Source organism: Arthrobacter sp. E44, assembly GCF_041877125.1.
Lineage (GTDB): Bacteria > Actinomycetota > Actinomycetes > Actinomycetales > Micrococcaceae > Arthrobacter.
Window position 1 is genome coordinate 57,256 of sequence record NZ_JBHDJA010000015.1, and the last position, 57,671, is coordinate 114,926.

50 protein-coding genes and 1 pseudogene (2 of these 51 only partly in view) are annotated in these 57,671 nt (G+C 65.7%); 20 read left to right on the forward strand and 31 right to left on the reverse strand.

Annotated features, from left to right (window positions below; translation table 11 throughout):
* The 17 genes from ACETK3_RS14265 to ACETK3_RS14345 form a co-directional block, all read right to left on the reverse strand.
* A protein-coding gene (locus tag ACETK3_RS14265) for a septum formation initiator family protein (protein ID WP_373993097.1) crosses the window boundary here: on the reverse strand, window positions 1–567 show its 5' portion. The gene continues 120 nt to the left of window position 1, outside the view; 567 of the gene's 687 nt are visible here — the first part of the coding sequence; the start codon lies at window positions 565–567; its stop codon lies beyond the left edge, outside the window.
* 150 nt (window positions 568–717) lie between these two features.
* Entirely contained in the window at window positions 718–1,998 is a 1,281-nt protein-coding gene (gene eno, locus ACETK3_RS14270; protein WP_236801544.1) for a phosphopyruvate hydratase, read from the reverse strand.
* A gap of 118 nt (window positions 1,999–2,116) precedes the next feature.
* Window positions 2,117–2,725 (reverse strand): MazG nucleotide pyrophosphohydrolase domain-containing protein, encoded by a 609-nt coding sequence (locus ACETK3_RS14275; RefSeq protein WP_236802802.1) that lies wholly within the window; start codon window positions 2,723–2,725, stop codon window positions 2,117–2,119.
* 58 nt (window positions 2,726–2,783) lie between these two features.
* The gene (locus ACETK3_RS14280; protein WP_236801543.1) at window positions 2,784–3,920 is read right to left on the reverse strand and encodes an adenosine deaminase; all 1,137 of its coding nucleotides are present in this window, start codon (window positions 3,918–3,920) and stop codon (window positions 2,784–2,786) included.
* Window positions 3,921–3,997: 77 nt separating this feature from the next.
* Window positions 3,998–4,723 carry a DedA family protein gene (locus ACETK3_RS14285; RefSeq protein WP_373993098.1) on the reverse strand — a complete coding sequence of 242 codons (726 nt, stop codon included), beginning with the start codon at window positions 4,721–4,723 and terminating at the stop codon, window positions 3,998–4,000.
* A gap of 134 nt (window positions 4,724–4,857) precedes the next feature.
* A complete protein-coding gene (locus tag ACETK3_RS14290) occupies window positions 4,858–5,487 on the reverse strand; it encodes a DedA family protein (protein ID WP_236801541.1) in 630 nt (209 codons plus the stop codon).
* A 6-nt stretch (window positions 5,488–5,493) separates the two neighbouring features.
* Window positions 5,494–6,825, reverse strand: coding sequence for a thymidine phosphorylase (locus ACETK3_RS14295; protein ID WP_373993099.1), 1,332 nt, complete (start codon window positions 6,823–6,825; stop codon window positions 5,494–5,496).
* Entirely contained in the window at window positions 6,822–7,244 is a 423-nt protein-coding gene (locus tag ACETK3_RS14300) for a cytidine deaminase (RefSeq protein WP_373993100.1), read from the reverse strand. Before ACETK3_RS14300 ends, ACETK3_RS14295 begins: the two co-directional genes overlap by 4 nt.
* Window positions 7,245–7,249: 5 nt before the next feature.
* Entirely contained in the window at window positions 7,250–8,575 is a 1,326-nt protein-coding gene (locus ACETK3_RS14305) for an ABC transporter permease (protein WP_236801537.1), read from the reverse strand.
* Entirely contained in the window at window positions 8,572–10,005 is a 1,434-nt protein-coding gene (locus ACETK3_RS14310) for an ABC transporter permease (protein ID WP_236801536.1), read from the reverse strand. Before ACETK3_RS14310 ends, ACETK3_RS14305 begins: the two co-directional genes overlap by 4 nt.
* Window positions 9,998–11,581, reverse strand: coding sequence for an ABC transporter ATP-binding protein (locus ACETK3_RS14315; protein ID WP_237430112.1), 1,584 nt, complete (start codon window positions 11,579–11,581; stop codon window positions 9,998–10,000). Before ACETK3_RS14315 ends, ACETK3_RS14310 begins: the two co-directional genes overlap by 8 nt.
* Window positions 11,582–11,761: 180 nt before the next feature.
* Complete coding sequence (locus ACETK3_RS14320; RefSeq protein WP_237430480.1) at window positions 11,762–12,832, reverse strand: BMP family protein; 1,071 nt, start codon at window positions 12,830–12,832, stop codon at window positions 11,762–11,764.
* A 296-nt stretch (window positions 12,833–13,128) separates the two neighbouring features.
* On the reverse strand, window positions 13,129–14,145 hold the full coding sequence (locus tag ACETK3_RS14325) for an NADP-dependent oxidoreductase (RefSeq protein WP_237430111.1): 1,017 nt from the start codon (window positions 14,143–14,145) through the stop codon (window positions 13,129–13,131).
* Window positions 14,142–14,573, reverse strand: a complete 432-nt coding sequence (locus ACETK3_RS14330; protein WP_142130706.1) for an organic hydroperoxide resistance protein — start codon at window positions 14,571–14,573, stop codon at window positions 14,142–14,144. Before ACETK3_RS14330 ends, ACETK3_RS14325 begins: the two co-directional genes overlap by 4 nt.
* 44 nt (window positions 14,574–14,617) lie before the next feature.
* The gene (locus tag ACETK3_RS14335; protein WP_236821593.1) at window positions 14,618–15,052 is read right to left on the reverse strand and encodes a MarR family winged helix-turn-helix transcriptional regulator; all 435 of its coding nucleotides are present in this window, start codon (window positions 15,050–15,052) and stop codon (window positions 14,618–14,620) included.
* Window positions 15,053–15,184: 132 nt separating this feature from the next.
* Window positions 15,185–16,402, reverse strand: coding sequence for an amidohydrolase (locus ACETK3_RS14340; protein WP_236821592.1), 1,218 nt, complete (start codon window positions 16,400–16,402; stop codon window positions 15,185–15,187).
* A gap of 100 nt (window positions 16,403–16,502) precedes the next feature.
* Window positions 16,503–17,636, reverse strand: coding sequence for a mannose-1-phosphate guanylyltransferase (locus ACETK3_RS14345; protein WP_237430110.1), 1,134 nt, complete (start codon window positions 17,634–17,636; stop codon window positions 16,503–16,505).
* A gap of 287 nt (window positions 17,637–17,923) precedes the next feature.
* On the opposite strand from ACETK3_RS14345, the gene sdhC reads away from it, so the two are divergent.
* From sdhC to ACETK3_RS14370, 5 genes are all read left to right on the forward strand, one after another.
* On the forward strand, window positions 17,924–18,304 hold the full coding sequence (sdhC, locus tag ACETK3_RS14350; RefSeq protein ID WP_373993101.1) for a succinate dehydrogenase, cytochrome b556 subunit: 381 nt from the start codon (window positions 17,924–17,926) through the stop codon (window positions 18,302–18,304).
* 3 nt (window positions 18,305–18,307) lie between these two features.
* On the forward strand, window positions 18,308–18,769 hold the full coding sequence (locus ACETK3_RS14355) for a succinate dehydrogenase hydrophobic membrane anchor subunit (RefSeq protein ID WP_142130710.1): 462 nt from the start codon (window positions 18,308–18,310) through the stop codon (window positions 18,767–18,769).
* Window positions 18,770–18,878: 109 nt separating this feature from the next.
* On the forward strand, window positions 18,879–20,678 hold the full coding sequence (sdhA, locus tag ACETK3_RS14360) for a succinate dehydrogenase flavoprotein subunit (protein ID WP_236801530.1): 1,800 nt from the start codon (window positions 18,879–18,881) through the stop codon (window positions 20,676–20,678).
* A 1-nt stretch (window position 20,679) separates the two neighbouring features.
* Window positions 20,680–21,462 (forward strand): succinate dehydrogenase iron-sulfur subunit, encoded by a 783-nt coding sequence (locus ACETK3_RS14365; protein WP_142130712.1) that lies wholly within the window; start codon window positions 20,680–20,682, stop codon window positions 21,460–21,462.
* Window positions 21,463–21,638: 176 nt separating this feature from the next.
* Window positions 21,639–22,412 carry a carboxylesterase gene (locus ACETK3_RS14370; protein WP_236801529.1) on the forward strand — a complete coding sequence of 258 codons (774 nt, stop codon included), beginning with the start codon at window positions 21,639–21,641 and terminating at the stop codon, window positions 22,410–22,412.
* 26 nt (window positions 22,413–22,438) lie between these two features.
* On the opposite strand, the gene ACETK3_RS14375 is transcribed toward ACETK3_RS14370, so the two are convergent.
* Window positions 22,439–23,740: an ABC transporter substrate-binding protein gene (locus ACETK3_RS14375; protein ID WP_237430109.1), complete on the reverse strand. Its 1,302-nt coding sequence runs from the start codon at window positions 23,738–23,740 to the stop codon at window positions 22,439–22,441.
* 300 nt (window positions 23,741–24,040) lie between these two features.
* Between ACETK3_RS14375 and ACETK3_RS14380 the strand changes: the two genes are divergently transcribed.
* Window positions 24,041–26,329, forward strand: coding sequence for a hypothetical protein (locus ACETK3_RS14380; protein ID WP_237430108.1), 2,289 nt, complete (start codon window positions 24,041–24,043; stop codon window positions 26,327–26,329).
* A gap of 39 nt (window positions 26,330–26,368) precedes the next feature.
* Here the strand turns inward: ACETK3_RS14380 and ACETK3_RS14385 are convergent, their stop codons facing one another.
* The 10 genes from ACETK3_RS14385 to glyA form a co-directional block, all read right to left on the reverse strand.
* Window positions 26,369–27,340 (reverse strand): YihY/virulence factor BrkB family protein, encoded by a 972-nt coding sequence (locus tag ACETK3_RS14385; RefSeq protein ID WP_237430478.1) that lies wholly within the window; start codon window positions 27,338–27,340, stop codon window positions 26,369–26,371.
* Window positions 27,341–27,398: 58 nt separating this feature from the next.
* Entirely contained in the window at window positions 27,399–28,100 is a 702-nt protein-coding gene (locus ACETK3_RS14390) for a 2'-5' RNA ligase family protein (protein ID WP_237430107.1), read from the reverse strand.
* A 4-nt stretch (window positions 28,101–28,104) separates the two neighbouring features.
* Window positions 28,105–29,148 carry a tryptophan--tRNA ligase gene (gene trpS, locus ACETK3_RS14395; protein ID WP_236821587.1) on the reverse strand — a complete coding sequence of 348 codons (1,044 nt, stop codon included), beginning with the start codon at window positions 29,146–29,148 and terminating at the stop codon, window positions 28,105–28,107.
* A gap of 16 nt (window positions 29,149–29,164) precedes the next feature.
* On the reverse strand, window positions 29,165–29,998 hold the full coding sequence (locus ACETK3_RS14400; protein WP_236801523.1) for an exodeoxyribonuclease III: 834 nt from the start codon (window positions 29,996–29,998) through the stop codon (window positions 29,165–29,167).
* 10 nt (window positions 29,999–30,008) lie between these two features.
* The gene (locus ACETK3_RS14405; RefSeq protein WP_236801521.1) at window positions 30,009–30,572 is read right to left on the reverse strand and encodes a hypothetical protein; all 564 of its coding nucleotides are present in this window, start codon (window positions 30,570–30,572) and stop codon (window positions 30,009–30,011) included.
* Window positions 30,573–30,716: 144 nt separating this feature from the next.
* The gene (locus tag ACETK3_RS14410) at window positions 30,717–31,571 is read right to left on the reverse strand and encodes an ABC transporter permease (RefSeq protein ID WP_373462166.1); all 855 of its coding nucleotides are present in this window, start codon (window positions 31,569–31,571) and stop codon (window positions 30,717–30,719) included.
* Window positions 31,526–32,398, reverse strand: coding sequence for an ABC transporter permease (locus ACETK3_RS14415; protein ID WP_237430106.1), 873 nt, complete (start codon window positions 32,396–32,398; stop codon window positions 31,526–31,528). The genes ACETK3_RS14410 and ACETK3_RS14415 overlap by 46 nt, the downstream gene beginning before the upstream one ends.
* Window positions 32,399–32,408: 10 nt before the next feature.
* The gene (locus tag ACETK3_RS14420) at window positions 32,409–33,383 is read right to left on the reverse strand and encodes an ABC transporter ATP-binding protein (RefSeq protein ID WP_236801518.1); all 975 of its coding nucleotides are present in this window, start codon (window positions 33,381–33,383) and stop codon (window positions 32,409–32,411) included.
* Window positions 33,384–33,527: 144 nt separating this feature from the next.
* The gene (locus ACETK3_RS14425) at window positions 33,528–34,430 is read right to left on the reverse strand and encodes a bifunctional methylenetetrahydrofolate dehydrogenase/methenyltetrahydrofolate cyclohydrolase (protein WP_237430105.1); all 903 of its coding nucleotides are present in this window, start codon (window positions 34,428–34,430) and stop codon (window positions 33,528–33,530) included.
* Window positions 34,431–34,433: 3 nt separating this feature from the next.
* Entirely contained in the window at window positions 34,434–35,732 is a 1,299-nt protein-coding gene (gene glyA / locus ACETK3_RS14430) for a serine hydroxymethyltransferase (protein ID WP_236801516.1), read from the reverse strand.
* 276 nt (window positions 35,733–36,008) lie between these two features.
* On the opposite strand from glyA, the gene purU reads away from it, so the two are divergent.
* Entirely contained in the window at window positions 36,009–36,869 is an 861-nt protein-coding gene (purU, locus tag ACETK3_RS14435; protein WP_236801514.1) for a formyltetrahydrofolate deformylase, read from the forward strand.
* A gap of 110 nt (window positions 36,870–36,979) precedes the next feature.
* Window positions 36,980–37,507, forward strand: a complete 528-nt coding sequence (locus tag ACETK3_RS14440; RefSeq protein ID WP_237430104.1) for a gamma carbonic anhydrase family protein — start codon at window positions 36,980–36,982, stop codon at window positions 37,505–37,507.
* 61 nt (window positions 37,508–37,568) lie between these two features.
* Here the strand turns inward: ACETK3_RS14440 and ACETK3_RS14445 are convergent, their stop codons facing one another.
* Both ACETK3_RS14445 and ACETK3_RS14450 read right to left on the reverse strand, forming a co-directional pair.
* The gene (locus ACETK3_RS14445) at window positions 37,569–39,305 is read right to left on the reverse strand and encodes an NAD(P)/FAD-dependent oxidoreductase (protein WP_237430103.1); all 1,737 of its coding nucleotides are present in this window, start codon (window positions 39,303–39,305) and stop codon (window positions 37,569–37,571) included.
* Window positions 39,302–40,732: an amino acid permease gene (locus ACETK3_RS14450; protein ID WP_237430102.1), complete on the reverse strand. Its 1,431-nt coding sequence runs from the start codon at window positions 40,730–40,732 to the stop codon at window positions 39,302–39,304. The genes ACETK3_RS14445 and ACETK3_RS14450 overlap by 4 nt, the downstream gene beginning before the upstream one ends.
* 194 nt (window positions 40,733–40,926) lie before the next feature.
* Here ACETK3_RS14450 and alr point away from each other — a divergent pair, with 194 nt between their 5' ends.
* On the forward strand, window positions 40,927–42,162 hold the full coding sequence (gene alr, locus ACETK3_RS14455) for an alanine racemase (RefSeq protein ID WP_373993102.1): 1,236 nt from the start codon (window positions 40,927–40,929) through the stop codon (window positions 42,160–42,162).
* Window positions 42,152–43,759, forward strand: a pseudogene (locus ACETK3_RS14460) (PucR family transcriptional regulator ligand-binding domain-containing protein). Before alr ends, ACETK3_RS14460 begins: the two are co-directional and overlap by 11 nt.
* A gap of 4 nt (window positions 43,760–43,763) precedes the next feature.
* On the opposite strand, the gene ACETK3_RS14465 reads toward ACETK3_RS14460, so the two are convergent.
* Window positions 43,764–44,618, reverse strand: coding sequence for a nitrilase-related carbon-nitrogen hydrolase (locus ACETK3_RS14465; protein WP_373993103.1), 855 nt, complete (start codon window positions 44,616–44,618; stop codon window positions 43,764–43,766).
* Between the two features lie 237 nt (window positions 44,619–44,855).
* Here ACETK3_RS14465 and ACETK3_RS14470 point away from each other — a divergent pair, with 237 nt between their 5' ends.
* The 10 genes from ACETK3_RS14470 to ACETK3_RS14515 all read left to right on the forward strand — a co-directional run.
* Window positions 44,856–46,046 carry an ROK family transcriptional regulator gene (locus ACETK3_RS14470; protein WP_142130729.1) on the forward strand — a complete coding sequence of 397 codons (1,191 nt, stop codon included), beginning with the start codon at window positions 44,856–44,858 and terminating at the stop codon, window positions 46,044–46,046.
* A 131-nt stretch (window positions 46,047–46,177) separates the two neighbouring features.
* On the forward strand, window positions 46,178–47,737 hold the full coding sequence (gene mmsA / locus ACETK3_RS14475) for a multiple monosaccharide ABC transporter ATP-binding protein (RefSeq protein WP_373993104.1): 1,560 nt from the start codon (window positions 46,178–46,180) through the stop codon (window positions 47,735–47,737).
* Between the two features lie 44 nt (window positions 47,738–47,781).
* Window positions 47,782–49,065 carry a multiple monosaccharide ABC transporter permease gene (gene mmsB / locus ACETK3_RS14480; protein ID WP_236821580.1) on the forward strand — a complete coding sequence of 428 codons (1,284 nt, stop codon included), beginning with the start codon at window positions 47,782–47,784 and terminating at the stop codon, window positions 49,063–49,065.
* Window positions 49,066–49,114: 49 nt separating this feature from the next.
* The gene (locus tag ACETK3_RS14485) at window positions 49,115–50,209 is read left to right on the forward strand and encodes a sugar-binding protein (protein WP_236801504.1); all 1,095 of its coding nucleotides are present in this window, start codon (window positions 49,115–49,117) and stop codon (window positions 50,207–50,209) included.
* A gap of 200 nt (window positions 50,210–50,409) precedes the next feature.
* The gene (locus ACETK3_RS14490) at window positions 50,410–51,864 is read left to right on the forward strand and encodes an ABC transporter permease (protein WP_373993105.1); all 1,455 of its coding nucleotides are present in this window, start codon (window positions 50,410–50,412) and stop codon (window positions 51,862–51,864) included.
* 2 nt (window positions 51,865–51,866) lie between these two features.
* Window positions 51,867–52,571: an ABC transporter ATP-binding protein gene (locus ACETK3_RS14495; protein WP_237430098.1), complete on the forward strand. Its 705-nt coding sequence runs from the start codon at window positions 51,867–51,869 to the stop codon at window positions 52,569–52,571.
* 120 nt (window positions 52,572–52,691) lie between these two features.
* Window positions 52,692–53,762, forward strand: coding sequence for a Gfo/Idh/MocA family protein (locus ACETK3_RS14500; protein ID WP_236801500.1), 1,071 nt, complete (start codon window positions 52,692–52,694; stop codon window positions 53,760–53,762).
* 206 nt (window positions 53,763–53,968) lie between these two features.
* A complete protein-coding gene (locus tag ACETK3_RS14505) occupies window positions 53,969–54,946 on the forward strand; it encodes a hypothetical protein (protein WP_237430097.1) in 978 nt (325 codons plus the stop codon).
* 89 nt (window positions 54,947–55,035) lie between these two features.
* Window positions 55,036–56,415: a hypothetical protein gene (locus ACETK3_RS14510; protein ID WP_373993106.1), complete on the forward strand. Its 1,380-nt coding sequence runs from the start codon at window positions 55,036–55,038 to the stop codon at window positions 56,413–56,415.
* A gap of 287 nt (window positions 56,416–56,702) precedes the next feature.
* Window positions 56,703–57,671: the 5' portion of a serine/threonine-protein kinase gene (locus ACETK3_RS14515; protein WP_237430095.1), read on the forward strand. The gene runs 312 nt beyond the window's last position; the window shows 969 of its 1,281 coding nt (coding positions 1–969); it begins with the start codon at window positions 56,703–56,705; its stop codon lies beyond the right edge, outside the window.

The window sequence follows — 57,671 nt, forward strand, 5'->3', positions numbered from 1 at the left end:
GCCAAAAACCCAGTAGCCGGTTTCGCCCGGCATAACCATGTTAATGCGGTCGCGGGCCTGCTGTTTGACGTAGTTGGGGTCCTGCCAGCGCGAAACCTGCTGGCGGAGGGCATCGCCTTCGGCCTGGCGTGCCGCAATGTCGGCGTGCAACGCGTCGATTTCGGCCTTCTTGTCGAAGAAGATCTTCACTGTGGGCGCCAGCATGATGGTGATGGCAATCATCACCACCGCCAGCGCGAGCATCCGTCCGGAGAAGGCCTTCGCGGGCACGGGGTGCTGGTCATCTTCTTCGCCCCGCACATCCTTGCCGTCAATCGGGCTGCTGCCTTTGCGGCCGGCGGACAGCTTGGGCTTCGCGGTCTCCCCCATCTTTCCTGCGGCCGGCTTTCCTGCAGCGCCGCGCCCGCTGTTGCCCTTCGAAGCCGCACTTTCCGCCTGGGCCGTTCCCTTGGCCGGGCGGAAATCCGCCCGGATGACCTCGGCACCGCTGGAGGTACCGTCGTCGGCCGTTTCCTTGCCTGGACGGTTGGGGGCGACCTTGGGAACTTTGGGACGGCGGGTAGCCATGACACTCCTGAAACGCAGCCTGCCGGGGCCGCCACTATCTGTGCTGGACAGTCCTGCAGAACGAACACTGCTGGGACAGATGCTGCTGGAAACAACAGCGGTGGCTATGGTCTTTCAACCATAGCCACCGCGGAAGGGTTTAGGCGGTTACTAGCCCTTGAAACGCGGGAATGCGCTGCGTCCGGCGTAGCGTGCGGCGTCGTCCAGTTCCTCTTCGATGCGGAGCAGCTGGTTGTACTTGGCCACGCGCTCGGAGCGGGCAGGTGCGCCGGTCTTGATCTGGCCGGCGTTGGTGGCCACCGCGATATCGGCGATGGTGGTGTCCTCGGTTTCGCCGGAGCGGTGCGAGGTGATGGTGGTGTAGCCGGCGCGCTGGGCCAGGCTGACGGCGTCCAGGGTCTCGGTCAGGGAACCGATCTGGTTGACCTTGACCAGCAGGGAATTGGCGGTCCTTGTGTCGATCCCGCGCTGCAGGATGGCCGGGTTGGTGACGAAGAGGTCGTCACCAACCAGCTGGACCTTGTCACCGATGGTGTCGGTGAGGGTCTTCCAGCCTTCCCAGTCGTTCTCGTCCAGCGGGTCCTCGATGGAGACCAGCGGGTACGCGTCCACGAGCTCGGCGTAGTAGGCGCTCATCTCGGTGGCGGACAGGGCCTTGCCTTCGAACTGGTAGGCACCGTCCTTGTAGAACTCGGAGGAGGCCACGTCCAGGGCCAGGGCGATGTCCTTGCCCGGGGTGTAGCCGGCGTTCTTGATGGCTTCCTGGATCAGGTCCAGCGCCGCGCGGTTGGACGGCAGGTTGGGGGCGAAGCCGCCTTCGTCGCCGAGGCCGGTGGACAGGCCCTTTTCCTTCAGGACGGACTTGAGGTTGTGGTAGACCTCGACGCCCCAGCGCAGGCCTTCGGAGAAGGTTTCAGCGCCGATGGGGGCGATCATGAATTCCTGGATGTCGACGTCGGAGTCGGCGTGCGACCCACCGTTGAGGATGTTCATGAGCGGCACGGGCAGGACGTGCGCGTTGGGACCGCCCAGGTACTTGTAGAGCGGCAGGTCAGCGGAGGCTGCGGCTGCGTTGGCGACGGCCAGGGAGACGCCCAGGATGGCGTTGGCGCCCAGCTTGCCCTTGTTGGGGGTGCCGTCCAGGTCCAGCATGGCCTGGTCGATGCTGCGCTGGTCCGTGGCGTCGAAGCCGGTCAGGGCGGGGGCAATCTGGTCGATGACGGCGTCGACGGCCTTCTGCACGCCTTTGCCCAGGTAGCGGCCCTTGTCGCCGTCGCGCAGTTCGACGGCCTCGTGCTCACCGGTGGAGGCGCCGGAGGGCACCGCCGCGCGGCCGATCTGGCCGTCGGACAGCAGGACTTCAACTTCTACGGTGGGGTTGCCGCGGGAATCGAGGATCTCGCGGGCGTGGATGGCATCGATAAGCGCCATGAATTTGCTCCTTATGGGCGATTAACGGGGGGAATCAGGCAGAAAACTCGACGTACTCGTCACCGACTAGCGTAGTCGAGAGTGCTCCGGGTTACTCAAACCGGTCAAGGGCCGGACGTCATGATGGCGCCGGGTCGCTCCGGTCGCCGTGCCCGCCCTCATCGCCCTGGCCGTCCTGGTAGCGGCGGACGGCGCCACGCAGCGCGCGCTCGGCGTCCATGCCGTTCTCCCGCGCGGAACGGACGACGGCGAGCAGCAGGGTTCCGAGCCCGTCCTCGCTTTCGGGGACGGGCACTCCTGCGGGGAGCTCCAGGCCGGCACGGGCAGCGCGGTCCAGCGACTTTTGCGCCTTGGCCAGTGCAGGGAGGGCCTCCGGGATTCCTTCGAAGGCGCCACGCCGCTCCGGGCGTTCGGCCCGCTTGACCGCATCCCACTTCTGCTCGATCTCCGCCACTGTGGCGGGGAAGCTGTCCTGCAGGGAACCGTCCGGCCTGAAGACATGGGGGTTGCGGCGGACCATCTTGGCAGCCAAACCGCGCGCCACGTCGTCGAACGTGAACGCACCCCGCTCCTCTGCCAGGCGGGCATGGAGCACCACCTGGAGCAGGACGTCGCCAAGCTCGCCCTGGAGTTCGGCGTCCGGGTGGCCCTCCTCGATGGTTTCGGCCACCTCGTAGGCCTCCTCGAGGAGGTACTCCACCAGCGATGCGTGGGTCAGGGCGCCCATCCACGGGCAGTGCTCCCGCAGCTGCCCGATCACCTGGACGAGGCGTTCAACGGGTGTTTCAGCCAAGGTTGGCGTAGGCGTCGTTGATGTACTCCACCAGCGCTTCCTTTTCCTCCAGGGGCAGGAAGGACGCCTCGGCGGCGTTCAGGGTCAGTTCCAGCAGGTCGTCGAGGTCGTAGTCGAAGGTTTCCACCAGCAGGTTGAACTCGTCCGTGAGCGTGACGCCGCTCATCAGGCGGTTGTCCGTGTTGATGGTGACGTTGAAGCCCAGCTGGTAGAGCATGTCCAGCGGGTGGCTTTCGATCCCCTCACCAAATTGGGCGATCGCGCCGGTCTGGAGGTTGGAGGACGGGCAGATTTCGAGGGCGATGCCGCGGTCGCGGACCCAGCTGGAGAGGTCGCCGAGGGTGACCAGGCCAACGGTGTCGCCGGCTTCCTCGTCGTCGTCGAACTCCACCATGATGTCCTCGGCGATGCGGACGCCGTGTCCCAGCCGCAGGGCGCGGCCGTCCACCAGCGCGGACTGGATGCTTTCCAGCCCGGCTGCTTCACCGGCGTGCACCGTGGCGGGGAAATTGTGCTGGGCAAGGTAGGTGAAGGCGTCCTTGAAGCGGCTGGGCAGGAACCCGTCCTCGGCGCCGGCGATGTCAAAGCCCACGGCACCCTTGTTGCGGTGGCGGACGGCAAGTTCGGCGATCTCCTGGCCGCGGTCGGCGTGGCGCATGGCAGTGATCAGCTGTCCCACCTGGATCTCGCGTCCCGTCTCGGACACAGCCTCGACGCCGGCCTCAAGGCCTTCCTGCACTGCTTCCACCACTTCATCCAGGCTGAGCCCCTTCTGGAGGTGCTGCTCGGGCGCCCACCGGACTTCGCCGTACACCACGCCGTCGTCAGCGAGGTCCTCGACGAACTCCTTGGCCACGCGGAACAGGCCGTCGTAGGTCTGCATGACGGCTACCGTGTGGTCAAAGGTCTCCAGGTAGCGGACCAGTGATCCGGAGTCGGCTGATTCGCGGAACCACTGCCCCAGGGCCACCGGATCCGTTGAGGGGAGCGTGTGGCCAACGGCCTCCGCCAGCTCGATGATGGTGGCCGGACGGAGTCCTCCGTCCAGGTGGTCGTGAAGGGAGACCTTGGGCAGGCTCTTCAGGTCAAAATCGATGGCAGGGGCGGCGTCAACAATGGGCTCAGTCACGTTCCCACCTTAGGGTGGGGCGGAGTTCAAAGCCAGCGGGTCAAAGCCAGCCATCCGCGGGCGGCCGGGGCCGCCTGCTACTTCGCGACGGGACCGGCCTCTGCCGACGGCACCACGAAGGCCTGGGTGCCGGGGCGCCCCTCGTGGCCGGAGTCGGAGGATCCTTCGGTCCAGCCGTCCGGATCCGGCGTATCATCGCGGCCCAGCCGTTTGTGCCACCAGCGCAGCAGGTGGTCGATGACAACGCCCAGGACGATGGCGAACACCACCGCGATGCCCGCGCTGAGCAACGGGTTGTGGTGCAGCCACGGGAAGGAGCTGGCCAGCAGGCCGATGCCAAGGGAGTAACCCACCCAGGTCAGGCAGGCGAAGGCGTCGAATACGAAGAACCTGCGGTGCGAGAAACCCGTGCTGCCGGCAACGTAGTTGACGGCCACCCGGCCCCAGGGGATGTAGCGGGCGGTGAAGATCAGCACGGCCCCGCGCTTCTCCAGTTCATAGCGTGCCCAGGCAAAGACTTTCCGGACCTTGGGCCGACGCATCCATCCCCACCGCTCCAGGCCGATCTTGCGGCCGAGCATGTAGGCCATGTTGTCACCGGCAATAGCGCCTACCAGCGCCGTGACGCCGAGGATCCAGAGATTGGGTTCGCCGCTGTGCCGCGAGAAAGCGGCAAGCGCCACAATGAGGGTCTCGCTGGGGACCACCATGGCGAACCCGTCCACAAAGAAGAACACCAGCAGGACGGGGTAGATCCACCACTGGCCCGCTGCATGGAGCACGGCCTCATTAATAAACTCCACGCGGTGTTGCTCCTGTATGAAAAATGACACGGCCAGTGTGCCGCAGCCAAATGCGGAAATCGTTCCTAAGTGTCCCACGCGCCGGGGGTTTCCGCTACGCCCTGATGCCCGGAATTACCCACTAAACGCGCCGGTCAGGCCCCAGGTTCCCGGATCCGTTCCACCACGTTGGGCTTGCCCCGGAATTTGTTGATCACCAGGTCCACCACGATGCCCAGCGCCACGGCGCAGACGATGGCGATTGCTGCACCCAGGAGGTGGTTGTCCTCAAACCACTGGCCAAAGAAAAGCCCGATCGCCACCGAGTAGCCGGCCCACAGGCTGGCGGACAGGACGGTCAGGCCCACGAACCGCAGGTGGGGATAGCGTGTGACCCCGGCGGTCAGGTTGACGGCCACCCTGCCGATCGGCACAAAGCGTGCCACGAGGATCAGTGACGCCGGCCGCTTCCGCAGCTCACGGCCTGCCCAGCGGAACGCGCTTTGCATCCGCGGCCCGCGCATCCACCCCCATCGCGTGGTACCCACGCGGCGGCCCAGGAGGTAGGCGATATTGTCGCCGGAGAAGGCCCCGGCTGCAGCCACCAGGGCCAGGAGCAACGGATTGGGAACATCGGCGGTGGCCGCCACCGCCGCGAGGCCCACCACCACCGACTCGCTGGGGACCGGCGGAAAGAAGCCGTCGATGATGCAGCAGGCCAGCACCAGGACCAGCACCCACGGCTGTCCGGCTGCGGCGAGGATGAAGTCATTGATGGCCTGCATTGGTCACTATGCTATGCGGTCGATGATGAGCTGCTGGGCAGGCCGTGAACCTTCCGGAGCAATAACCACGGCGTGCTCCAGGGCTTCGCGGGCACGGGCGAACCGCTCCGGGGTATCGGTGAGCAGTGTCATCAGCGGTTCCCCGGCCCGGACTGTGGCACCGGGCTTGGCGTGCATGCGCACCCCCGCCCCGGCCTGGACGGGGTCCTCCTTCCGTGCACGGCCGGCACCCAGGCGCCACGCGGCCACGCCAACGGCGAGCGCGTCCAGTTCAACCAGCACCCCGTCGGCGGGGGCGTATACGACGTCGGATTCCCTGGCCTTTGGCAGCGCTGCCTGTGGGTCGCCGCCCTGGGCGGAGATCATCCGGTTCCAGACGTCCATGGCCCGGCCGTCCTTCAGCGCGGCAGCGGGATCGGCGTCGCGGACTCCTGCCGCGGCGAGCATTTCTTCGGCGAGCCGCACAGTCAGCTCCACCACGTCATCAGGACCGCCGCCCGCCAGGACCTCCAGCGATTCCTCGACCTCGATGGCATTGCCGGCGGTAAGGCCCAGCGGGGTGTCCATGTTGGTCAGCAGCGCAACAGTGTTGACTCCTGCGTCCTTGCCCAGCGCCACCATGGTTTCGGCGAGTTCGCGGGCTGTCGCTTGGTCTTTCATGAACGCCCCGCTGCCCACCTTGACGTCCAGGACCAGCGAGCCGGTGCCCTCTGCGATCTTCTTGCTCATGATCGATGACGCGATCAGCGGGATGGCCTCCACTGTGCCGGTGACGTCCCGGAGCGCGTACAGCTTCTTGTCGGCGGGGGCAAGCCCGGCGCCGGCGGCGCAGATCACTGCGCCAACGTCCTGGAGTTGGGCCAGGATCTCGTCGTTGCTGAGGTTGGCCCGCCAGCCGGGGATTGACTCCAGCTTGTCCAGGGTGCCTCCGGTGTGCCCCAGGCCCCGGCCGGACAGCTGGGGAACGGCGACGCCGAATACCGCCACCAGCGGGGCCAGCGGCAGGGTGATCTTGTCCCCCACCCCGCCCGTGGAATGCTTGTCCGTGGTGTACTTCAAGCCGCCGTCGGGACGTCGGAGGCTGGAGAAATCCATCCGCTCACCGGAGGCGATCATGGCCGCCGTCCAGCGGGCAATTTCGGTCCGGTCCATGCCGTTGAGCAGAATGGCCATGTTCAGGGCCGCCATCTGCTCGTCGGCGATGGCCCCGCGGGTGTACGCGTCGATGGTCCAGTCGATCTGTTCGGGGCTCAGCGTCCCTTTGTCCCGCTTGGTGCGGATGATGTCGACGGCGTCGAACGCTTCGGCGGTACTGTTCGGTGTTTGGTTCTCGGTCACCGGGTCTCCTCCAGATGTTCAGGACCAAAGGCGTCGGGCAGCACCTGGTCCATGGTCTTGATGCCTTGGGTAGTCATGAGCTGCATTTCCGGGGCACGGAATTCGTACAGCAACTGGCGGCAGCGGCCACAGGGCATAAGGATGTTTCCCGCCCCGTCGACGCAGTAGAACGCCCGCAGCAGCCCGCCACCGGTCATCTGCAGGTTTCCCACCAGGGCACATTCGGCGCAAAGCGTCAGCCCATAGCTGGCATTCTCCACATTGCAGCCGCTGACGATCCTGCCGTCCCCGGTGAGCGCCGCGGCGCCCACGGGAAACTTTGAGTATGGGGCGTACGCATTCTTCATGGCTGCGACGGCCGCGGTTTCGAGGGCTGCCCAGTCCACGGCCTGTGCGTTGTCCAACTGTGCATTTTCCATGGCGGTCATCCCTTGACGTAGGGGATGCCGTCGGCCGCGGGCGGCCTGGAACGACCCACCAGGCCGGCGACGGCGAGCACGGTTACCAGGTAGGGCAGCATGGCCATGAACTGGCTGGGCACGGGCGTACCGATGATGGTGACAATGCTCTGGAGGTTATCGGCGAATCCGAACAGGAGTGCCGCGAAGAAGGCACCCACAGGGTTCCAGCGTCCGAAGATCAGGGCGGCCAGGGCAATGAATCCGCGGCCTCCGGAGATTTCCTTGGTGAAGCTGTCGATGGCAACAAGGGTGAAGAACGAGCCGCCGATGCCGGCTACAGCACCGCCCAGTGTGACGTTCCAGAACCGGGTGGCGTTGACGTTGATGCCCAAGGTGTCCGCCGCCTGGGGGTGCTCACCCACTGCGCGGACACGCAGGCCCCACCTGGTCTTGAACAGGCCCACCCAGACCACCGCGACAGCGACGTACATGAGGTATCCCACCAGCGACTGCCGGAACAGGATGGGCCCGATGATCGGGATGCTGGAGAGCACGGGGATGTCGATGACGTCCAGGCCGGGCGGCGAGTTGAACTGGGCCTTGTTGGCCTGCATCACGGTGCTGAAGAGGAAGCCGGTCACGCCGGAGACCAGCACATTCAGGACGACTCCGACAATGATCTGGTTAACCAGGTACTTGATGCTGAACAGCGCCAGGACCATGGACACCACCGCGCCCGCTATAGCGGCCGCCAGCAGCCCGACCAAAGCGCTCCTGGTCATGCTGGCAACAATGGCCGCGGTGAAGGCCCCGCCAAGGAGCTGCCCTTCGATGGCGATGTTCACCACTCCAGCGCGCTCGCACAGGACACCGGAAAGTGAACCGAACACGAGCGGGACGGCAAGCGTGACCGACCCGGCGATGAGACCCGCCAATGAGATGGCGGGAGTGCGGGCGCCGCCCACTACCCAGATAAGGAACGCGGCCACGAAGACCACGATGAACGTGACGGGGAGCCAGCCGGGAACCGCCTGGTTCCTTGTCTTCAAATAGACGGCGTAACCGGCCAGTGCAACAAGGAGTACCGACAGCGTGATGCCGCCGGCAAAGGCGTTGATTTCCAGTGCCGGGAGCTGGAAGAAATCACCCTCGGTGGAGATGCCGAAACTTGCCGTCTGGTTGGGGGCCAGGAGGCCGAAAAACACCAGGGAGATCAACGCGAACACGGCGAGCAGGACCGGGGTTTTCCAGGTGGCCGGTTTGCCCGAAGGCGCCGCGGAGCGGGTGTCGGCCGCGGAGCCGCCGGGCTGGGGGTTGCCGGACCTGGACGATGAAAGTGTTGTGCTCATGCGGCACCTCCGGTTGTGGCTGCCTGCCCGGACTTGGCTGTGCGCGCGGGCTTCCTGCGCCTGGGGTTCAGGCCGAAGACGGCCCGGACCAGCGGCGGTGCGGCGATGAAAAGGACAATCAGGGACTGGACCACCAGGACGATGTCGATGGGGGTGCCGGTCTGGATCTGCATCTGGACCGCTCCGGCGCGGAAAGCGCCGAACAGCAGGCCGGCGGCGAAGGTGCCCCACGGCGTCGAACGCCCCAGCAGGGCAACCGTGATGGCGTCAAACCCGTACGTGGCGGCCACGCCGTCGGTGAGCACCTTTTCGGTGCCGGCAACCTGCGCCACGCCGGACATGCCGGCGAGGCCGCCTGCGATGGCCATGACCAGGATGGTGGAGCGGGAGACGTTGATGCCGGCGGTCTGCGCAGCCTTGGGGTTGGCGCCCACGGCCCGGAACTCGAAGCCCACCGTGGACCGGTTCAGGAGCCACCACACCACAAAGGTGGCGGCGATCGCCAGGAGGAAGCCCAGGTGCAGCCGGTACTGGCTGCCCAGGATCTGCGGGTATACAGCACTGGGGTCCAGGATGGGTGAAATGGGGTTGGACTCCCCCGGACGCTGGAACGCCGGGGTGTTCAGCAGGTAGCGCAGGAAGTAGAGCGCAATGTAGTTGAACATGATGGTCAGGATGACTTCATGGGCTCCGGTCCGGGCCTTGAGCAGGCCCACCAGTCCGGCCCAGAGGGCACCGCCGACGATGCCGGCCACGAGCACCAGCAGCAGATGCAGGCCAACCGGCAGGTGCAGTGCGAAGCCCACCCAGGCCGCCAGGATGCCTGCCACGATGATCTGGCCCTGCGCACCGATGTTGAACAGGCCAGCCCGGAATGCCAGCGCCACGCCCAGGCCGGCAGTGATCAGCGGCGTGGCGATGGTGAGGGTTTCCATGAAGGGGGCGAACTGCGCGGCCAGGCCGTTGCCCCGGGGGTTGAACACCGATCCTTGGAACAGTGCGATGTAGGACCGGGTGGCGGCATTCCATACCGCCGTCAGCATGTCCGTGGGCCTGGCAAAGAAGTAGCTGGAGGTGGCGGCCACCTGCTTGTCCGTGCTTGCGATGAGCAGGCCGCCGATGATCAGCGCCAGCAGCACCGCCAGGACCGAGACCACGCCGCTCCCGGTAAAGATCCGGCGCAGCACGGTATCGGGGCCACCCGGCAACTGTCCGCTTTGGGCCGTGGCCGGAACCGCGGAAGGCTGCATGGCTCCGCCGGCAGTGTCGACGGCTACCACCGCTGCGGTTTCCTCGGCGGCCGGAGGCACGGTAGCCTCCGGGGTGTCGGCCGCGTGCCGGCGCTTGTCAGCACCAGGGTTTTCTTCAACCGACTGGTTTTCAGCATGCTGGTTCTCTTGGGCATGTTTGGGGGAAGGCTGGTCAGGCATGGTCGGCTCCCTCGGCGTTGGAGGTGGGGGCCGGGGTACCGGCCTGCGGGGTGTGTGCGTGCTGCGGTGCGTGCTCTTCCGGCGGTATGCCCGCCATCATGAGACCCAGGACGTCCCGGCTGGTCCCGCCCGGAACGGTGCCCACCAGCCTGCCCTTGTAGAGCACTGCGATCCGGTCGGCCAGCTCCATGACTTCGTCCAGTTCGGTGGAAATAATCATCACCGGGGTTCCCTGGTCGCGCTCTGCCACAATCCGCCGGTGCAGGAACTCGATGGAACCCACGTCCACGCCGCGGGTGGGCTGGGAGGCGATGAACAGGCGCAAGGGACGGGAGAGTTCGCGGGCCATCACGAGCTTTTGCTGGTTGCCGCCGGAAAGTGTTCCGGCGGCAGCTGCAGCCGAGGGCGTCCGCACATCGAATTCACCGATGCGTGCCTTGGCGTTTTCCATGATCTTCGCCGGGCTCATGCTGATCCCCTTGGCGAACGGCGGCTTGTCATAAAGGTCCAGGATCAGGTTCTCGGCCACGGAGAAGGTGCCCACCAGCCCGTCCACTTTGCGGTCTTCCGGAACAAAGCCGACGCCCGCGTCGAGGACTTCCTTGACGGACCGGCCCACCAGTTCCTTGCCGTCCAGGACGATGGAGCCGATAACCCGGTCCTGCAGGCCCAGGATCGCTTCGGTGAGTTCGGTCTGCCCGTTGCCCTGCACCCCGGCGATAGCCAGGATCTCCCCGCGCTTGATGTGGAAGCTGAGGTGGTCCACCACGTGCTGGCCGTTGGGCGCGACGACGGTGAGGTCGGTGACTTCGAACGTGGTTTCCTTGGGCTGGGCGGGGGCCTTGTCCAAATTCAGGCTGACCGCCCGGCCCACCATCATCGAGGCAAGCTCGGTGGTGGAAGCGGCAGGATCGGCGGTGCCCACCACCTTGCCGCGCCGGATAACAGTGATGGTGTCCGAAACTTCCTTGACCTCGCGCAGCTTGTGCGAAATGAACACGATGGAAGTGCCGCGCGACTTGAGCTGGCGCATGATGTCCAGGAGTTCGTCGGTCTCCTGCGGCGTCAGGACGGCCGTGGGTTCGTCGAGGATGAGGACCTTGGCGTTGCGGACCAGGGCTTTGATGATTTCGACCCTTTGCTGCACGCCCACCGGCAGGTCCTCCACCAGGGCGTCCGGGTCAACGTCAAAGCCGTACTGGTCCGAGATTTCCCTGATGCGCTGCCTGGTCTGGTCCAGGTTGAGGAAGCCGGCGGCCTTGGTGGGCTCGGCGCCCAGCGCCACGTTTTCCGCCACGGTGAACACCGGCACCAGCATGAAGTGCTGGTGCACCATGCCGATTCCCGCCGCCATGGCATCGCCCGGGCCGCGGAAGGCAACCGGCTTGTCATCGATGAGGATGTCGCCCTCGGTGGGCTCGTACAGCCCGTAAAGCACGTTCATCAGGGTGGACTTGCCGGCCCCGTTTTCGCCGAGGAGGCAGTGGATCTGTCCCGGCTCAACCACCACATCGATGTGATCGTTGGCCAGCAGCGCGCCAAAGCGTTTAGTGATCCCTCGAAGCTCAAGTTTCAAAACTCTGACCAATCTCGAAGCGTCCGGTGATCAGACCGGACGGGATATCTGGCTGCAGCACCAGCCTAGTGGCTGCAGTCCCGGGAGGAGCCGGCCGTGCGGGGTAAACGTTCGGCCAGCAAAAAGCGCCACCGCCCGGCCAGTGGGTGAGGGGCCGGCGGCGGCGCTTCCTGTGGTGGATCAGGCCTTGGGGCTTGCTGCGGACTGAACCTTCAGCTTGCCGGCCACGATGTCCTTCTTGATCGTCTCGAGGTCGGACTTCAGTTCCGCGGGGACCTGGGAATCGAGGTCGTGGAAGGGTGCCAGCTGCACGCCGTCGTTGGCAAGGGTGCCGACGTACGGGGTGTTGTTGAACCTGCCGTCCTTGTCCTCGGTGACCACGGTTTCCACGGCCTCGCCCATCTGCTTCATGACGGAGGAGAGCATGATGCCCTTGTAGTCCGGGGCGGTGAGGTAGCCGTCGGAGTCAACCCAGATGAGCTTGACGTCCTTGCCGGCGGCCTTGGCCTCGTTCAGCGCGGCGCCCGCGCCCTTGCCCACCGGGCCCGCCACGGGCATGACGATGTCCGCGCCCTGGTCCAGGAAGTTCTTGGTCAGCTGCTTGCCGACGTCCTGCTTTTCGAAGTCGCCGGTGAAGCTGCCGTCCTGGGCGTCCTTGTTCCAGCCGAGCAGCTTGACGTTCTTGCCCTTCTGCTGGTTGTAGTACTTCACGCCGTCGGCGTAACCGTCCATGAAGATGGTCACGGTGGGGATCTTGATTCCGCCGAAGGTGGCCACGGTGCCGGTCTTGGTGGTTCCTGCTGCCAGGTAGCCGGCCAGGAATGCGGCCTGTGCGGTGTCATAGATGATCGGCTTGACGTTGCTGATGGGCTGGTCGTAGCCGAAGTCGATGATGGCGAAGTGCTTGTCCGGGTTGGCGGTTGCCTGGGCCTTGGTGGCGTCACCGAGCAGGAAGCCCACGGTGATGGTGAGGTTGCAGCCGGCCGTGACCATGGCGCGCAGGTTGGGTTCGAAGTCGTTGTTGGTCTTGGACTCGATCTGGTTGACCTTGATGCCGAGGTCCTTCTCCGCTTTCTTCAGGCCCTCGTAGGAGGACTGGTTGAAGGACTGGTCGTCGAATCCGCCGGAGTCCGACACGATGCAGCCGACGTAGTCGCTGGCCCCTGCTGACGGGGTGCTTCCGGCTTCGGGGGCGGCACCGCAGGCAGTGAGCACAAGCGCGGACGCACCAAGGGTGGCCACGCCTGCCATTGAACCGCGCTTGAAGACGGCACGCAGTGATTTGTTCAATTTTCCTCCAGGGATGATGCGAGTGGCGCTACGGGCTGTAGTTCAATGAGTGTCCGTTTCGGCGCTGAAATTCTGTTTTCACTGAAGGCACGCAGCACTGCGCCGGAGCGCACTGATGGCACCCACTTTAGTGGCCTGCGCCACGTCCCCATAGCATGCCGGGAGCCCATCCGGAGGATTGTTTACAAGTTGTTACCAAGCAGTAGGGGCACCGCTGGATGCGGTGCCCCTACTGCTGATGGATAGCCCGGTGGCGCCTAGAGCCGGACGAGCATTTTTCCGGTGTTTGCGCCGTCCAGGAGGTCCATGAAGGCCTGCGGCGCGTTCTCGAGGCCATCGACGATCGTCTCGTCGTAGCGCACGGTGCCGTCGGCCAGCCAGCCGGCCATTTTCTCCGCGAACTCGGCGGCGTGCTGGCGCTGCCCGCCTACCAGGAATCCGCGCAAGGTGAGCTGCTTGCCGATTGCCTGCATCAGGTTGTGCGGTGCCGGGGTGGGCTCGGTGGAGTTGTACTGTGCGATGGCGCCGCACATGGCCACCCGGCCGCCCACGTTGAGGACCGCCAGGGCGGCCTCAAGGTGTTCGCCGCCCACGTTGTCGAAGTAGACGTCGATGCCGGCCGGGCCGGCAGCCTTCTCCAGCTGCTCCAGCACAGGACCGTCGTGGTAATCGAAGGCGGCGTCGAAGCCGAGTTCGAGGAGGCGCGCCACCTTGGCCGGGGACCCGGCAGAGCCGATGACCCGGGAGGCGCCCATGGCTTTGGCGATCTGGCCCACCAGGGAGCCGACCGCGCCGGCCGCCCCCGAGACGAAGACAACGTCCCCGGGCTTGAACTCCGCAACCTTCAACAGTCCGGTGTAGGCCGTGAGCCCGGTCATGCCCAGGGCGCCGAGAAAGGCGGAAGCAGGTGCCAGGTCGGTGCGGGCCGGGGTGGCAGCGCTGCCGTCCACCACGGCGTACTCGCGCCAGCCCAGGGAATGGACGACGACGTCGCCCTCCTTGTGTGCCGACGAACGGGATGCGACCACCTCACCCACCGCGCCGCCGTCGAGCGCCTTGCCGACGGCGAAGGGTGCGGAGTAAGACTTGACGTCGTTCATCCGGCCGCGCATGTACGGGTCTACCGACATGAAGAGGTTGCGTACCAGGACCTGGCCGTCTTCAAGTGCGGGCAGCGGTGCCTCTGCCAGTTCGAAATTGTCGCCGGTGGGACGCCCGACAGGGCGCGAGGCGAGCCGGATTTCACGGGTGGTGGTTGCCAGGGCTGTGCTCATGCTGCGTACTCCAGGATCTTGAGGTCGACGTTGATGTTGCCGCGGGTGGCGTTCGAATAGGGGCAGACCTGGTGGGCCTTGGCCACCAGGTCCTCCGCGGTGGCGAGGTCGAGGGCGGGGAGGGCGATTTCCAGTTCGGCGGCCAGCCCGAAGCCGGCTCCACCGTCCAGTTGTCCCAGGTGGATCTTCGCTGCCACTGCCGAGTCCGTCAGGTCGGCACCCGCCTTGCGGCCCACCAGGCGCAGGGCTGAGTGGAAGCAGGCGGCGTATCCGGCGGCGAAGAGCTGTTCGGGATTGGTGCCCTGGCCGTTGCCGCCCAGTTCGACGGGGCTGGCCAGGTCCACTGCCAACCGGCCGTCGTTGCTGCGCGCGGTGCCGTCGCGCCCTTCGCCGGAGGCAAGTGCCTCGGCGGTGTAGAGAGTCTTCACGAAAGATGTCCGTCCTGTTGGTGGGATGGTGCAGGATTGAGCGCTCAGAGCGACTGATGCAGCGCGGCCGTGAGCTTGCCCAGGGTGGCCCGCAGTTGTTCAAGTTCGTCCAGGGACAGCCCTGCGGCGTCGGCCAGCCGCTGCGGGATGGCGCTGGCCGGCCCGCTGAGGCTTCGCCCGGCGGGCGTCAGGTGGATGGCGACGCGGCGCTCATCCTCGCCGGACCGCCGGCGCTCCACGAGCCCGAGCGCTTCCAGGCGCTTGAGCAGCGGGGACAGCGTGCCTGAGTCCAGGCCGAGTTCCCCGCCGAGTTCCTTCACGCCCCGTGGTTCGCTTTCCCACAGCACCAGCATCACCAGGTACTGCGGGTAGGTAAGTCCCAGTTGGTCGAGGACCGGCCGGTAGACCGCGGTGGCGGCCCGGGATGCTGAGTACAACGCAAAACATACTTGCCGGTCCAGGCGGGGCGCTTCGGTCATACCACCACGGTAGCGCACAACTTAGTTGTGCACAACTTACCCGGGTGCGGGCGGCTGGGCGTGGACCGCCGTCGTGCTTTCCCGACGGCGGTCCGCACCTTCTTGTGGCAGGCCGGCGCAGGGCGGGTGGTGCTAGGGGATGGCGGGCTGCTCGAGGTCCCGGATGGTCCGCAGGGCCGCCGCGGTCAGCACCCGGATGCCCAGGCCCAGGGAACGTTCGTCCAGGATGTAGTCGCCACGGTGCAGGTCGTAGTCCTCGCCGCCGGGCGTCTTGGTGCCAAGGCGCATCATCGCCCCGGGAAGCTCGGCCAGGAACCAGGCAAAGTCCTCGCCGCCCATGGACTGCGGGGTGAGCACCACGGCGCTTTCGCCGATCTCGGCGCGGGCAGCGGCCTCGATCAAGGCCGTCTCGTGTTCGGAGTTCACCACCGGCGGCACTCCCCTGGTGTGCTCCAGGTGCACGTCCACCCCGTAGGGTGCCGCCACCTGGTGGACTACCTCGTCAAGGAGCTCGCCGGCGGCGTGCCAGGCTTCCCGGTCCAGGCAGCGCATGGTGCCGGCCATGTAGCCCGCACCCGGGATGGCGTTCGGCGCCGAGCCCGCGGTGATCTGCCCCCACACCACGGACACGCCGCTGCGCACGTCCACGCGGCGGGACAGCACGGCCGGGACATTGACCGCGATCTGGGCCAGTGCGAACACCAGGTCCTCGGTGAGGTGGGGGCGCGACGTGTGGCCCCCGCGTCCGGAAAGTTCAATACGGATCGTGTCGGAGGCAGACGTGATGGCACCGATCCGGGTTCCCACCTTGCCCACTTCGATCCGGGGGTCGCAGTGCAGCGCCAGAATCCGGGGCACGCCTTCCAGGACGCCCTGCTCAATGCAGGAGTGCGCGCCGCCGGGCATGGTCTCTTCCGCGGGCTGGAAGATGATCCGGACGGTGGCGCCGAGGGGTGTTTCCTGGTGCATCCGGTTCAGGACCAGGGCTATGCCCAGCATGGTGGTGGTGTGGACGTCGTGGCCGCAGGCGTGGGTGACGCCGTGGTTCTTCGACGCGAACGGCAGGCCCGTTTCCTCGATGATGGGCAGGGCATCGATATCGCCGCGCAGGGCGGTGGCGATGGGGCCTTCGCCCACGTCCACCGTCAGTCCGGTGCCTTCAAGGCGGCGAGGGCTCAGCCCGGCGGCTTCGAGCCGCTCGGCAAGCTTGTCGGTGGTACGGAACTCCTTGAAGGACAGTTCCGGGTGCGCATGGAGGTCCCGGCGGAATTCGATCAGTTCCGGCAGGAGCGGTTCGAGCCACGGAGCCACCAGGGCGGTGGGCTCGGCTTCAGTCGTGTAATTGCGCACTGCTTCACTCTAGCGACGGTAGAGGCTTAAGCACCCATTCACTGACGCCGCATTACATCCGGAACCTGCCGGCACCCAGAGGTGCCGGCAGGTTCCCAGGTCAGAGAACGTCCGTGTCCCCGCTTGCCTTGAGGGCATCCACGGCTGCTTTTACGCGCTGCGAGTTGGCCATGGTGGTCACCAGCAGGGCGTCGGGGGTATCGACGACGACGACGTCCTGGATCCCGATCAGGGCGATGACGCGCTTGGTGTCGGTGACCACGACGCCGCTTGAGTTCTCGGTGAACACGCGGGCACCTTCGCCCAGGACGGTGACGTCGTCCACTTCCTTGGCACTGTTAAGCCGGCCCACGGAGGCGAAGTCGCCAACGTCGTCCCAGCGGAAGGTACCAGGCACGACGGCGACGTCCCCGGCTTCGGCGGCGGGCTCGGCCACTGCGTAGTCAATGGCGATTTTCGGCAGGGTTGGCCAGACGCGCGCGGTGACCTCGTCGCGCTGCGGGGTGTCCCACGCCCGGGCGATTTCCTGCAGGCCCTGGAACAGCTCCGGCTGGTTGGCCTCGAGGTGCTTGAGCATCAGGGACACGGGCGCCACGAACATTCCGGCGTTCCATACGTAGTCACCGCTGTCCACGTACTGCTGGGCCACCATTTCGTCCGGCTTCTCGACGAACTCCACCACGTCATGGGCGCTGGGAGCGCCTTCGATGTTCAGCGCCTTGCCGGAACGGATGTAGCCGAAGCCGGTGGACGGGTGGGTGGGCTTGATGCCGATGGTCACGATCTTGCCCGCGGCGGCCGTGTGGATTGCCTCGCGGACGGCCTGCTGGAACAGGTGGTCCGGGCTGATCACCTGGTCGGCGGCGAAGGAACCCATGATGGTGTCGGGATCGCGTTCATGCAGGATTGCCGCCGCGAGGCCGATGGCCGCACCCGAGTCCTTGGGCTCCGACTCAAGGACGAGGTCGCCGTCGTTGACTTCCGGGAGCTGCCGGCACACGGCTTCACGGTGGGCCTTGCCAGTGACCACCAGCATCCGGTTGCCTGCCAGTGGCTGCAGCCGGTCATAGGTGGCGCGCAGCAAGGTGCTGCCCGATCCGGTGAGATCGTGAAGGAACTTGGGAGCTGCTGCTCGTGACAGTGGCCAGAGGCGGGTCCCCACTCCGCCTGCCGGAATCACCGCAATGAAGCGGTCAAGGGGTGAAACCGGGCTTGTCACTTTGTCTGTACTCATCACGGCTACTTTAGCCGAAGGGCCGCAGACGGCTCCTGCGGCAACGCAATGGTCCCGCATTTTGCCGCACTCCCCCGCCAACCACTTCCCAAAAAGCCCGCAAGCATGTGGCGTTAGTCTCATTTCGCCCGAAAATCCGCACCAGCACTGGGCACCAATAAACGCCTAAATTGAATAAGCTGTTAGCGGAGCCTAGATTTAGGCCTGAGCTACGAGTGCTCTCGCAGCAGGCGTTCCCCCCGCATGGATCTCATGCCAGCGCCGCTGTGTTGCAGGGAGGTTTATCAGTGCCGACAAAACCAGCTGGCACCTTGTACCGCGGCCGTGAAGGCATGTGGTCCTGGGTAGGACACCGCATTACCGGTGTAGTGATCTTTTTCTTCTTGTTGGTCCACGTCCTGGACACCTCCTTGGTGCGTGTGTCACCGGAGGCCTACACCGCCGTGATCGGCGCCTACAAGAACCCCCTGATGGCGCTGGGCGAGACCGGCCTCGTTGCCGCCATCGTTTTCCACGCCTTCAACGGCCTGCGGATCATTGCCGTCGACTTCTGGAAGAAGGGCGCCAAGTACCAGCGGCAGATGCTGTGGGCAGTCCTGGCCCTGTGGGTCGTGACCATGGTTGCCTTCTCCATCCGCCACCTGTCCCTCGCCCTCGGAGGTCTCTAAGCCATGACTGCAACCATCGAGAGCCCCCGCAGCGGGCGGATCGCCCCCCAGTACCGCCGCAGCGGCGGCTCCAAGGGCAACTTCGAGATGATCGCCTGGCTGTTCATGCGCCTTTCCGGCGTGGTGCTGGTGGTCCTCATCTTCGGCCACCTGTTCGTGAACCTCATGGTCGGCGAAGGCATCCACGCCATCGACTTCGGCTTCGTGGCCGGCAAGTGGGCGGACCCGTTCTGGCAGTTCTGGGACCTGGCCATGCTGTGGCTGGCCATGCTGCACGGCACCAACGGCGTGCGGACCATCATCAACGACTACGCCGAGAAGACCTCCACCCGCCGCTGGCTGAAGACCGTGCTCTACGCAGCGGCCGTGGTCATCATCCTCCTGGGCACCCTGGTGATCTTCACGTTCAACCCGTGCCCTGTGGTGAACGGCGTTGCCCTTCCGGGCGGTTTCTGCCCTGCCTAGCACTGGCACAACCCCGGGGCCCGCGGGCTTTTCCGCGGGCCCCGTTTTGCGGAGCAGGCAAAGCCGCCCCGTTGTTTCATAGCGAATTTTGAGAGAAAGAGCATCTGGTATGCAGGTCCATAAGTACGACGTCGTCATCGTCGGTGCCGGTGGCGCTGGCATGCGCGCCGCGATCGAATCCGGTCAGCGCGCGCGCACAGCAGTACTGACCAAGCTCTACCCCACCCGCTCGCACACGGGTGCGGCACAGGGTGGCATGTGTGCCGCCCTTGCCAACGTCGAGGAAGACAACTGGGAATGGCACACCTTCGACACCGTCAAGGGCGGCGACTACCTGGTTGACCAGGACGCAGCCGAGGTCATGGCCAAGGAAGCCATTGACGCCGTGCTGGACCTGGAAAAGATGGGCTTGCCCTTCAACCGCACGCCTGAAGGCCGGATCGACCAGCGCCGCTTTGGCGGCCACACCCGGGACCACGGCAAGGCACCGGTCCGCCGCGCATGCTACGCCGCGGACCGCACCGGCCACATGATCCTGCAGACCCTGTACCAAAACTGCGTCAAGCACAACGTTGAGTTCTACAACGAGTACTACGTCCTGGACCTGCTGACGGTTGAAGAGGACGCCGTGCGCGCAGACGGCACCCCCTACAAGCAGAAGCGCGTTGCCGGCGTCGTCTCCTACGACCTGGCATCCGGTGAACTGCACGTCTTCCAGGCCAAGTCCGTGGTGTTCGCCTCCGGCGGCGCCGGCAAGGTCTTCAAGACCACCTCGAATGCACACACCCTCACCGGTGACGGCATGGGCATCGCGTTCCGCCGCGGCATCCCGCTGGAGGACATGGAGTTCTTCCAGTTCCACCCGACAGGCCTCGCGGGCCTGGGCATCCTCCTCTCCGAGGCCGCCCGCGGTGAAGGTGCCATCCTCCGCAACTCCGAGGGTGAGCGCTTCATGGAGCGCTACGCCCCCACCATCAAGGACCTCGCGCCGCGTGACATCGTGGCCCGTTCCATGGCCAACGAGGTGCGCGAAGGCCGCGGCTGCGGCCCGAACAAGGACTACGTCCTCCTGGACCTGACCCACCTGGAGCCTGCGCACATCGATGCCAAGCTTCCGGACATCACTGAGTTCGCCCGCACCTACCTGGGCGTGGAACCGTACACGGAGCCGGTACCGGTGTTCCCCACCGCGCACTACGCCATGGGCGGCATCCCCACGAACATCCAGACCGAGGTCCTGCAGGACAACGACACCGTGGTCCCCGGCCTCTACGCCGCCGGTGAAGTGGCCTGCGTGTCCGTCCACGGTTCCAACCGCCTGGGCACCAACTCGCTGCTGGACATCAACGTGTTCGGCAAGCGGGCCGGCATCGCCGCTGCCGAGTACGCCAAGACCGCGCAGTTCGTGGAACTGCCGGAGAACCCGCTGGCCTACACCACCGACCTGCTGGACATCGCCCGCAACGGCACCGGCGACGAGAAGGTGGCGCAGATCCGCAAGGAACTGCAGGACACGATGGACGCCAACATGCAGGTGTTCCGCACCGCGGACACCCTGAACCAGGTGCTGCGCGACATTGCTTCCTTCGAGGAGCGCTACAAGCGCATCAACGTCCAGGACAAGGGCAAGCGTTTCAACCTGGACCTGCTCGAGGCCGTTGAGCTCGGCTTCCTGCTGGAACTGGCCAAGGTGATGACCGTGGCCGCCCTGCACCGCGAGGAATCCCGCGGCGGACACTTCCGCGAGGACTTCCCCGAGCGTGACGACGAGAAATTCATGAAGCACTCCATGGCGTACAAGGATGACCACGCGCCGGCTGACGGATCGGCGGAATCAATCGCCGGTATCCGCCTCGCCACCAAGCCGGTTGTCTTTACCCGCTACGAGCCGATGGTGAGGAAGTACTAAGATGACCGCTGAAATCGCTGAGCCAGCCTCAAAGGTTGAACTTCCTGCCGGCGTTGGCGGAGGCGGGGAAATCCCCACGTTCGACGTCCACATGCGCGTCCGCCGGTACAACCCGGAGGTTTCCGAGGAAGCCACCTGGGATGACTTCCACCTGACCATGTACGGCACCGACCGTGTCCTGGACGCCCTGCACAAGGTGAAGTGGGAAATGGACGGCACGTTGTCCTTCCGCCGCTCCTGCGCCCACGGCGTGTGCGGCTCCGACGCCATGCGCATCAACGGCCGCAACCGCCTTGCCTGCAAGACGCTGCTCAAGGACCTGGACACGTCCAAGCCCATCACGGTGGAACCCATCAAGGGCCTGCCGGTGGAGAAGGACCTCATCGTGGACATGGAACCCTTCTTCCAGTCGTACCGCGAAGTCATGCCCTTCCTGATCAACAAGGGCCACGAGCCCACCCGGGAACGCCTGCAGTCCGCTGAGGACCGTGAGCGCTTTGACGACACCACCAAGTGCATCCTGTGTGCCGCGTGCACGTCCTCCTGCCCGGTGTTCTGGACCGATGGCCAGTACTTCGGCCCGGCAGCGATCGTCAACGCGCACCGCTTCATCTTCGACTCCCGTGATGATGCCGGCGACATGCGCCTTGAGATCCTCAATGACAAGGAAGGCGTGTGGCGCTGCCGCACCACCTTCAACTGCTCGGAGGCCTGCCCCCGAGGCATCCAGGTCACCCAGGCCATCGCGGAAGTGAAGCAGGCCATCCTGGCCCGCAGGATCTAACCGCGTTCAACAACCTGGATAACGGCCGACGGCGTCGCTCACCACGTGTGGTGGCGGCGCCGTCGTCGTTCCAGCACCTAAGCACCCGGATGCTCTATCAGCTTTGGTCGCTAAACCTGGGGTTTGGGGACCAAACCTGATAGAGCAAGCTGTCCGCCCACAGAAAGGGTCCCCTTTTGTCCCGCTCCGAAAAAGTCACCTTCGCCGGTTCCACAGGCGAGCTGCTGTCCGGCATCATCGACGTCCCGGAAGGTCCCGTCAAGGGCTGGGGCGTCTTCTCGCACGGGTTCACCCTGGGCAAGGACAGCCCCTCCGCAGCCCGCATGTGCAAGGCGCTGGCGGACAGCGGCATCGGGATGCTGCGCTTCGACAACCTGGGCCTGGGCGGCTCCGCCGGTGAATGGTCCGCAGGTTCCTTCAGCCACAAGGTAGCCGACACGGTGAAGGCGGCAGAGTTCATGCGCAGCGAGGGGAAGGAGATTTCCCTGCTGGTGGGACACTCGTTTGGCGGTGCAGCAGTGCTTGCTGCGGCGCGGGACATTCCGGAACTCGACGCCGTTGCCACAGTGGGTGCGCCCTTCTCCCCCAAGCACGTGGCGCACGTCTTCGATGCTGCATTGGACAGGATCCTCAGCGAGGGCAGCGCCGAGGTGGACCTCGGCGGCAAGCGGGTGGAGATCCGACGGCACTTCGTGGAGGATCTGGAAAATGCGGACCTGACGGACTGCATCAAGCAGCTGCACAAGCCACTGATGGTGCTGCACTCCCCCACCGACAACACTGTGGGGATCGAGAACGCCAGCACCATCTTCCAGACCGCCAGGCACCCGCGGAATTTTGTGTCCCTTGAGGGCAGCGACCACCTGCTGACGGGGAAGGGCCAGGCTGCCCGTGCTGCGCGCATCATCGCAGCGTGGGCCGACCAGTACCTCGACGCCGCGTCAGCCTGACGCCCTGCCCGCCCCCCCGCGGGTAACTACTTGCCGATCGCTGCCTCGCTCTCGCTGAGCCACTGCTCGGCGGCCTTCTCCGGAGCCAGCCGTTTGAACAGGACTTCGGTGTTGATCCGGGCGGTGATTTCGGAAACGGCGGTGGAACCGGTGGGGCCGATGTAAGTGGGGGCGAAGTCCATCTTGCCGATTTGGTTGATGTACTCCGCTTCCACCTTGCCTTGCGGTGTGAGCAGGTCCTGGATGGCGGCGCGCATCTCGGAGTTGCCGGGGATGCCCCTGTCGCTCTGGATGATCTTGGCCGCGGCCTGGTTATTGACCAGGAAGTTCACAAGCTTTGCGGCGGCGTCCGTGTGCTTGCTGCGGGCCGAGATGGTGTAGAACTGCGAGGACTGGAGCCAGATTCCCGGGGTGGGTTTTTCGCCGGGGAGCTTGAGCAGTTTCAGGTCCGCGCCGGAGGCCTTGCTGAGGGCGGTCAGTGAATTGCTCCACGTGAGCATCATCCCCGCCTTGCCCATGCCCATCAGGGTCTGCTCCGTGCTGACGTTGAGCTTCTCCACCGTTTCCGACGCACTTGGAGCGGCTCCGGATTCGCTGAGCTTCAGCGAATAATCGAAGTAGTCCTGCACCGTCTGCTTGTCCAGCCCCAACTGGCCGTCCTGGGTGTAGAGGGATTTGCCGCGCTGGCGGGCGAAGGCATCCAACGAGTCATGGGTGAGGACCGTGGCCGTCCCGTACGTCCCCTTGGGGCTCTTGGCCGTGATGTCGCCGGCGATCCTGGCGAAGTCATCCCAGCTCCAGCTGCTGTCATCCGGCAAAGGCACACCTGCCGCCGAGAAGACAGCGGGATTGACCACGATGGCCAGGGCGTTGGCACCTGTGGAGACACCGTACTGCTTGCCTTTGACCTGTCCGTTTTCCAGCGCACCCTGGTCGATCCTGGACAGGTCCAGGGAGCCCTGCACCTTGGTCAGGTCCAGCAGCGCCCCGCGGTTGGCGTACTCGGCGGGGTAGGCGCCGCCCATGGTGATGACGTCCGGAGCGTCATTGGCGGCCACCTGGGTTGCCAGCTTGTCGAAGTAGCCGCTGATGTCGCCGTATTCCGGCTTGACCTTGATGTTGGGGTTGGCGGCTTCAAACTCCGCAATCGCCTTGTTGGTCAGCTCGGCGCGGCCGGCATTGCCCCACCAGGAGAACCGGATTTCGACGGGCCCCTCCTCAGCCTTGTTGGAGGATGGACTGGAACAGCCGGTAGTCACGGCCAGAAGGGCTGCGGCCGACAGGACGGCAAGGGATTGGCGGATTCTCCGGGCAGCGTGACGCGTCATTGGGCAGGCTTCTTCCGTAAGTGCGGGTGACGAGAAAGCGGTTTCGTGAAACGTATCAATTGGTATGGCGGTCGTCAATAGGCCAACGATTACCCACTCAGGCCTTCCCGCGCGCCGATAGTTTCGAACGCAGTGCCTTGCGCCACGCGCCTTGACAGCATCCTCGAACCAGCAAAAGATAGAACCGCCAGAAACCGCTTTCTTCATCCTCCGCCGCTCTTCAGTCGCAGAGGCCAGCTATCCGTGCGTCCGGAAAATTCGCGGCGCCGGCAACAGATTCCCGTCAGGAGGGCGTCCACCATGCACAGCCGCAGCAGCACCGCAGGGCAGCAGGCCATGACCCAGGCACAACGGCCATCCGGCGCTATCGACCGGAAGGCGCTGGTGCAGCGCCATAACGTCCGGCAGTGCAGGCTTGATACCCGAAGCCCCGTATCCGTAGGCAACGGCGAGTTCGCTTTCACCATTGACCTCACCGGGCTGCAGACCCTGCCGGCAGAGTATCCGGTGGGGCCGCGCCAGGAAAAACTCCCGCCCGGAACCCTGCTGGGGACGCAGTCGAATTGGGGCTGGCACTCCACGCCCGGCGGCGACCGGTACACCCTGGCAGGGTCGACCGTCCTCTATGAATCACCACGGGGACCTGTCCCTTACGTGGACATGGTGGGAGACATTGTCAATGACCGCGAGACGGGCACCTCCGCTGCGGAAACCTGGCTGCGGGCAAATCCGCACCGCCTTGACCTGGGACGCGTCGGTTTTCAGCTGCTGCAGGACGGGGCCAGCCGACTCATCAATTCCGCGGAACTCTCCGACAGCGGCCAGACACTGGATCTGTGGACTGGTGTTGTCGCCAGCTCCTTCACCATTGCCGGCCACCCAGTGCAGGTCACCACGGCCTGCCACCCCCACCGCGATGAGCTCGGGATCCGTGTGGAGTCCCGGGCGCTCCGGGAGGGCCTGGTGATTGCCATCGACTTCCCGTACGGGTCAGAGGCCTGGCACGATGCTGCCGACTGGGGCCAGTCAGCCGCCCATGCCACCAGTCTTCACGGACCCCACCCCGCCGAGCTCCACCCGGGGGCACCCAGCTGGACTGTGGACCGCGCACTGGACAACTCGCGGTACCAGGTGGTGGTCAGCGGGCACGGCCTTGTTGTGGAGCAGGCTGGAGCGCACTCGGTACGCATCTGCCTGGACACGCATTCCGGGCCGGACGTCCTGGACCTGTCCGTTGCCTTCGTGTCCGGAGGCGATGGTGACTGCATCCCCAGGGGCGGCGCCGGCCTTTCCCAGGTGGCAGGCAAGGCGTGCGCAGGCAGCGAGCCTCGTTCCGCCGTCGGGCCTTCCCCTGACGCCCCTCAGCCTCCTGGCGGAAGCCAGCCCGGCAGCAACGTTGCGGCTGCCTCAATGGAGCACTGGCCCAGGTTCTGGCGCTCCGGAGGTGCCATCGAACTGGCCGCCACTCCGGACGCGAGGGCGAAGGAGCTGGAACGACGCATCGTCCTCTCCCAGTACCTGACCGCCGTCAACTGCTCCGGATCGCTGCCGCCGCAGGAAACGGGCCTGGTGTGCAACTCGTGGCGGGGACGTTTCCACCTGGAGATGCATTGGTGGCACGCCGCCCATTTTGCGCACTGGAACCGCGCGGAACTGCTCCTCCCCTCCCTGCGCTGGTATACAACGGTGCTGGAGTCGTCCCGGCAGACGGCACGGGCGCAGGGGTTCGACGGCGCCCGCTGGCCAAAGCAGGTAGGTCCGGATGGAAGGGAGAGCCCCAGCCCGATCGGGACGTTCCTGATTTGGCAGCAACCACATCCCATCCACCTGGCGGAACTGGCGTATCGGGCCAACCCCGGCCGCGAGGTGCTGGAGGAGTTCGCGGACATCGTGTTCGAGTCCGCGGAGTTCATGGCCAGCTTCGCCCACCCCACGCCGCGCGGTTTCGAACTTGGTCCGCCGCTCATCCCCGCGCAGGAGAGCTATGGGTCCATGCGGGCCAAGGTCATGAATCCCACCTTCGAACTTGCCTACTGGCAGTGGGGCCTCCGGACCGCCGCCGCGTGGCGGGAACGGCTGGGCCTGGAACCTGTTCATGCCTGGCAGGCGGTGGCCGACGGGTTGGTGCGCCCGCGAGTGGTCAACGGTGTCTACGCAGCCATGGACGTGGAACCATTCACCATCAGGACGGACCATCCCTCCATGCTCTGCGCCCTCGGCGTCCTGCCGCTGACGGGACTGATTGATGAAGCAACCATGCGGGCAACGCTGGATGACGTCCTGGCCGACTGGGACTGGGGCAGCACGTGGGGCTGGGACTACCCGGTGATGGCCATGACGGCCGCGCGGCTGGGTGACCCGGAGGCCGCCGTGGACGCGCTCCTGCAGGACGCCGGCAAGAACACGGTCCTGCCGAACGGGCACAACCGCCAAACGGACTCCCTGCCCTTGTACCTTCCGGGCAACGGCGGTCTGCTTGCCGCGGCCGCGCTGATGGCCGCTGGCTGGGACCACGGCCCGGAGGGGCATGCACCCGGTTTTCCACCGGGCTGGACAGTGGCCTGGGAGGGGCTGGTGCCGGCTCCCTGACCGTGAAAGGTGGCGTGGCGTGCAGCCTGCCGGGCAGTGTCAGGTCTGGGGTGTGGCGCGCTTTGCACCGAGGATGGTCTTGCGGGGAGTGCCGCCGGACTCCAGGTCCGCCTCGCGGACGGCGGCCCACCCCGCCGAGACGAGGTAGACCTGACTGACCAGGTTGAACCAGATCAAAAGCCCGATGATGACGGCAAACGAGGCCAGGAGGGGGTTGCGGCCGGCACCGCCCAACAGCTCAGTGCTGAAGATCTGCAGGATGGTGGTGCCCAGGGCCGCGAGGATGGTGCTTTCAAGCAAAGCGCGCCGGGACAGCTTCAGGCCTGCGGCCAGCCGGAACATGATCAGCGCCGTGACCCAGTTGAGGACCAGCGGCACAATGATCTTCACGGACGTGGTGAGGGGCCCGGCCAAGGCGTCAGCGAGGTGCAGGAAGTTGGAAACCCATCCGGCTGCCGTGCCGAAGACCAGCGAAGCGGCCGCGCTGATCACCAGGGACAGGCCCAGCAGCAGCAGGATTCCGGCGTCGCGCAGCTTCAGCAGTATGGGATTGACCATCAGCGGCGGCAGCTGCAGTACGCCCCGGAGGCCGTCGCGCATACCGTTGATCCAGCCGAGTGAGGTGACCACGGTGACCACGGCACCGATTACTGCAGTCCAGCCAAGGCCGCTGGGATCCAGCAGGTCCTTGGGGTCCACAAGGCCCTGGCCGCCGTTGATTTTGAGGAGGCCGGGGGCGCTGGCGGCCACGCTGCTGACGATGGTGTCGAGCAGGGCCGGTTGGCCGCTCAGCACCAGGCCGGCAATGGAAAAGCCGGTGGCCAGTAGGCCGGTGATGGAGAAAAACATGTTGAAGCCGATGCCGGCGCTCATCAACGGCCCGTAATGGAGGGTGTAATGCCGGAAGGCCCTCATGGGACGCAGGACGTTCAGGCGGGCGGTGAACCACTGCCCGAGAGCCATCAGCGCTGCGAACTTCCCTCCGGACTTGCGCGCCCGGTTCCACTCCATCCGTTTTTCGATGACCGCCAGCTTCAACCGGTCAAGCTCGGTAGGCAGCGGCTGCTGGCTATTCTGCTTCGGTGGGGGCGTCCGCGGCAGCATCCGGAAGGCCGGTGCTGCCGCGGTTGTCAGTTTCGGTCCCAAAGTCCAGCTCTTCCCGTAGCTGCCAGATGCCGTCGGCATCATGCTCATAGAGTCCCATGCTAACCACGGGGAAGGTGGCCCTGTAGTTCTTTAGCACCGTTTCGGCCTCATCCAGGCTTTCCGGGGCGACGTCGTGGGCGATGGTGACGTGGGGATGGTAGGCAAAAGGCAGTTCGCGATGGAGCGGGCCCTGCTGAAGCTTGCGGTGCAGGTCCACGCAGTCATCGAACCCGTCCTCAACGTTGATGAAGACGACGGGCGAAACGGGCCGGAAGGTCCCCGTCCCGGCGATGGTGACCTTGAACGGACTCTGGCGCCGGGCAACCTCACGTACATGCCGGCGCGTGGCTTCCCAGTCCCGCGTGGGGGTGGTGGTGACCAGGGTGATGTGCGCCGGCACCACATCGGCCATGGGGTCACCGAAGGACGCGCGCCAGCGCTGCAGTTCCCCTGCTATCTCAGCCGGGAACCCCAGGATGACGCCCACGCTGATTTCTTCACTCCGTGCTTCATGCTCCGCAGCCGCATTCCTGCTGGATTGGTCTCCGAACCGGTCGGCCAGGGACTGCTCCACCTGTCCGGCGGCGCAGGCACCTCCCCTGGCGGTGACGTTTCTCGAAGACATGGTGCTAGCGGACTCCTGCGAGGCTGAGGGACGGCAGGAAGCCCATGCGCTGATACACCTGGCCCAGCGTGACCGAGGCGATCTCCCTGGCCCGTTCCGCACCAAGGGCCAGCAGCCGGTCGAGTTCCGCGGGGTCGGCCATCAGCTCGTTGGTCCGGTTGCGGAGCGGGGTGATGAAGTCCACCACCACCTCCGCGAGGTCCACTTTGAGGTGGCCGTACATCTTCCCCTGGTACTCGGCTTCGAGGTCCGCCACGGACTTGCCCGTCAGGGAGGAGTAGATGGTCAGCAGGTTGGACACCCCGGGCTTCTCCTCAGGATCGAAGCGGATGTCCGTTCCGGCGTCGGTCACGGCCGACTTGATGCGCTTGGCCGCGATCTTGGGATCCTCCAACAGCTGGATGGCACCGTTGGGGGACTCCCCCGTCTTGGACATCTTGGCGCTGGGATTCTGGAGGTCGTAGATCTTGGCGCTTTCCTTGACGATCGTGGCCTCGGGGACGGTGAACGTGTGCCCGAACCGGGTGTTGAACCGCTGCGCCAGGTTCCGGGTCAGTTCAAGGTGCTGGCGCTGGTCCTCGCCCACGGGCACCAGGTCGCTCTGGTACAGCAGGATGTCCGCGGCCATCAGTGTGGGGTAGGCGAACAGGCCCAGGGTTGCCGAATCTGCACCGGACTTCTGGGTTTTGTCCTTGAACTGCGTCATCCGGGAGGCCTCGCCGAAACCGGTGATGCAGTTCAGTGCCCAGGCAAGCTGTGCGTGCTCGGGAACGTGGGACTGGACGAAGAAAATGCTCTTGTCCGGGTCAATTCCGGCGGCGATGTACTGGGCTGCGACGATGCGGGTGCGCTTTGCCAGTTCGGCCGGGTCGAAGTCCACCGTGATGGCATGCAGGTCAGGGATGAAGAAGACGGCGTCGTACTCCGCCTGCATGTCCACCCAGTTGCGCACAGCGCCGATGTAGTTGCCCAGGTGAAGGGAATCAGCCGTGGGCTTGGCGCCGGAAAGAATGCGCTTTTTGTCAGTGGAGGAAGTCTGGGTGGTCATGGAAAAACTTTCGGGCTTAGAGCTGGTAGTCCACTACCAGCGGGGCGTGGTCGGAGAAGCGGGTGTCCCAGGTGGCTGCACGGTCCACAACAGCCGAAATGGCGGACGCGGCAAGTTCGGGGGTGGCAATGTGGTAGTCGATGCGCCAGCCGGTGTCATTGTCGAACGCCTTGCCGCGCCAGGACCACCAGGTGTACGGCCCGTCGACGTCGCCGGCCAGGTTCCGGTGGACGTCATGCCAGCCGACCTCCTCGCCGAAGAAGCGGTCGAAGTACGCGCGTTCCTCCGGCAGGTGCCCGGCCTTCTTGAGGTTGCCCTTGGAGTTCCGGATGTCCCGGGGCGTGTGGGCGACGTTCAGGTCTCCCACCACCAGCGCATGGTCGCTGTGCTTGGTCAGCTCCGGAAGCCGGGTGTGCATGGCGTCAAGGAAGCGGTACTTGTCATCCTGCTTGGGAGTTCCCACTTCACCTGAATGCACGTAGGCGCTGGCGACGGTGAGCTGGACGGGGTTTCCTGCAGCGTCAGGGACGCGGAAATCCGCTTCCACCCAGCGTCCGGCGGTGGCGAAGTAGTCGTCGCCGATGCCGTTCCTGGTTTCCAGCGGTTCCAGCCGGGATGCGATGGCGACGCCGGCACGGCCTTTCGCCTCAGCCTCGGCGTGCAGGATATGCCAGCCATCCCCCAGCAGCTCCCGGACGATGGCGTCAGGGGCGCGCACTTCCTGCAGGCAAAGGATGTCCACTTCGCGCGGCTCCAGCCATGCCGCCATACCGTTTTTGTAGGCAGCCCGGAGGCCGTTGACGTTCACGGATGCGATGCGAAGGTGGTCCTTGTTCAATGCCGAGCTCACCCGCTCCACTCTAGTCGATGATGGTTCCGGTCACCGGCTCCCCGTTGCCCCCGGAGGACTTGATCATGTCCCGGGCATTGGCGGCTGTGATCTGGATGGTCTCGAGGGCGCGGTTGATGGTGTCGTGGTTCGCGGCGTCGCCCTTGGCACGCTCCTCCTCCACCACGCGGATTTGTACCTGGACGATCTTGAACGAATGGTCCAGCTTCAGGTCGCGCACCTCGTCAGCCTCGGTGCGTTCGTAGATCACCTGCGTCCCCCCGTGGTCGGCCGATACGCGGGCCGGACCACGTCCGGCTGCCGTCTGGAACGCGCTCTGGGCCTCTGACAGCTTCGCCCCGGCCTTCTTGGCGGCCCGCTGGATGCTGAAGACCACGAACGCAGCCAGCGCAAGCCAGAAGCCGGCGATGATGGCCACAACCCAGCCCACGACGTCGTTCTGGTTCGCTGCGAAAATAACCGCCACAACGAAAGCCGTCACCAGGACCATCAGCCCCGGTCCGCTGATCCGGAACATCGAAAAACCACCCCGGGCGGGTTTGGAGGATGACGAGGAGCTGCCCAAAGTTCGCATGCAGCCATTGTCTCAAACGGAAGACTGTGCTTCCGCCGCCTTCCACCCCCGGCGAACAAACCCCCGCTCCCCCAACTGACTCGCAGTAGTTGTCGTTCTGACGGCTCAAAACGACAAGTAATGCGACCTAGTTGGACGCGGGCATCACTTCAGGAACAGGCTCCGCAGGCGCAGGGTGGTCAGCAGCATGCCGACTGCGGTCATCACCAGGTAGTAGCCCACGTGCAGGAGTGTGGCGGACGTGAAGCTTCCCACGCTGATCTGCCGCAGCAGCTCCACCCCGTGCCACAGCGGCATGGCCTGGATGAACCACTGGATGGGCTGCGGATACACGCTCAAGGGGTAGAAGGTGGCACTGAACAGGAACATGGGCAGCAGGATGAAGTTGATCCAGTCCATCTGCTGGAAGGTCTTGAGGAAACTGGTGATGCCCATGCCGAGGCTGGCGAACCCGAAGGCAATCAGGACGGACGCTGGAATCATGAGCAGCGCCCAAGGCGAAGTGATCAGCCCCATGACCCCCATGACCGCCGTGAATCCGGTGGCGTAGAGCATGCCCCGCAGCAAGGCCAGGAAGATCTCTCCCAGCGCGACATCCAGCGGGCCCAGCGACGTGTAGAGCATGCCCTGGTAGAGCTTGGCGAAGTTCATCTTGAAGAAGACGTTCCACGTGGAGTCATACACCGCACCGTTCATGGCCGAGACAGCCAGCAGGGCAGGGGCAATGTAGGCGGCGTAGCTGATGTGTGTACCGTCAGGCCCCTGGACCTCGCCCACGATGGCCCCGAGGCCCACGCCCATGGAGATGAGGAACAGGACCGGCTCGAAGAATCCGGACACCATCACCAGCCAGTTGGTGCTCCGCGTGGCCATAAGCCCGCGGGCAATTACTGCCCTGGCGTTGCGGGAGTACAGCGGCCCGAACGTCCGGCTGCGCGCCTGCGCGGGCGCGCTCACTGGCCCAGCCTCAGGGCGAAGCGGCGCCGCGTCAGCACCCATCCCAGGACAGCCAGCCCCGCCAGCACGGCGGCGTGGACAACCGTGAGGAGCAGCGGTTCACGGTAACCGAAACTGAACACCCGGCCCAGTTCCGTGCCGTGCCAGATGGGTGAGATCCACCCGATCCAGCGGACGGCCAGTGGCAGGTTCTCCAGCGGGAAGAACGTGCCGGAGAACAGGAACAGCGGCATCACAATGAACCTCATCACCAGCGCGAACTGGCCCTTGTCCTCAGTGATGGAGGCCGAGTAGGCCATCAGCGGCAACCCAAAGGCGAGCCCCGTCAGGGTGGCCACCAGGATGCCTACCCAGCCCCAACCCGACGGCGAAGCGCCGAACAGTGCCACGGCGGCAAAGTAGATGGCTGACTGCAGCAGCAGGCGCAGCGTCACGGCAATGATCTGGCCGGCGGCAATCTGCTGCGGTGTCAGCGGCGAGGCATGGGGGCCAAAGTAGATCCGCCGCCACTTGAACCCGTCCATGATGGGAAACGTGAACTCGTTGGCAGCAGTCATCACGGCGGCGGACACCAGCAGCGCCGGGGCGATGAAGGCCAGGTAGGAGACGCCGCCGAAGGCCTCGTTGCCGGTATCCACCAGGGTGGCCAAGCCCACACCCATGGCGAACAGGTACGCCACTGGCTGGCCGACGCTGTACATCACGATGGACCAGGTGTACCCCTTCATGACGCGGAGCACCTGCTCCGCATAGTAGAAGGCACCCCAACGCCGCGCCTTGGCCGCCGAGACCTCCGGCGCGTGCGCCCGCAGCGCGGGGCGCGGACCAACCCCCGACACTGATTCAGCCAACCCGTCTGATTCAGTCAATCCCCCGGATTCAGTCAACGAGGCTCCGCCCGGTGAGCCGAAGGAACACGTCCTCCAGCGAGGACCTGCGGACCAGCGACGTCAGCGGCCTCAGGCCGCGGGCCGATACCTGCTCAAGGGCGGACTCGCCGTCGTGCGCGTACATCAGCACCCTGTCAGGCAGCACCTCAAGCCGTTCCCCGATGCCCTCCAGCTGCGACCCGATGGTGGCGTTGCGTTCCGAACCGAACCGCAGCTCCACCACTTCCCGGGTGGAGTGCTCACGGATCAGCTCCGCGGGCGAGCCCTCGGCCATGATCCGGCCCTTGTCCACCACGATCAGTCGGTCGCAGAGCTGCTCAGCCTCGTCCATGTAGTGCGTGGTGAGGATCAGGGTGACGCCCTGCTCCTTCAGCCGGAACAGCCGGTCCCAGAGGATGTGGCGGGCCTGCGGGTCGAGTCCCGTGGTGGGCTCGTCCAGCAGCAGGATCCGCGGTTCGTTGATCAGGGACCGCGCGATGGTGAGGCGGCGCTTCATGCCGCCGGAGAGGGCGTCCACCCGGGATTTGGCCTTGTCCGTCAGCTGGGCGAATTCCAACAGTTCATCGGCCTTGGGCTTGAGGTAGCTCATGGGCAGGCCGAAATACCGACCGTAGACCAGGAGGTTGTCGCGTACGCGCAGTTCCTCGTCCAGGTTGTCCTGCTGCGGCACCACGCCCAGGTGCGCGCGCACCTCAGGGCCGTGGGTGTCCGGGTCCAGCCCCATAATGCTGAGCTGCCCCGCGGAGCGGCGGGTGACACCGCCGATCATCTTCATGGTGGTGGACTTGCCCGCGCCGTTGGGCCCGAGCAGCCCGAAGGACTCCCCCGCGGGCACGGCAAAGGAGATGCCGTCGACGGCGGCAACATCACCGTAGGTCTTGGTCAGGTTTTCGGCGGAGATGACGGTGCCGGACGGCGGGCCCGTGGTCAGGGTGCCGGCAGGCGTCAGGGCGTGGTTGTGCACCTGTGCAGACTAATGGAGGCGGGGCGGATGTGGAAGGACGCTTGCAGTTTCGTTATTAAACGTACGACGGCGGCACGGCGCCTTTCCTGGGAAAGGTGCCGTGCCGCCGTCGTACTTCTTCCTGCCGGAACTAGTCTGCAGTGCCTACTGGCCGATGCCTGCCGCGCGTTCCGCGGCCTCCACCACGTTGGTCATCAACAGAGCCACTGTCATGGGGCCCACGCCGCCAGGATTCGGCGAAATCCAGCCGGCCACCTCGGCGGCGGCGGGATCGATGTCGCCGTAGACGCGGCTCTTGCCCGTCTCCGGATCGGTCTCGCGGGTGACGCCGACGTCCAGCAAAGCGGCACCCGGCTTCACGTCCGCTGCCTTGACGATGTGCTTCACGCCGGCCGCACCCACGATCACGTCCGCCTGCTTCAGCAGTTCGGAGAGGTTGGTGGTGCCGGTGTGGGTCAGGGTCACGGTGGCGTTGACGTCCCGCCGCGTGAGCAGCAGGCCGATGGAGCGGCCGATGGTGACGCCGCGGCCCACCACCACAACGTGCTTGCCGGCCAGGCTGTAGCCGTTGCGCTCCAGGAGCTCGATGACACCGCGGGGGGTGCACGGCAGCGGCGTGGTGATCTTGTTGTTGACGTTCAGCACCAGCCGGCCGAGGTTGGTGGGGTGCAGCCCGTCGGCGTCCTTGGCGGGGTCGATCCGTTCCAGGATGGCATCCGTGTCCAGGTGCTTGGGCAGCGGCAGCTGCACAATGTACCCGTGGCAGGCGGGGTCCGCATTGAGTTCGTCAATGAGGGCCTCCACCTGTTCCTGGGTGGCGTCGGCCGGAAGCTCGCGCTGGATGGAGTTCATCCCAATCTGCACGGACTGCTTGTGCTTCATGGAGACGTACAGCTGCGAGGCCGGGTCCGCGCCCACCAGCACAGTTGCGATGCCGGGAGTGACGCCCTTGGCCTTGAGTGCGGCCACGCGTTCGGTCAGCTCGGCCTTGATGGCAGCGGCGGTGGCCTTGCCGTCGAGGATCTGCGCGGTTGTGGTTTCAGTCATTGGTTACCACTGCTCGTGCTGCGGGTAGAGCGGGAAGTCGGCTGCCAGCTTGTCAACGCGTGCCTGCAGGGCCTCGACGTCGGCGCTGTTGCCTGCCTTGAGGGCGGTGGCGATGATCTCGGCGACCTCGGTGAACTCGGTGGCGCCGAAGCCGCGGGTGGCCAGGGCGGGGGTGCCGATGCGCAGGCCAGAGGTGACCATCGGCGGGCGGGGGTCGAACGGGACGGCGTTGCGGTTGACGGTGATGCCCACCGAGTGCAGGAGGTCCTCGGCCTGCTGGCCGTCCAGCTGGGAGTTGCGCAGGTCAACGAGCACCAGGTGGACGTCGGTGCCGCCGGTGAGAACGGAGACTCCGGCCTGGGCCACGTCGGCCTGGTTCAGGCGGTCGGCGATGATCTTGGCACCTTCCAGGACGCGCTCCTGGCGCTCCTTGAATTCCTGGGTGCCGGCGATCTTGAAGGCCACGGCCTTGGCGGCGATGACGTGCATCAGCGGGCCGCCCTGCTGGCCGGGGAAGACGTTGGAGTTCAGCTTCTTGCCCCACTGTTCCTTGGCCAGGATCACACCGGAGCGGGGACCGGCCAGGGTCTTGTGCACGGTGGAGGTGACGACGTCGGAGTGCGGCACCGGGCTGGGGTGCAGGCCTGCAGCCACGAGGCCGGCGAAGTGTGCCATGTCGGTCCAGAGCAGTGCGCCCACTTCATCGGCGATGGAGCGGAAGGCGGCGAAGTCCAGGTGGCGCGGGTAGGCGGACCAGCCGGCGATGATCACCTGGGGCTTTTCCTTGATGGCCTGCTCGCGGAGCTTGTCCATGTCCACCCGGAAGGTGTCTTCCTCCACCTGGTAGGCGGCAACTTCGTAAAGCTTGCCGGAGAAGTTCAGCTTCATGCCGTGGGTCAGGTGGCCGCCGTGGGCCAGGGACAGGCCCAGGATCTTGTCGCCGGGGGTGATCATGGCGGAGAGGGCCGCGGCGTTGGCCTGTGCACCGGAGTGCGGCTGGACGTTGGCGAACTCGGCGCCAAACAGTGCCTTGACCCGGTCGATGGCCAACTGCTCTGCAACGTCAACATATTCGCAGCCGCCGTAGTAGCGGCGGCCCGGGTAGCCCTCGGCGTACTTGTTGGTGAGGACGGAGCCCTGGGCCTCCATCACGGCGCGGGGCGCGAAGTTCTCGGAGGCAATCATTTCCAGGGTGCCGCGCTGGCGGCCCAGCTCCTGCTCAAGGACTTTGGCGATTTCGGGGTCGAGCTCAGCCAGCGGCTGGTTGCTGACGGCTGTGGTTGAGGTGGCTGTAGTAGTCACGAAGAACTCCTGGCTAGGGATACGGGCACTGCTTAGGTCAGGCTACCGGCTGGCGCGCTTCCGCACCGTGTTGATGACAGGGCGTGAAAGCTCGGCATGGCGCTGCTGCGCTGACGCGGGCGCAACCCCACTTTCCGGCAAAACATGACCCTCGGCCCAGGCGTACGATCCGTGGTCTTCGTGATTGCCGCTCCCTGGTGGTTAGCCACCCAACGCCAGTTGCGACCGTCCCAGCCTACCAAAACCGGCGCCCGCGGCGCGGGTAGGCTATTACGCGTGAATGAACAGCTGCTGAACCAAGCGTATGTAGTAACCCTGTCCTGCCCGGACCGTCCCGGAATCGTCCACGCGGTGGCCGGAGCACTCCTGGTGGCGGGGTGCAACATTATGGATTCACAGCAGTACGGCAGCCCCACCACCGGCAACTTTTTCATGCGGGTGGAGGTGACCACGGCCGCCCCCAAGTCGGAGCTGCGCGCCGCGCTGGAGCCGGTGGCAGAGGCCTTCTCGATGCAGTGGAGCCTGGATACTGTGGGCGACAAAGTGCGCACCCTGGTGATGTGCAGCACCTCGGCCCACTGCCTCAACGACTTGCTCTTCCAGCAGCGTTCCGGCACGCTTCCCATCGAAATCCCGGCCATCGTGTCGAACCACCAGGACCTGGCCGGGCTGGCCGAGTTCTACGGCATCCCGTTCCACTACATCCCCGTGACCAAGGACACCAAGGTGCAGGCGGAGGACAAGCTGCGCGCGCTCATCGCCGAGCACGACATCGAGCTGACCGTCCTGGCCCGCTACATGCAGATCCTGTCCGATGAACTCTGCGCCGACCTCACGGGCAAGGCCATCAACATCCACCACTCGTTCCTACCGTCCTTCAAGGGCGCCAAGCCCTACCACCAGGCGCACGCGCGCGGCGTGAAACTGATCGGCGCCACGGCCCACTACGTCACCGCAGCCCTGGACGAGGGGCCCATCATCGAGCAGGAAGTCATCCGGGTGGACCACGCCCGCACCGCCGAGCAGTTCGTCCAAATGGGCCGCGACGTGGAGGGCCGCACGCTGGTCCAGGCCGTGCAGTGGCACGCCGAGCACCGGGTGCTGCTGGACGGCAACCGCACCGTGGTCTTCAACTAGGCCACTCCCCCTCAGCTACCCAACTGGCTGGCATTAGTTGTCGTTTTCGACCCGCAAAACGACAACTAATGCGAGTCAGTTGGGTGGCGGGGGTGGCTTAGGGTGAAGCCATGGCTCCTCTTTACCCTTTCGCCGGCAACGCCCCGGCCATCCATGAAACAGCGTTCGTGGCCCCGTCGGCCTCCATCATCGGCAACGCCACCCTGGGCCGGGACTCCAGCGCCTTCTACGGCGTCTCCGTCCGTGCCGACACCGCCCCCATTTCGGTAGGCGCCGGGAGCAACCTGCAGGACAACGTGGTGCTGCACGCCGACCCTGGCTTCCCCTGCACGGTGGGCGAACGCGTCAGCGTGGGGCACGCCGCCGTCGTCCATGGCTGCACCGTGGAGGACGACTGCCTGATCGGGATGGGCGCAACGGTCCTCAACGGCGCAGTGATCGGCGCCGGCTCGCTGGTGGCGGCCGGCGCCGTGGTGCTCGAAGGAACGGTGGTTCCACCCCGCTCACTGGTGGCGGGCGTGCCCGCCAAGGTGCGCCGCGAACTCACCGATGAGGAGTTCGACGGCGTCCGCGCCAATGCGACGCGTTACGTGGAGCTCGCGGCGCAACACCGCGAGCTCTCCCCACCCACTCCCTAACCTCGCAAGCTCGGCCAGGGAACCCGGCGGGCGTGGGCCCACGCTAGTCCAGGCTGATCGGTTAATCCAGGCTGATCGGACCGAACTCGTCCAGCAGGTCGCCCGGACCCGGGTTGCCCTGCGCGGATGACCCGCCCAGGTGCTTCACCACGCCCCACACGGCGTTCAATCCGGTGGTCACGGCACCTTCAGCCCAGCCGGCGGTGAAGGAGACGTCGTCGCCGGCAAGGAAGATGCCGCGCTGGGATTCGGGCAGCTTGTCCTGCTTGAAGTGCGTGAACAGCCGCTGCTGGTAGCGGTAGTGCCCGGGCAGGTTGGCCTTGAAGGCGCCCATGAAGTTGGGGTCCGCCTCCCAGGACACGGTGATCGGCTGGCCCACGATGTGCCCGGCGATGTCCACGCCCGGATAGATCTGCTCGAGGGAGTGCAGCATCAGCTCCACGCGTTCGTCCGCGTCCAGGGCCAGCCACTTCAGGGCGTCGTCGTTCCACGTGTAGGACAGCAGGATCACGGCCGGCTGGTCCGGACCGTTGTCCAGCAGGTACGTGGCGCGGTTCAGCCGGTCGGTCAGGGTCATGGAAAGGACCTCATTGCCGGTTTCGGGGTCGGTGTCCTTCCAGAACGGCCGGTCCACCATCACAAACGTCTTCGAGGACTGCATGTAGTGCGATTTCTCCATGGCGGTCCACAGTTCGGCCGGGAACAGCGCTTCCTCGGTGTGGATGCGGGTGGACAGCAGCCATGACTGGCAGGTGGTGACCACAGCCGGGTAGCTGGCCTCGCGGCCCCACCGTTCGCGGACGCGCAGATTGCCGTCCGGGTCCCGGCTGATCTTCCCCACGGCGCCGCGGGGCGAACCGGAGTGCAGCGAGGCCAGGGAGGTGCCGGCGGGCCAGTGCACCAGGTCCGACGGCGCGTGCTGCCACAGTGCCTCGGGGAGCCGTTGCGCTCCCCCGCGGATGAGCCGGTGCTGGTCGTCCGCGTCGGTGTAGACCACGCGGAGGATTTCCAGGATGGAGTTGGGGAAGTCGGTGTCCCAGCCGCCGGTGCCGAAACCCACCTGGCCGAAGGCTTCCCGGTGTGCGAACCCTGCCTTCTTAAAGGATTCACTGGCGGCGATGAAGCCGTAGAAGGTTTGCTCGTCCATGAGCGGGAGCAGTTCGTTCCACAGTTCCTTGATGCGGGCCATGTCGCGCGCCTTGATGGCCTCCTGCGTCTCCACGAACTTGGCGCCGTCGTTGACCGCGGCCTTCCAGGCGTCGGCCACCTCGCGGAAGAAAGGTGGCAGGTCGCCGGACTTTTCCGCGTAGTACTTTTTGCCGGCCAGCTCGATCACGGTGCTGGAGGTGGCCTCGGCAAGGGGGTTGGGGAAGTCCTGGGTCTCCAGGCCCAGCAGGTCCACGTAGTGGTAGAAGGCCTTGCCAGAGACCGGGAAACGCATGCCGCCCAGGTCCGCCACCACTCCGGGTGCTGCCGGGAAAGCCGCTGTGCGGAGCCTTCCGCCGATCTGGTCCGCTTCATAGACCACGGGCCGCAGGCCGAGTTTCATGAGTTCATAGGCGGTCACCAGCCCGGAGAGGCCGGCGCCGATGACGGCCACCTCCGTGCCGTACAGCTCCCGCGGAACCGAGCCCAGCCCGTCCGGGTGGGCCAGGTAGTGGTCGTAGCTGAACGGGAAGTCGGGGTTCAGCATGGTGATGGGCGCTGCCTGTCCCGCAGCGCCGCGTCCGGCTGCATCCGCCGGCGGCGTGGATGTGCTGGAGGGGTCGAAGGCGGGCAGTTCGGTGGCGATGGTCATGAGTGTGCTGCTTTCACAGGTTCCTGGCTGGGGGCCTTGGCGGTCAGTTCACGGTAGTCGAGCTCGCTGAGAGCCGCTACCTTCGAGTTCCGGCGTCCATAGCCGAAGTAGATGGCAATGCCCACGAGCATCCAGGCACCGAAGACCAGCCAGGTCTCGGCACCGAGGTTGGCCATGAGGTAGGCGCACATCAACGTGCCCAGCACGGGGGTCATGGGGTACAGCGGCACCCGGAAGCTGCGCTTCAGGTCAGGGCGGTGGCGGCGCAGGTAGATGACGGCCACGTTGACCAGCGCGAATGCGAACAGGGTGCCGATGCTGGTGGCGTCCGCCAGGGCGCCGAGCGGCACCAGCCCTGCGGTGAGCGCGACGGCGGTGCCCACGATGAGGGTGCCGGCGGCCGGGGTGCCGGTGCGGGGAGAGACGCGTCCGAAGATCTTGGGCACCAGCCCGTCCCGCGACATGGACAACAGGATGCGGGTCTGCCCGTAGAGGACGGTGAGCACGATGCTGGCGATGGCCAAGACGGCACCGACGGAAAAGAGCAGGGCGATCCAGGGCTGGTTGGTGGTCTCCTCCAGGATCTGGACCAGGGCGGCCTCGGTGCCGTCGAACCAGCCCCAGGGCCTGGCACCTATGGCGGCGACGGCCACCAGGACGTAGATGCTGGTGACGATCACCATGGACAGCAGGATGGCGCGGGGAAGGTCGCGTTTGGGGTTCCTGGCTTCTTCACCGGCGGTGGAGGCCGCATCAAAGCCAATGTAGGAAAAGAACACCCGCGAAGCTGCGGCTGAGACGCCGGCGGCACCCATGGGCATCAGCGGCTCGAAGTTTCCGGCGTTGAACGCGGTGAAGGCAACGGCGCAGAAGAACAGCAGGATGCCCACCTTGATGATGACGATGGCGGTGTTGATCCAGGCGCTTTCCCGTGCACCGCGCACCAGCAGGACCATGGCCAGCACTACGATGGCCACCGCGGGAATGTTCACCACCCCGCCGTCACCCGGGGGCTGGGACATGGCATCGGGAAGGACCTGCCCGAAGGCGGCCAGCGCCTCGTTAACATACTGCCCGGCGCCCACAGCTACTGCTGCCACGGAGACGGCGTATTCAAGGACGAGGCACCAGCCACAGATCCACGCCATGCCCTCGCCCATGGTGGCGTAGGAGTAGGAGTAGCTTGAGCCGGCCACCGGAACCAGCCCGGCCATTTCAGCGTAGGAGACGGCGGAGAGCAGGGCGGCCAGGCCCGCGATGACGAAGGAGATCCAGATGGCCGGGCCGGCCAGCGGCACGGATTCCCCGAGGATCACCAGGATGCCGGTCCCCAGGGTGGCACCTACGCTGATCATGGTGAGCTGGAGGACGCCGAAGCTGCGCACCAGCCCGCCGCCGCCCCCGCCGCTTCCGGCTTCGCTGATCATCTGGCCGATCGGTTTACGGCGCAGCAGTTGGGCCCGGAGCCCGGGCCGTCCTACGCGCGGCGCAATGGTTTTTTGGTGGTTACAGGCACAGTCACCGTTGACGTCCCTTCAGAGTAGTTTTCGGTTTCCCCTCCCCAAGGTTGGCATGTGAGGCAACTCTCAACCCGGTGCAAAATGACTTATAGTGATCCACCATGAGACTTAATGCACACACCGAACAGTCCGCGCCGGCGGTGTTGTCCGGGCAGGTCAACGTCGACCTGTCCGCCATTTCAGACAATGTCCGGGTCTTGAGAGAACGCAGCGCGGCACCCTTTTTCATGGCTGTGGTCAAGGGGAACGGCTACGGCCACGGCCTGGTTGAAGTGGCCAAGGCCGCGGTCGCGGCCGGCGCAGACTGGCTGGGCACGGCACAGCTCGCTGAAGCCATCACACTCCGCAGGGCGGGCATCACCGCGCCGATCCTTTCCTGGCTCTATCTGGCATCCCAGACGAGTGAAGCCATCACCGAGGCCCTCGAAAACGACGTCGATCTGTCCCTTGGCAGCGTCTCCCAACTGGAGGTGCTGGCAGCCGCCGCACAGCGGCTGGGACGCCCCGGCGTCGTACATCGTGAACTCGACAGCGGACTTAGCCGGGGTGGCGCCCGCATGGAGGACTGGGCCGGGCTGGTTGCCCGGGCCCGCCGGGCCGAACTCGACGGTGCCCTGCGGGTGCGCGGCATCTGGACCCACCTGGCGTGGGCGGATGTCCCAGCCCATCCCGGGAACAGTGCCGCAGTAGCGGAATTCGAGGAAGCAGTCCGGCTTGCGAAAGTCGCCGGACTTGACCCTGAACTCCGGCACGTGTCCAGTTCGGCCAACATCCTTGACCGCCCCGGATTCCATTTCGACATGGTGCGCGCCGGGCTGGCCATCTACGGCCTGGCCCCTGCTGACTACCTGGCTCCCGCGGACTTCGGGTTGCGTCCCGCGCTCAGCGTGACCGCTCCGCTGGTGATGATCAAGAAGGTTCCTGCCGGCACCGGGATCAGTTACGAACACCAGGCCATCACGCATGAGGCGCGCTACCTGGGCCTGATTCCCCTGGGTTACGCGGACGGTATTCCAAAAGGCATCAGCGGCCGCCCGGTGGTGAGCGTCGGGGGCCGCCGGGTGCCCGTGATCGGCAAGGTGTGCATGGACCAATTCATGGTGGACCTGGGGCCGGACCGCACCGGCTTTGAGGTGGGTGATACCGCTGTATTGTTTGGCGACCCCGCGTCCGGTGCCGCCAGCGCCGACGACTGGGGTGCCGCCATTGGCAGCCACGGGGACGAAATCATCAACCGGATCGCACCGCGCCTGCCGCGCTCCTATGCGGGGGCGGCCGCCCACGAGTGCCCCGACTACCAGGAGCCGGCTCCCGCCGGCGTCGGCCATGCCGGCTGAGCCCGCCGCAACCGGGCGGCTGAGCTTCGTCACCCTCCAGCAGTTCCTTGACCAGCTGCCGCCGGTACTGAAGACGCTTCACGACGGCGGCAGTGGCGGGCAGCTGCTGCGGTGGGTGGAGCCCAGCGAGCTGGAGGACCCCACGCCCTACCTTCCCGAGGGCGAGTTCCTGCTCACCGCCGGCCTGCCCTTCCTCGGCGAGGGTGGCTCCCCCGCGAAGGTGGATGCCTACGTCCGGCGGCTGGTGGAGGCAAAGGTGGCCGCCCTCGGCTTCGGCATCAGGCCCTACTTCGACGCCGCCCCCGACGTGGTGGTGGACGCCTGCCGCAGGCACAACCTCACCTTGTTCGAGGTGCCGGAGTCGCTGCCGTTCGCTGCCATCGGCCTCGAATTCTCGCAGCTCCTGGAAACTGACAATGCCAGGGTTTTCCGGCAGCTGGCAGAGACCAACCGGCAGCTCATGCGGGCCGTCCTCTCCCCCAAGCCCGAACACGAACTGCTGGCCGCCTTGGTCCAGCGGGTGCCCGTGTGGGCGGTCATGGTGGGGGCGGACGGCAGGGTCCGGGCCCGCGGCACCGGCGCCGGCGGCAGCACCGCCGTCGACCTTTCCCTGTTGGAACCGATGCTGGAACGGCTGCTGTCCGGCCGCGGCCCGCGGGTGGAAATGGACGGATTCGACCAGCCGGGCTCTGCCCTGGTGGTGGGCCACCCCCTCCGCAGCACCAAGGACGCCAACCTGGGCGCACTGATCCTCGGCTCCGACGTTCCGCTGACGCCCGCGCAGAACAACGTGGTCCAGTCCGCCGTCGGACTGCTCGAGCTGCTGGTACGGCAGCGCACCAGCGGGTCGCTGGCTCCCAGCCAGCTGGCCACCGCCGTCCTGCTGCATCCCGAAAGCCTCACCACGGGCGGCACCAAGCACCTGAACGGACTCAAGGACCTGCTGGCCCAAAGCCTGTCCTCCACTCGCTCCGCACCGATGCGCGTGGTGCAGGGCATCAAGGTGGAAGCGCCCGAATAGCCGGCCGGCGACAGTCCCGTGCGGGAACTCCTGCAGTGGCGGCGGATGTTCGACACCAAGCTGGTGGAGATCACGGACTACGGATTTGCGGCCGTGACCCGGCTCAAGGTTGATGATGCATTGCTTGCGGATGTGGAGAAGCTCGGGTGGCGCCTGGTGATCGGCGAACCCACAGAGCTCACCGCCCTACCGGCGGCGTACCAGCGCGCCACCTCGCTGCGCAGCCAGGTCCAGAGAAGCGGGACCAGTGTACGCGCCGATGAAGTGTCCTGGTCCGTTACCGGGCTGCTGGGCCGTGACGCAGGGACCCTGCTGGCCGAAAGGCTGCTGCGGCCGGTCCTGGCGCTGGAACCGGACCGGCGGGACCCGCTGCTGGCCGTCTTACAGGGGTGGCTCAGCGAAAACGGCAGCTGGGACGGGTCGGCCAAGCGGCTGGGGCTGCACCGGAACAGCGTGCGGCGCCAGATCGGCCTCCTTGGTGAGCTGCTGCAGATGGACCTGAACCAGGCACAGGTGCGGGCCGAGCTGTGGATTGCGCTGCAGTACGCGGACGCCTTGACCGCTGACGCTGTCTAACGGCTTAGGCACCGTCCGCGGTATCGGCACCCTCGGCCAGGCGCCCCTCCCACTCCCGGTACAGCTCAGGCCGGCGCTCCCTCATGTATGGCACCTCTTCCCGTGCTGCGTGTACGGTCTCGGTGCCCACTTGGGCAAACAGCAGTTCCGGGCCGCCGCCACCGGAGGCGAGGACCGCGCCGTCGGGGCCGGCCACGACGCTTCCGCCCCCGAACGTGTAGGCGTCCTCGATTCCGCAGTGGTTGGCATAGGCCACGTTCAGCTGGCTTTCCAAGGCGCGGGCACGGATCAGCACCTGCGGCACGGCGTCGAAGCCTGTGGACAGGGCGGTGGGCACCAGGAGCAGTTCGGCGCCCCGGGCAGCTGCCGCCCTGGCGGCCTCCGGGAATTCAATGTCGTAGCAGATCAGCAGGGAGGTGCGCACGCCCTTGAAGGTGACGACGGCGGGGGGTTCAGCGGCTGCCACGAAGGCCTTGCGCTCCTCGCCGCCGAAGAGGTGCACCTTGGCGTAGGACAGGAGCTCGGTGCCGGTAGCGTCGACCAAGGTTGCGGAAATGTGCCAGTCGCGGCCTTGGGCGGGGGCGCCGGCTTCGCCGCCGGCGACGGAGGGCAGGCTGTAGACGAGCGCAATTCCGTTCCGGCGGGCGATCTCGGCCAGCTGCGCACGGATGGCGGGAAGGCTTGCCGGGTCCAGTTCGGATCGCAGCCTGAGCGGGGCGTAGCCCACCGGAAACAACTCCGGCGTGAGCAGCAGGTCCGCCCCAGCTGTGGCAGCCCGGCGTGCGGCATCATCCACCGTCCGGAGATTGGCCTCGACGTCCAGGACCGCGGCATTCGCCTGCAGGACGGACAGCAGCATCGTTACCACCTTCTGTATGCCTCTCCGCGGGGAATGGCTGTTCGTAAGTGTTCTGCCTTCCAGCCTAGACAGCCCTTCCGGGAGTCCGCCGGGTCGTTTGGACCCGCCAGCCTGGCGTCCGGGACAGAATGCACGGGGGTCCCGCTTGCCTTGGGCCGGGTGCTTGTCCACTACTGCACAGGCGGCCATGCGTTAACTTCTTGACTACAAGCGCAGCAATAGGGCAATGTTCTTAGCATGTCCGCACCCCCGCGCTCAACGAAGAGCAAGCCCAAGAATCCCGGGTCCCAGTCCGCGCTGCGGCAGCTGAACCAGCAGCGGATTATCGAGACTCTAATGGGCGGCCCCTCCACGCAGGCGGAGCTCGCCCGGCAAACGGGGCTGTCCACCGCCACCGTCTCGAACATTGTCAAAATCATGCTCGACTCCGGCCTGGCATCCACTGAACCCATCACCAGTTCGGGCCGGCGTGCTCTGAACGTGCGGCTGAACAGCAACGGCGCCGTCGCCGTCGGAATCGACTTCGGCCGGCGCCACCTAAGGGTGGTCCTGGCCTCGCTCAGCTACCACGTCATCGCCGAGGAATCGGTGATGCTCCCGCTGGGCCACCAAGCGGATGACGGCATCCAGGCGGCCGTGGCCCTGCTGGAGAAACTCCTGCGCGAAAGCGGCGTGGACCGGTCCTCTGTGGTGGGTGCCGGCGTCGGTATTCCTGGCCCTATCGACCGGCGGACCGGGACGGTGGCGCAGGGGGCCATCCTTCCCGAATGGGTGGGCATCAACATCCTTCAGCATCTTGAGGAAACCTTGAGAATCCCCGTCTTTGTTGACAATGACGCCAATCTGGGCGCGTGGTCCGAGGTGACCTGGGGGCAGCATTCCGGGGTCAGTAACCTGCTGTTCCTGAAGATCGGATCCGGCATCGGCGCGGGCCTGATCCTCAACGGGGCCCCCTATTACGGCAACGTGGGGATCACCGGCGAAATCGGCCATGCCACCATTCATGAGCAGGGCCTGGTGTGCCGCTGCGGCAACCGCGGCTGCCTGGAAACCATTGCATCCACCACCACCATGATCGAGCTCCTCAGCCGCGGCGACGACCCTCCCCTGACGCCCGCTGACATCGTCCGCAAGGCCCTGAACCGGGACTCCGCCACCCTCCGCGTGGTCGACGATGCGGGCCTGGCCGTGGGCCGCGCGCTGGGCAACGTGGCCAACCTGATCAACCCCGAGGTCATCGTGGTGGGCGGTCCCCTGGCCGGCCTCGGGGACCTCCTGTTGGACCCTATCCGGAGGGGCCTGATCCGGCATGCAGTGCCCGTGATCGGCGAAACCACCACCCTGACCATGTCCTCGCTCGGCGACCGCGCGGAGGCCCTCGGGGCAGCAGCACTGGTCTTCCAGCATGCGGGGATCCGGAAGTCCTAGACCATTTCGTTATCCGGCAATTGCGTTAAAGACTTGACGACAATGGCTGTGATCCAGTTTACTTTTGGTTCAGACGGCCCTGCGCTTTGCCGGCCGGACAAAGAAGTCATTGCATTGGAGGGTTAGGGCTCATGATGTCCCAGACCACGCACACGGACCCGGTCATCCTCGAGATGCGGTCCATCACCAAGGAATTCCCCGGCGTTAAAGCCTTGTCGGACGTAAGCCTTCGGGTAAAGGCCGGCGAGGTCCACGCTATTTGCGGCGAAAACGGGGCCGGCAAGTCCACCCTCATGAAGGTCCTGTCCGGTGTGTACCCGTACGGAAGCTACGACGGCGACATCGTCTACCAGGGGCAGGTCCAGCAGTTCCGGGACATCCGGGCCAGCGAGCACGCCGGCATCGTGATCATCCACCAGGAACTGGCGCTGATCCCCGAGCTGTCCATCATGGAAAACATCTTCCTGGGCAATGAACCCACCAAACGGGGCGTCATCAACTGGGCCGAGGCCCGCCTGCGGTCGCTGGACCTCCTGGCACGCGTCGGCCTGCGGGAAGACCCCGACACCCCCATCAAGGAAATCGGCGTCGGCAAGCAGCAGCTCGTGGAAATTGCCAAGGCGCTGAACAAGTCCGTGAAGATCCTCATCCTGGACGAGCCCACGGCCGCGCTGAACGAATCTGATTCGCAGCACCTGCTGGACCTCATCCTCGGGCTCAAGGCAAAGGGCATCACCTCGATCATCATTTCGCACAAGCTCAACGAGATCGAGCAAATTGCCGATTCCATCACGATCATCCGTGACGGCAAGTCGATCGAGACGCTGGATGTGAAGAAGGATGGCGTAGACGAGGACCGCATCATCAAGGGCATGGTGGGCCGCACCCTGGAATCCCGCTTCCCGGAGCACACCCCCAAGATCGGGGAAGTGTTCTTCGAGGTCAAGAACTGGACCGTTGGCCACCCCGCAGTCCAGGACAGGTTGGTCTGCAAGAACTCCAGCTTCTACGTCCGCCGCGGGGAAATCGTGGGCTTCGCAGGGCTCATGGGCGCCGGCCGCACCGAGCTGGCCCGTTCTGTCTTCGGCCGCTCCTACGGACGCTTCATCGACGGCCACATCTACAAGGACGGCAAGGAGATCGTTCTTAAGAACGTCCGCCAGGCCATCGACTCCGGACTGGGATACGTCACCGAGGACCGCAAGTCGCTGGGTTTGAACCTCCTTGACGACATCAAGACCACCACCGTGTCAGCCGCCCTGAAGAAGATCAGCCACAACTCGGTAGTGGACCCCAACCAGGAGTTCACCGTGGCCGAGCAGTACCGCAAGTCGCTGCGTACCAAGACGCCGTCCGTGGAGGAAGGCGTGGCCAAGCTGTCCGGCGGCAACCAGCAGAAGGTTGTGCTGGCCAAGTGGATGTTCACCGACCCGGACCTGCTGATCCTCGACGAACCCACCCGCGGCATTGACGTCGGGGCCAAGTACGAGATCTACGGGATCATCCAGCAACTGGCAAACCAGGGCAAGGGAGTCATCGTCATCTCCTCCGAGCTGCCCGAACTCCTGGGCCTGTCCGACCGCATCTACACCATCTTCGAAGGCGCCATCACCGGTGTCCTGACCAAAGAAGAGGCCAGCCAGGAAAGCCTGATGAAGCTGATGACCTCCGCCACCCGAAAAGCCGCCTGACCCTCTGGCCCATCCAGAACCTTCCGGACACAAGGACTGACACCATGAACGCCCTCAAAAAGCTGTTTGGCGGAAACACCCGCCAATTCGGCATGATCTTCGCCCTCGTGGCCCTGATCATCTTCTTCCAGTTCGCCACCGAAGGCCGGACCCTGACTCCCGGCAACGTCATCAACCTCTTCAACGGCAACTCCTACATCCTGATCCTGGCCATCGGCATGGTGCTGGTGATCATCGCCGGCCATATCGACCTCTCCGTCGGCTCGGTCGCCGCATTCGTCGGCGTCACCGTCGCCCTGGCCCTCCGCGACTGGGGAATCCCCTGGTGGGCCGGGATCCTCCTGGGCCTGGTCCTCGGTGCCGTCATCGGCGCCTGGCAAGGCTGGTGGACAGCTTATGTTGGCATCCCGGCCTTCATCGTGACCCTGGCCGGCATGCTCCTCTTCCGCGGCTTCAACCAGTTCGTGGGCAAGTCCAACACCATCCCGGTACCCACCGACTTCCAGTACATCGGTTCCGGCTACCTTCCAGAGGTGGGACCCGACACCGGGTTCAACAACCTGACACTCCTGCTGGGCATCGCCGCCGTAGTCTTCGTGGTGTGGGGCGAACTGCGCTCCCGTGCCCGGGCCAAAGCGCTGGGCGCCGAAGTACCCGAGATGTGGGTGACCGTGCTGAAGCTGGTGCTCATCTGCGCCGCCATCCTCTACGCCACGTACCTGTTCGCCACCGGCCGTCCGGGCACATCCTTCCCCATCCCCGGCTTGATCCTGGCCGTCCTGGTGCTGATTTACGGCTTCATCTCGTCCCGCACCATCCTGGGCCGCCACGTTTACGCCGTCGGTGGCAACCGCCACGCAGCCGAACTCTCCGGTGTCCAGTCCAAGAAGGTCAACTTCCTGGTCATGATGAACATGTCCATCCTGGCCGGCCTGGCTGGCATGATCTTCGTGGGCCGCTCCACCGCCTCGGGCCCGTTCGACGGCGTCGGCTGGGAACTGGACGCCATCGCGGCAGTCTTCATCGGCGGCGCGGCCGTGACCGGCGGCGTGGGCACCGTGGTCGGCTCCATCATCGGTGGCCTGGTCATGGCAGTGCTCAACAACGGCCTGCAGCTCCTGGGCGTCGGTGCCGACCTCACCCAGATCATCAAGGGCCTGGTGCTCCTGATCGCCGTAGCCTTCGACGTCTACAACAAGACCCAGGGCAAGCGGTCCATCATCGGCATGCTGACCCGGAACATGAACCGCCCCACTTCCGGGCCCAGCAACCCCATCCAGCCCGACGAAACCACCTCCACCAAGGAAGCGATCGCCAGGGAAGCCTGAAGTTTGCAGCCTGAATACCGTTCCATCACACAAAGAAAGAGAACCAACAATGCAAATGTTTGGTAAAGCAGGAAAGGCCGCAGCGGTTGCTGCCATCGCAGCACTGGCGCTGACGGGCTGCGGCCGCTCGGAGCCCAGCGGCGGCTCCAGCGGCAGCGCCGCAGGATTCGACCAGAATTCCTCCATCGGTGTCGCCCTTCCGCAGAAGACCAGTGAAAACTGGGTCCTGGCCGAGAAGCTGTTCAACGACGGCCTCAGTGGCGCCGGGTTCAAGGCTGACGTCCAGTTCGCCAACGGCGGCGTTTCGGAGCAGCAGAACCAGATCAGCGCCATGGTCACCAAGGGTGCCAAGGTCATCATCGTGGGCGCCATCGACGGCTCCCAGCTGGGCACCCAGCTCAAGCAGGCCAAGGACTCCGGCGCCACCGTGATCGCCTACGACCGCCTCCTGCTGAACACCGACAACGTGGACTACTACGTGGCCTACGACAACTACAAGGTCGGTGTGCTCCAGGGCCAGGCACTGCTGGATGGAATGAAGGCAAAGAAGCCCACCGGTCCGTACAACATCGAACTGTTCGCCGGTTCGCCTGACGATGCCAACGCCAAGGTGTTCTTCAACGGCGCCATGAGCGTGCTGAAGCCCAAGATCGACGACGGCACCCTCAAGGTTGTCTCCGGACAGACCAGCTTCGAGCAGGCCGTTACCCAGGGCTGGAAGGCAGAGAACGCCCAGCGCCGCATGGACACCCTGCTCAGCGGCAGCTACACCACCGCTAACGTTGACGGCGTCCTGTCCCCCAACGACACCCTGGCCCGCGCGATCCTGACCTCCGTCAAGGCCGCCGGCAAGCCGATCCCGGTAGTCACCGGCCAGGACTCCGAGGTTGAGTCGGTCAAGTCCATCCTGGCAGGCGAGCAGTACTCCACCATCAACAAGGACACCCGCAAGCTCGTTGAGCACGCGATCACCATGGTCAAGGACCTGCAGGCAGGCAAGAAGCCTGAGGTCAACGACGACAAGTCCTACAACAACGGCAACAAGGTGGTTCCCGCCTACCTGCTGGAGCCGGTTATCGTGACCTCCGCCAACGTCAAGACGGCCTACAAGGACGATCCCGTACTCGGCCCGATCACCAAGTAACACAGCGTTGAAAACCGCCGGGTAAAGCCGGCAAACAGGAAGGCCCGGTCCCATTGGGACCGGGCCTTCCTGCGTCCTGCCCGGGCGGCAACGACCCTCACAGCCCAAACACAGCTTCGGCCGGATACCTGCACAGGATGCCCGGCGAGGGTTGATGCGAAGCCGGCCTTCCGCGCCGGCACCTGAGTCATAGGAGTAACGTGAGCGTCCTTGCCCGAAGCGTAGGCAATGCCTTCAGAAACAAGGTCCGCACCGCAGCCGTTGTTGCAGTGCTGGCCGTCGCCATTGGCCTGGCCCTGGCCATGCTGGTGGCCAACCAGGCGGTCGGAGCGAAAATACAGGAGCTCAATGCCTCCGTCGGCACCGTCCTGACCGTCAACCCTGCCGGCGGGCAGGGCTTCGAAGGCGGTGGCGAGCCGCTCACCGCCGCCCAAGCAACCACCGCGGCCGGCGTTACCAACGTCAGTGCCGTCGTCGGAACCTCCTCACTGCGTTTGCGGAACGCGGCCGCTGCTGCTGCGCAGTCAGCCAGTCAGGCGGGACAAACTGGCCAGGCCGGTCAAGGAGGACAGGCCGGCCAGGGCGGCCCCGGCGGTCAGGCAGCCGCCACCCTCACGACCAGCCTCACAGCCGCAGTCGATGCAGGCACCCTGGGCAGCCGCAACCAGCAGGCCAACGGAACCACGGGATCCACCGGGACCGGCCAGCAGCCCAGGTCGCTGCCGATCACCGCCACCGGCATCGGGGCCGAGGTGGACACCACGGGCAAGGCACTGAACATCACCCAGGGCTCCGGTCTTGGTGACTATGCTGCAGCATCCACGGGCGCGCTGCTCGGCACCTCGCTGGCCGAGAAGAACAATCTCACCGTAGGGTCCACCTTCACCATCAACGACCAGACCTATACGGTTTCCGGTTTGTTCGACGCCGGCACCGCCTTTGGCAATAACGCTGTGTACGTGACCCTCCCCACCGCCCAGACCCTTGCGGGCACGCCCGGTGAACTCTCCAGCATGATCGTTACGGTGAACTCCATGAACAACGTCGCCTCCACCAAGACGGCGCTGCAGGCCGCCCTGGGCACCGACAAGGCTGACGTCACCCAGGGCCAGAACCTGCAGACCGCCGTCAGCTCCCTGGACAGCGTCAAGAACATCTCCTTCATCGCCTTCATCGCCGCCCTGGGCACCGCCGGCCTGATCATCCTGCTCATCATGGTGATGCTGGTCCGCGAGCGCCGCCGCGAAATCGGTGTGCTGAAGGCCATCGGGGCGCCGAACCGGACCATCGGGCTGCAGTTCGTCCTCGAAGCCCTGGTCCTGGCGGCCCTGGGCAGCGCAGTGGGCGCAGCGATGGCATCCTTCGCCAGTGGCGGCATCGCCTCCGCCCTGATCAGCAGCAACAGCACCACGGCTTCTGCCACCGCCGGCCGCGGCTTCCCGGGCGAGGCCGCCGGTGCAGGGGGCTTCCGCGGCGGACAGGGTGGGCCCTTCGGCGGCGCTTCCCAGCTGCTGAACTCCGTAACCGCCAGCGCGTCGCCCGGCGTCATCGCCGGCGGCATCGCGGCCGTGTTTGCCGTCGCCGTCATCGGCGCCCTGGTGCCCGCGCTGCTCACGGCGCGAATCCGTCCCATCGAAGTCCTGCGAGGAGAATAGCCATGATTGAAGTAAAGAACCTGGTCCGCACTTTCAACTCAGGGGACCGCACCATCAAGCCGGTGAATGATGTCAGCTTCGTCCTGGAGCAAGGAACGCTCGCCTCGATCGTGGGCAAGAGCGGCAGCGGCAAAAGCACCCTGTTGTCCCTCCTGGGCGCGCTGGACAAGCCCACCAGCGGAGACGTCGTCGTCAACGGCGTCAGCCTGGCCAGCCTGCCGGACAGCAAGCTGACCGAGTACCGCCGCCGGGACATCGGATTCGTGTTCCAGCAGTTCAACCTGATCCCCAACCTGTCCGCCGTGGACAACGTAACGCTCCCCATGGAGTTTGCCGGGGTCCGGAAGGGTGCCAGGCTCCAGCGGGCGCAGGAACTGCTGGAGCAGGTGCAGCTGGATCCGTCCAAGCACGAACGGCGCATCAACCGGCTCTCAGGCGGCGAGCAGCAGCGCGTGGCCATCGCCCGTGCCCTGGCCAACGAGCCTAAGCTGATCCTCGCCGACGAGCCCACGGGCAACCTGGACGAGCAGACCGGCGATCACATCATCGAGCTCCTCAGTTCCTTAAGCCGCGACCACAACACCACCATTCTGGTAGTCACCCACGACAGGGTCCTGGCCAACAAGACCGACCGCCGCTTCCGCCTGCAGCAGGGCAAGCTGACGGAAGAGCCGGTACGGGGCCGGGCGGTGGCCGCCACCGCCTGACGCGATCGAAAGGGGCCAGAGGGGTGCACGCGCTTCCATCTTTGGCCCCTTTTTCGTTTCCTTCTCCGGGCGGCCGGAACTTCCCCATTCCTTCCACGCCCCTGTGACAGGATGGCAGCTATGACTGCTCCCATCGCCACGCCGTGGCTGTCCAGCCAGCCCAACCAGGATCCACGCTCCGCAACCGGGGCTCCGCTGCGCTGGGGAATCATTGCAACCGGCAGCATCGCCCGCGCGGTCTCACAGGATCTGGCACTGCTGGAAGATGCCGAGCTGTACGCGGTCAGTTCCAGGACCCAGGACACGGCCGACGCTTTCGCCGTGGCCTACGACTTCGCCAAGGCGTACGGGGACGACGGCGGTGTGCCCGGCTACCAGCGGCTGCTGGCTGATGACGCCGTGGATGTGGTGTACGTTGCCACGCCGCACGCACAGCACCATGAGATAGTCCTCGCCGCCCTCAACGCCGGCAAGCATGTGCTCTGCGAGAAGGCTTTCACCATCAATGCGCGCGAAGCAGCCGAGCTCATCGACGTTGCGCGCAGCAGGAAGCTGTTCCTGATGGAGGCGGTCTGGAGCCGGTTCCTGCCGTCGATGCAACGGGCTTTCCAGATCGCCGCCTCTGGAGAACTCGGCGAGATCCACTGGGTCACCGCAGACCTCGGCTTTCCGGCTCCGTACTCCCCCACTGCCAGGCTGTGGGCCCGCAAGGACGGCGGCGGGGCCCTGCTGGATCTGTCCGTGTACCCGCTCTTGTGGGCGCTCGGCACGCTCGGCTTCCCGCAAACCGTCAGCGCCACGGGTGTGGTCAATGACGACGGCGTGGACGCGCAGAACGTCATGACGCTCGGCTACGACCACGCCGCCCAGGTCCAGCTCACCTCCTCGCTCCTGGCCCACGGCCCGCGCACGGCTACCGTGGCGGGAAGCCTTGGCTTCCTGCAGAGCGTGGGCTCCATCAACAATCCGGGCGAGCTCCTCATCGCCAAGGGCTGGGAGGACCGCCGGACGGAAACCTTCGACGTTGTGGGCAAGGGGTACGCCTACGAGCTGCGCGAGGTGATGAGGTGCGTCCAGCAGGGATTGACCGAGAGCCCGGTAATGCCGCTTGAGGACACGCTGAACACCATGCGCCTTTTCGACGGTGTGCGCGCCCAGCTTGGAGTCACCTACCCCAATGACAGGCATTAGAGAGCTTCAGAAAGGGAGGTACGACGTCGGTGTTGCAGCTTGCGGAGTCCGTGTCAGCTACGTGACCGGTTGTCTTGGCTCTTGACGCCTTTCGAGCGTGTGCCCTCCATTTGTAAAATCCCTTTAGGCTTTCTCTGGACTTCCGCCAATAAGCAGTCTTAGTATTTAGGGGCATCGATTGCACCGGTCACTGGGGGGTGGTACGCATGGCTCATATGAGTTCGCCATGGCGTGCCCTGCGCCCGGCGCTTCTTGCCGGAGCCGCCGCAGTGACCTGGCTGACGCTTTCTTCCACGGCTGCTTCCGCTGACATCGGCCCCGACTCTTCGTCGCTTATTGGCGGGGTCACCAGCTCGGTTTCATCCTTGACCCATGATCTGGCGGACGCCGATTCACCGGCTCCTTTGAATTCCCCGGCCGGCCCGGCGGCAACCCCCGGGCCGTTGCAGCCCATGGTGACCCAGGTTTCCGGACTTGCGGACAACCTCATCGCCTCCGTTCCGGCGGTGGACCAAGTGCTTCCTGCGGGAACCGTCTCCACTGTTTCGGCTCCCCTTGTTGACGTCGCCGACGGCGTGACGTCCGGCGTCGTGCAGGTTGTCGTAGAGCCTGCAGCCGAGGCTGTTCCTGCGCTCGAACCGGTACTCCAGCCCGTCTCCGATCTTCTGACCGGCGCCGCTCCGCTGCCCGTTCCGCTTCCCCAACAGGGGGTTGAGCTCCAGCAGCCACTTGAAGCGGTCCAGGCAGGGCCTCCGGCTACGGAAACTCCTGCCCCTGCTGCGGCGGAAGCATCAGCTGGCGCCCTGCAGGCAGCAACCGACGTTGATCAGGACGCTCTGGCTTTGGCCGATATATCGTCAGCAGCCAGCGGCGCAATCCCGGAAGCCCGCGGGGCTGCTGGACTCGCTGGAACTTCCGTTCTGCAAGCTGATTTAGCGGGCCTTGGTGACTCCGTCGCGGATGAGTATCTTCCCGCTGGGCCGGCGCCGCTGACTACAAACGTTCCTGCCGCCCCGGGATCCGGCACGGGCAGCGGTACGTCGTCAAGCGGCCCGTCCAGTGCCGCCGCATGGCTGAGCACCTTCGACGTCGATTTCATACTTCCCTGCGCGGTCCTTGCCGGGGATACCTCTGAGCACTTTCCTGCGCCGGTGTCCTTCGACCCCGGTTCTTCTCCTGACTAGTTGATGCCTCCTGCCCGTTCATGGGCAGCACGTGGCTATGCCGGCAGCTGACCAGCGCCGGACAACATCAACTTTCAGGAGTAAGCATCATGAACTGCACCCTTCGCAGGGGGCTGCTTAGCACCCTCTTTGCCGGCGGTCTTCTGGCCCTCGGCTGCGCTGCGGCAGAGGCCGCGGACACCACCACCAGCGGGACGGACTTGTCCGCTTCCGCCCTCATCTCGGCGGCGGCACCCGCTGACTCGTCGTCGTTGGGCCTGCTGGGTGACCCAACGCCGGCCGGTCCAACCGGTGTCGCCGCCGCAGTGGACGTCAGCCTCGGCCTCGGCGGCATCACTAACGGTACGGCTCCAGCAACAGGCACGACCGACGGCACCACGGCGAACCTCGCCGTCGACGCCAACGTGGACCTCGGCCTGGGTGGCATCACCACCGCCCCTGCAACTGCGGGAACCACCGACGTGGCAGCCGCAGCCAACGTCAACCTCGGCCTCGGCGGCATCACCACCGGAACGGCCCCTGCAACAGGCACGACTGACGGCACCACGGCGAACCTCGCCGTCGACGCCAACGTGGACCTCGGCCTGGGTGGCATCACCACCGCCCCTGCAACCGCAGAAACCACCGACGTGGCAGCCGCAGCCAACGTCAACCTCGGCCTCGGCGGCATCACCAACGACGGCACCACCGCGGGCACCGCCGATGTGGCAGCCGCAGCCGACGTCAACCTTGGCCTCGGCGGCCTCACCGATCCCGCATCCACCGGCACCACTGACGTGGCAGCCGCAGCCGACATCAACCTCGGCCTCGGCGGCCTCACCGATCCGGGCACCGGAACCACCGACGGCACCACCGCCGACCTCGCCGTCGACGCAGCCGTGAACCTTGGCGTCGGCGGCCTCACTACCGGTGACACGGCAGCCGGAGTTGACGCGGTTGTAGACCTTGGCGCTGATTCGGGCACCGGAACCGTTGGCAACGGCGGGTTGGACGCTGTAATCGACCTCGGCATTGGCCTGGGACTCGGGGGCGCCACCAGCACAGGCACTCCCGGCACCACCGACCCTGGTACCACCACCCCGGGTGACGGCACCACCGGTGACACCGGGACGCTTGATCCCGGAACCGCAGATCCCGGTGCCAGCACCCCGGGTTCGGACAACACCGCAGGCAACGGTGGCGCCGGCAACGGCGGAACGGCCACGGGTGATGATTCCACCGGCATGAATGGCGGCACCGGTAACGGCGGCTTCTCGGCGGCACCGGCAGGCTCCACGGCAGTCAGCGGCACCATCGCCACTGTTACGGCTCCCCGCAGCACCCCGGCGAACGGCAATTCCGCCCTTGCCACCACGGCCACGGGCCATACCGGCCTCGCCAACACGGGCTGGGACGGAACGCTGGTTCCCCTGGCGCTGCTGCTCCTGGCCGGCGGATTCCTGATGCTCCGCAGGCGGAAGGTGTCGTAAAGCGCTTCAAAGACAGCACAGAAAACGCCCGCACCCGTGCGCTTGAAGTGGCAGCACTCCGCGGGCTGACGGAAGGAGGACAACGACCCGGAAACGAAGGAACAGTACAAAACACGTCTTCAGCACACGTGTCCTTGTAGCCAATGGTCCGGTGGCGGAAGTGATTCAAACCGCCGCCGGACCGTCGGCGTGTCGCAACGTGAAAGCCTAGGTCAATCGCTGGTTCGGCGGTCCCGCCCGTATAATTTGAGGTACATCAGTGCCGCAGCGCACCGGGAGGAACGGTCATGGTGGCGGAATCGCCTAGCTCCATCAAGAATGAAGTTGTCGGCGGTCGCTATCGTTTGGGTGACGTAATAGGCCGTGGGGGGATGTCCTCGGTTTACTCTGCCCGGGATGAAAACCTGGGCCGCGACGTCGCGCTGAAGCTATTCGCGCCGCAGGCTCCGGATGCGGACGAACTGAAGCGGCAGGAAGCGGAGATCCAGCTCCTGGCCACCCTGAACCACCCCGGCCTGGTGACGCTCTTCGACGCCAGCATCGATGACCGCCTTCCGGATGAACCCCGTCCCTTCCTCACCATGGAACTCGTGGAGGGCCAGGACCTGCGCAGCCGTATTCGCCACAGCCGCGTGCCCTATGAAGAGCTGTCAGTGATCGGTGCAGGGATCGCCGACGCCCTGGCTTACGTCCACGGCCTCGGCATCATCCACCGCGACATCAAGCCGGGCAACATCCTCCTGGTGCAGATCCGGCCGGGCGAGCCGCTGCGGCCCAAACTCACGGACTTCGGCATCGCCAGGATCGTCGATTCCACCCGACTCACGGCCACGGGCACCATGGTGGGCACGGCTGCCTACCTCAGCCCCGAGCAGGCCCTCGGCAAACCCCTCTCATCGGCCACGGACATCTATTCCCTTGGCCTGGTGCTGCTGGAGTGCATCAAGGGCACGGTGGAGTACCCGGGCAGTGCCGTGGAATCAGCTGTTGTCCGGCTTCACCGCGCTCCGGAGATCCCCGACGACGTCCCCGCCGAATGGGCAGACCTCATCCGTTCCATGACGGCCATCGAGCCGCTGGAGCGGCCGACGGCTGCGGACATTGAGACGGCGCTGCGCCAGGCCCTGGTTTCCCCGGCGTCAACGCCCGGAGAACTGGCCCCCGAAACCACCCGGGTGCTTCCCGCGATGCCCTTCCACCCGCCCACCATCACTGCCGAAGAATCAGTGGACGAAGTCCGGGAGGCGGCAGGGGCC

Coding starts and splice junctions, on each gene's coding strand:
- eno (WP_236801544.1), bottom strand. CDS start 1,998: ATGGCGCTTATCGATGCCATCCACGCCCGCGAGATCCTCGATTCCCGC.
- ACETK3_RS14275 (WP_236802802.1), bottom strand. CDS start 2,725: ATGGGCGCCCTGACCCACGCATCGCTGGTGGAGTACCTCCTCGAGGAG.
- ACETK3_RS14290 (WP_236801541.1), bottom strand. CDS start 5,487: ATGCAGGCCATCAATGACTTCATCCTCGCCGCAGCCGGACAGCCGTGG.
- ACETK3_RS14300 (WP_373993100.1), bottom strand. CDS start 7,244: ATGGAAAATGCACAGTTGGACAACGCACAGGCCGTGGACTGGGCAGCC.
- ACETK3_RS14305 (WP_236801537.1), bottom strand. CDS start 8,575: ATGAGCACAACACTTTCATCGTCCAGGTCCGGCAACCCCCAGCCCGGC.
- ACETK3_RS14310 (WP_236801536.1), bottom strand. CDS start 10,005: ATGCCTGACCAGCCTTCCCCCAAACATGCCCAAGAGAACCAGCATGCT.
- ACETK3_RS14320 (WP_237430480.1), bottom strand. CDS start 12,832: ATGGCAGGCGTGGCCACCCTTGGTGCGTCCGCGCTTGTGCTCACTGCC.
- ACETK3_RS14325 (WP_237430111.1), bottom strand. CDS start 14,145: ATGAGCACAGCCCTGGCAACCACCACCCGTGAAATCCGGCTCGCCTCG.
- ACETK3_RS14335 (WP_236821593.1), bottom strand. CDS start 15,052: ATGACCGAAGCGCCCCGCCTGGACCGGCAAGTATGTTTTGCGTTGTAC.
- ACETK3_RS14345 (WP_237430110.1), bottom strand. CDS start 17,636: ATGAGTACAGACAAAGTGACAAGCCCGGTTTCACCCCTTGACCGCTTC.
- ACETK3_RS14355 (WP_142130710.1), top strand. CDS start 18,308: ATGACTGCAACCATCGAGAGCCCCCGCAGCGGGCGGATCGCCCCCCAG.
- sdhA (WP_236801530.1), top strand. CDS start 18,879: ATGCAGGTCCATAAGTACGACGTCGTCATCGTCGGTGCCGGTGGCGCT.
- ACETK3_RS14365 (WP_142130712.1), top strand. CDS start 20,680: ATGACCGCTGAAATCGCTGAGCCAGCCTCAAAGGTTGAACTTCCTGCC.
- ACETK3_RS14375 (WP_237430109.1), bottom strand. CDS start 23,740: ATGACGCGTCACGCTGCCCGGAGAATCCGCCAATCCCTTGCCGTCCTG.
- ACETK3_RS14380 (WP_237430108.1), top strand. CDS start 24,041: ATGCACAGCCGCAGCAGCACCGCAGGGCAGCAGGCCATGACCCAGGCA.
- ACETK3_RS14385 (WP_237430478.1), bottom strand. CDS start 27,340: ATGGAGTGGAACCGGGCGCGCAAGTCCGGAGGGAAGTTCGCAGCGCTG.
- ACETK3_RS14390 (WP_237430107.1), bottom strand. CDS start 28,100: ATGTCTTCGAGAAACGTCACCGCCAGGGGAGGTGCCTGCGCCGCCGGA.
- trpS (WP_236821587.1), bottom strand. CDS start 29,148: ATGACCACCCAGACTTCCTCCACTGACAAAAAGCGCATTCTTTCCGGC.
- ACETK3_RS14405 (WP_236801521.1), bottom strand. CDS start 30,572: ATGCGAACTTTGGGCAGCTCCTCGTCATCCTCCAAACCCGCCCGGGGT.
- ACETK3_RS14410 (WP_373462166.1), bottom strand. CDS start 31,571: ATGGGTGCTGACGCGGCGCCGCTTCGCCCTGAGGCTGGGCCAGTGAGC.
- ACETK3_RS14425 (WP_237430105.1), bottom strand. CDS start 34,430: ATGACTGAAACCACAACCGCGCAGATCCTCGACGGCAAGGCCACCGCC.
- ACETK3_RS14440 (WP_237430104.1), top strand. CDS start 36,980: ATGGCTCCTCTTTACCCTTTCGCCGGCAACGCCCCGGCCATCCATGAA.
- ACETK3_RS14445 (WP_237430103.1), bottom strand. CDS start 39,305: ATGACCATCGCCACCGAACTGCCCGCCTTCGACCCCTCCAGCACATCC.
- ACETK3_RS14450 (WP_237430102.1), bottom strand. CDS start 40,732: ATGATCAGCGAAGCCGGAAGCGGCGGGGGCGGCGGCGGGCTGGTGCGC.
- alr (WP_373993102.1), top strand. CDS start 40,927: ATGAGACTTAATGCACACACCGAACAGTCCGCGCCGGCGGTGTTGTCC.
- ACETK3_RS14465 (WP_373993103.1), bottom strand. CDS start 44,618: ATGCTGCTGTCCGTCCTGCAGGCGAATGCCGCGGTCCTGGACGTCGAG.
- ACETK3_RS14470 (WP_142130729.1), top strand. CDS start 44,856: ATGTCCGCACCCCCGCGCTCAACGAAGAGCAAGCCCAAGAATCCCGGG.
- mmsA (WP_373993104.1), top strand. CDS start 46,178: ATGATGTCCCAGACCACGCACACGGACCCGGTCATCCTCGAGATGCGG.
- mmsB (WP_236821580.1), top strand. CDS start 47,782: ATGAACGCCCTCAAAAAGCTGTTTGGCGGAAACACCCGCCAATTCGGC.
- ACETK3_RS14485 (WP_236801504.1), top strand. CDS start 49,115: ATGCAAATGTTTGGTAAAGCAGGAAAGGCCGCAGCGGTTGCTGCCATC.
- ACETK3_RS14495 (WP_237430098.1), top strand. CDS start 51,867: ATGATTGAAGTAAAGAACCTGGTCCGCACTTTCAACTCAGGGGACCGC.
- ACETK3_RS14500 (WP_236801500.1), top strand. CDS start 52,692: ATGACTGCTCCCATCGCCACGCCGTGGCTGTCCAGCCAGCCCAACCAG.
- ACETK3_RS14505 (WP_237430097.1), top strand. CDS start 53,969: ATGGCTCATATGAGTTCGCCATGGCGTGCCCTGCGCCCGGCGCTTCTT.
- ACETK3_RS14510 (WP_373993106.1), top strand. CDS start 55,036: ATGAACTGCACCCTTCGCAGGGGGCTGCTTAGCACCCTCTTTGCCGGC.